The sequence below is a fragment of the Aquabacterium sp. OR-4 genome, assembly GCF_025290835.2.
Lineage (GTDB): Bacteria > Pseudomonadota > Gammaproteobacteria > Burkholderiales > Burkholderiaceae_C > Pseudaquabacterium.
In genome coordinates this window covers 2612943-2669024 of sequence record NZ_JAOCQD020000001.1, presented here as the reverse complement: position 1 = coordinate 2669024, position 56082 = coordinate 2612943, and the positions used below count along the sequence as shown (strand labels likewise).

The following is a 56082-nucleotide window of genomic DNA, read 5'->3' as shown; positions in this document are numbered from 1 at the left end:
GGCCTCACGCTGTGGGACGTGGCGCCCGGGCGGGTCGAGCGCGACCTGGCGCAATGGCAACCCCTTCTCGACTGGCTGGCCGCATGAACACCACCGTTTCCCCCATCCCACCCGGCCCGGTGCACATCGCCACGCTGGCCTCGCTGCAGGGCCGCGTGGGCCAGCACCTGGCCACCAGCGACTGGGTGACGATCGACCAGGCGCGCATCGACCAGTTTGCCCAGGCCACCGGCGACCACCAGTGGATCCATGTCGACCCGGTGCGCGCGGCGGCCGGGCCTTTTGGCACCACCATCGCGCACGGCTTTCTCACGCTCTCGCTGCTGCCCCTGCTGGCCGGCGAGACGCTGCTGATCGACGATGTGCGCATGGGCGTCAACTACGGCCTGAACAAGGTGCGCTTTCCGGCGCCGGTGCCGGTGGGCAGCCGGCTGCGCGCCCAGGTGCAGCTGCTGGCCTACGAGCCGATCGCCGGAGGCGCTCAGCTGACCATGGCCGTGACGATCGAGCGCGAGGGCAGCGACAAGCCGGTGTGCGTGGCCGAGGCGGTGTCGCGGCGCTACACCTGAGCCATGGCGCCGGCGCCGCGGGGTGGTCGTGCTGAAGGAGGCAGGGACATGAAGGTGCTGATGCTCGATGACCATCCGCTGATCCTCAGCGCGCTGCGCCAGATGCTCGAGGCGCAGCAGCCCGGCATCGAGGTGGCGGCCGCCGAGACGCCCGAGCAGGCCAAGGCCCTGCTGGCCGCGGCCGGTGCACAACCCTTCGACCTGCTGCTGCTCGACCTGAAGCTGGGCGACGAGGTCGACGGCTTCGACGTGCTGGCCGAGCTGCGCCAGGCGCACCCCGAGCTGCCGGTGGCCATCGTCTCGGCCACCGAGCGCCTGGCCGACGTGGTGCGGGCCGTGGACATGGGCGCGATGGGCTTCGTGCCCAAGCGCTCGTCGATGGACGAACTGTCCGAGGCCTTGTCCATGGTGCTGGCCGGCGGCGTGTTCATTCCGCCGGCGCTGCTGGAGCTGATCGCCCGCATGCAGGGCCGTGGCGACCTGGGCGACACCACCATCACCGCCGCGCGTGCCCAGCTGGCGGCGGCCGATGCGGCCGAGGCTGCGCGGCGCGCCGCCGGCCACACCGCCGTGGCAGCCGTTGCCGCCACCGCCACCACCACGGCAGGGCCTGCCGCCGCCGCCGTGGCGCCGGCCACGCCCACCACCGCGCTGGCCGCGCTGGCGGCCTCGGGGCTGGTGCCGCGGCGGCCCGATGGCCTGGACGCCCTGGGCCTCACGCCGCGCCAGACCGAGGTGCTGGCGCTGCTGCTCAAGGGCCTGCCCAACAAGCTGATCGCGCGCGAGCTGAACCTCTCGGTCGAAACGGTCAAGGACCATGTGGCCGCGGTGCTGCGCGCGCTGGAAGTCAACTCGCGCACCCAGGCGGTGCTGGCGGTCAGCCGCATCATCCAGCGCGCCACCCCAGCCGGCTGAAACTCGCCGGGCCGGGTGCCCCAGCGGGCCGAGCGCCGGGCCGCTCCCAAGCCGGCCCGCCAACCCGCCCGGCGGGTGGCCTCACGTACGCGTGAGGCCGGGTGCCCCAGCTCACATCGGCAGCGGCGGCAGCCCGTGGCGGGCGCGGGCGCGAGCGCAGGCCTCGTCGCCAATGCCGAACGGCGCGCGCAGGCCGAATTCGCGGCAGGGCGAGGGCCGCCACTCGTGGATGCCGCAGCTCACCTGCTGGCCGATGGTGCCGCTGAGCGCGGCGCAGCGCGGGCGTGCATGGTCGGTGCCGCGCAGCCGCGAGAGCTGGTGGATCACCGGCACCGCCAGGCCATCGGGCACGGTGCCGCCCTGGCTTTGCAGCTCGCTGCTTGAAAAATCGACGCGCATGCCGGCGCAGCAGGCACCGCAGCGCATGCAGGGATTCAGCGCGGTCATGGCCGCTTGCGCCAGGTGGCGGGGGTGATCGGGTGTGGTGGGCTCATTGGGCCATCTTCGCGCTGGGGAATGACCCGGCGCGTGCACTGAGCAACCCTCGCGCCTTGCGCTGCGGGATTCGCGCTGGGGAACGGCCCGGCGCGCTCATGCCGTGGGCGAGGCGCCGGGCGGCGGGTGGTCGGCCAGGGCCGGCGAGGCCGCAGCCACCGGCACCCGCACCACGGTGACGCTGCACGCGCTTTGCGCCGCCACCTGCGACGACACGCTGCCCAGCAGCCGCCGCAGCGTGGACGAGGCCCGCGCGCCCATCACGATGTGATCGACCTGGTTGCGCTGCGCGAACTCGAGGATCGCGGTGGCCGCGTCGGGCGCTTCCAGCACATGGAAGGTCAGCCGGCCTTCCTCGAGGTTGAGCGTCTTGCTGATCGGCCGTGCCCAGTGCTTCAGGCCCACCAGCTGCTTGACATGCTTGCTGCGGCCCTCGGTGTCGACCAGCTCGTCCATGCCGATGCGGGCGATCTTCATCACGCTCACGCAGGCCAGGCGCGCGCCCGGCTCGGTGACGACGATGCGGCGCACCGTCTCGCGCAGCTGCTCCAGCAGCGGGCCGGCGGCGTTCTCGACGTCCACCGCGGCCATGATGATCGGGCTCTTCTCGATCTGGTCGGTCACCTTGGCGGGCGGTTGTGCCGGCTCGGCCCCGAGCGCGAAGAACCAGCGCTTGAGCGTCTTCAGCGTGCCGCTGCGCGCCATCTTCTCGGCGCGGCGGGTCAGGGCCACCTCGCTGGGGCTTTGCAGGTCGAGCGCCAGCTGCGCGGCGGTCTGGTAGCGGCGTTCGGCGCGCACTTCCAGGCAGTGCAGGATCACCTCCTGCAGCCAGGGCGGGCAGTCGGGGCGGATGGCGCGCGGCGGCACCGGCTCCAGGTACAGGCGGCGGCGCAGGCCGCGCACCGAATCGGGCGCGCCGAAGGGCCGCTCGCCGGTGGTGAAGTGGTACAGCATCACGCCCAGCGCAAACAGGTCGCTGCGCGGGTCGTTGCGCACGAACTGCACCTGCTCGGGCGACATGTAGGGCCCGGTGCCCATCGGCAGCGTGAACTCCTCGTCCAGCAGGTCGGGCAGGTGGTCGTGGCGCGACAGGCCGAAATCCACCAGCACCGCGGTGCCGTCGGGGCGGAACATGATGTTGCTGGGCTTGATGTCCAGGTGCACCAGGTGCTGGCGGTGCAGGTCGTGCAGCGCGGTGGCCACACGCGAGCCGATCTCGATCACCTCGTCCAGCGCCAGCGGCGCCTCGTCGAGCCGCGCGCGCAGGCTGGCGCCCTCGATGCGCTCCATCACGATGTAGGGCAGGCGTGTGAAGTCGCCCTTGGCGATGAACTTCGGGCAGTGCGGGCCCGAGAGCATCGGCATGATCATCTGCTCGACCTCGAAGCCGACGATGGTGGCCGGGTCTTCGCCGCCCTTGATGCGCGGCACCTTCATGATCAGCTGCAGGCGCGAATCGCCCTGGTGGTTGACCTCGTGCACCTTCCACAGGTGGGCCATGCCGCCCACGTGCAGCTTTTCCTCGAGCCGGAACTGGTCGATCACCATGCCCGGCTCCAGCGGCAGTGGCGCGGGCATGCCGCGCGCGCCGGTGTAGCCCAGCGAGGGGCTGTCGAACTTGCTGTCCATGGCGTGCCTCGGGTTCCCCATGTCGCGTTGGCCGCGGCGCCGCCCGGGCGGCCGCGGGCCGCCGGCTGCAGCCTGGGCTACTGGCCTTCCTCGAGCCGCACGGCCAGGCGCTGCGGCAGTTCGGCCGCCAGGATCTTGGCGCCGGCGGTTTCGTGGTCGTACGGTACGCGGTGGTAGGTGATGGTGGCTTGCGCGTCGTCGAAGATCGCGTAGCAGGCCGCGGGGTTGCCGTCACGCGGCTGGCCCGCCGAGCCGGGAATGATCAGCCACTGGCGGTGCGGCGGCACCGGGATCGGCACGCCCGGCGTGGGCGTGAAATCACCCGCCTTGCCGGTGCCCGACACATGGAACAGCTTGGGCTCGTGCATGTGGCCGCAAAAGGTGTAGCGGCTTTCGGTGGCATGCATGCTGCGCACCGCGTCGCTGCGCCCCGCGATGTAGTCCCAGCCGGCCGGCGCCCAGGCGTTGGCATGCACGTACAGGTGGTCGCCCCGGGTCTGCACCAGCGGCAGCTCGGCCAGGAACGCGATCTGCTCGGCGTCCAGGCGCTGGTGCGTCCAGCCGATCACGTGCGCGGCATCGGCGCGCATGCCCGGCGACACGCCGCGCACCACCGCCAGGTCGTGGTTGCCCTGCACGGCCACCGCGCCTTCGTTGCGCACCAGCGCGCGCACCGTGTCGACCACCCAGCCGGGGTCGGCGCCATAGCCGACAAAGTCGCCCAGCAGTACCCATTGCTGGATGCCCTGGAAACGCGCGTGCTCCAGCACGGCCTCCACCGCCTCGCGGTTGGCGTGCAGATCGGTGATCAGGGCGGTCTTCATCGTCTCGTTGTCTCCCGGTGGCCAGACTGCACGGCCAGCTGGGCCCATGTCAGCGATCCCTTGGTGCCGTGCGATCCGGCCCTAGCCGATGCGGCCCAGCAGCAAAAACTCCATCAGCGCCTTCTGCACATGCATGCGGTTCTCGGCCTCGTCCCAGACCACGCTTTGCGCACCGTCGATGACATCGGCCGTGACCTCCTCGCCGCGGTGTGCCGGCAGGCAGTGCATGAACAGCGCGTCGGCCTGGGCCACGGCCATCATCTCGGCGTCGACGCACCAGTCGGCAAAGGCCTTGAGGCGGGCCTCGTTCTCGGCCTCGTAACCCATGCTGGTCCACACATCGGTGGTCACCAGGTGGGCGCCGCGGCAGGCCTCGAGCGGGTTGTCGAACAGCTTGTAGCAGCTGCTGCTGGAGATGCCGGCCACGGCCGGGTCGACCTCGTAGCCCGAGGGCGTGCTGACATGCAGCGTGAAGCCCAGGATCTCGGCCGCCTGCAGCCAGGTGTTGGCCATGTTGTTGCCGTCGCCCACCCAGGCCACCACCTTGCCGGCGATGCTGCCGCGGTGCTCGATGAAGGTGAAGATGTCGGCCAGGATCTGGCAGGGGTGGTACTCGTTGGTCAGGCCGTTGATCACCGGCACGCGCGAGGCCGCGGCAAATTCGCGGATGCGGGTCTGCTCGAAGGTGCGGATCATCACCAGGTCGACCATGCGGCTGATCACGCGTGCGGTGTCCTGGATCGGCTCGCTGCGGCCGAGCTGGCTGTCGCCGGTGGTCAGGTGCACCACCGAGCCGCCCAGCTGGTACATGCCGGCCTCGAAGCTCACCCGCGTGCGCGTGCTGGCCTTCTCGAAGATCATCGCCAGCGTGCGGTCGTTCAGCGGCGTGTAGCGCTCGTAGTTCTTGAAGCGCTTCTTGATGATGGCGGCGCGGTCGAAGAGGTAGGCGTACTCCTCGGCCCGCAGGTCCTTAAATTGCAGGTAGTGCTTCATCAGGCTGGTACCGGGTTTCATGCCGCGTTCAGGCCGCCGGCTGGCTGAGAAAGGCCCGCACCAGCGGCACGAGCTTGGCGATGATCTCGTCGACCTCGGCCGCGCTGATGATCAGCGGCGGCAGCAGGCGCACCACGCTGTCGGCGGTGACGCTGATCAGCAGGCCGGCCTCGGCGGCCTGGGTCAGCAGCACGCCGCAGGGGCGGTCGAGCTCCAGGCCCAGCATCAGGCCCTGGCCGCGCATCTGCCTGACCTTGCCCTGGGCGAACTCGGCGTCCAGCGCGGCGGCCAGGCCGCTGCGCAGGCGCTCGCCCATCGCCGCGGCGTGTTCCAGCAGGCCGTCCTCCTGCATGATCTTCAGCGTCTCGATGCCGGCGCGCATGGCCAGCGGGTTGCCGCCGAAGGTGGTGCCGTGGTTGCCCGGCTGCAGCACCTTGGCCGCGCGCGGGCCGGCCACGATGGCCCCGATGGGCACGCCCGAGCCCAGGCCCTTGGCCAGCGGCATCACGTCGGGGCGGATGCCGGCCCACTGGTGGGCGAACCACTGGCCGGTGCGGCCGATGCCGCACTGCACTTCATCGAGCATCAGCAACAGGTCGTGCTGGTCGCACAGCTGGCGCAGGCCCTGCAGCACTTCCACGCGGGTGGGGTTGATGCCGCCTTCACCCTGGATGGTCTCGAGGAAGATGGCAACGATGTTGGGATTGCCCTGAACGGCGGCGCGCACCGCGTCCAGGTCGTTCAGCGGCAGGCGCACGAAGCCTTCAACCAGCGGCTCGAAGCCGGCCTGCACCTTGGGGTTGCCGGTGGCGCTGAGCGTGGCGATCGAGCGGCCGTGGAAGGCCTTGTCGTAGACGATGACCTCGGGGCGCGAAATGCCCTTGTCGTGGCCGAACTTGCGCGCGATCTTCAGCGCGCCCTCGTTGGCCTCGAGCCCGGTGGAGCAGAAGAACACCGCGTCCAGGCCCGACAGCCGGCACAGCTCGGCGGCCAGTTCCTCCTGCAGCGGCGCGGCGTAGTAGTTGCTGCAGTGGATCAGCTTGCCCACCTGCTCCTGCAGCGCGGGCACCAGCCGGGGGTGGGCGTGGCCGAGGGTGTTGACGGCGATGCCGCCCAGCGCATCGAGGTACTCGCGGCCGTCGGTGTCCCACACGCGGCAGCCTCGGCCGTGCGACAGCGCAAAAGGCAGTCGGCCGTAGGTGTTCATCACATGGGACGTCATGGCAGCGCTCCGGGAAATCGGCAATGTCGGGGGAATGAAACGAAAAGCCGGCGGATGCGTCGCTCACATCGTGCCGGCATGACGCACTGATTCTAAAGGTCGGGCCTGAACGGCCGATGACCGAAGATGGTCCGCCGCCGCGGTCGGCCATGCCTGCTGCGCTGCAGCACAGGTGTCACATCCGCGGCACAATCCAGGCTTTCCCTGTGGCTGCTGGCTCCGCCCATCCCGGCGAGAGGCTGCCGAACGCTCCACCCGAGCCCGCCATCGACATCACCGCCCGCATGACCGCAGCCAAACCCCGCGAGTTCTTCATCCAGGGCATCACCAGCAACGGCCGCCAGTTTCGGCCGAGCGACTGGGCCGAGCGCCTGGCCGGTGCACTGTCGTCGTTCCGGCCCAAGGGCTCGGGCATCGGTGCCCACATCGGCTACTCGCCGCTGTGCGTGCCGCGTGTCATCGAGGGCGTGAAGTGCGTGATCGTCAACGAGGCACTGCGCGACGTCGAGCCGATGGCCTGGGAGTTCGTGATGAGCTTTGCCCGCGACAACGACCTGCAGGTGGCCGAGGCCTGCCTGCTGCCCGACCCGCCGCTGGCCAGCGTGGCCATGCCGGTCAAGAAGACCGCGAACGGCTGAGCCGGGCGGTCGCCCTGCCAACACCGAGGCCCGCGCAAGCGGGCCCCAGAAACACAAAGGTCTGCTTGCGCGGGCCCTAGTGTAGTGCGCGTGAATTTATAGAACTTATTTGCGCCGGCATACTCAGACGTTCCAGGAGGCTGGAACAGTGCGGGTTGCCAAGACGATTGAACTGGACGCAGACACCGAGCGCGAGCTCCGTGTGCTGGCCAAGCGCCGAACGGTGGAGGCCCGGTTGCAGCAGCGTGCGCTGGTCGTGCTGCTGGCCGCCGAGGGCCGGCAGAACAAGGACATCGCTGTCGATGCAGGACTGGATCGGCGCCAGGTCGCCATGTGGCGCGAGCGCTTCCTCAGCGGTGGCATCGACGCGCTGCGCAAGGACGCCCCACGCAGCGGCCGTCCGGCCACGATCACCGCTGAGATGGAGTCGCGCATCGTGCAGGCCACGCTGCACGACAAGCCGGTCGACGCCACGCACTGGAGCACCCGCACCTTGGCCGCGCACCTGGGTGTGGGAGCCACCACCGTGCGTCGGGTTTGGCAGAGCAACGGCCTGAAGCCGCACCTGAGCCGCACGTTCAAGCTCTCGCGTGATCCACGGTTCGAGGACAAGTTGCTCGACGTCGTCGGCCTGTACATGAACCCGCCCGAGCACGCCCTGGTGCTCAGCTGCGACGAGAAGAGCCAGATCCAGGCGCTCAACCGTACACAGCCGGGTCTGCCGATGAAGCGCGGGCGTGCCGGCACCGTGACCCACGACTACAAGCGCCACGGCACGACCACGCTGTTTGCCGCGCTCAACACGGTGGACGGCAAGGTGATCTCGATGTGCCAGCCGCGCCACCGGCATACCGAGTGGCTGAAGTTCTTGCGGCTGATCGACCGCCGCACGCCCAAGCACCTGGGCCTTCACCTGATCGTGGACAACTACGCCACCCACAGCCACCCCGAGGTGCAGAAATGGCTGGCGCGTCATCCGCGGTTCGTCATGCACTTCACGCCGACCAGCGCTTCGTGGCTGAACATGGTCGAACGCTTCTTCCGCGACATCACCGACAAGCGCATCCGGCGTGACAGCTTCGCCAGCGTTGCCGAACTGGAGCTGGCCATCGACCTGTACGTGGCCCATCACAACATCGATCCCAAGCCGTTCATCTGGACGGCCCGCGCGACCGACATCCTGGCCAAGGTGACCCGGGCCAAGGCCGCCCTGGTCACCGCACCGGAATAAGTACAGAACAGAGCGGCGCACTGCACTAGAAACACAAAGGTCTGCTTGCGCGGGCCCCAGAAACACAAAGGCCCGCTTGCGCGGGCCTTGTGCTTGCACCATCCGGAATTTGATCAGGCGGCGGTTGCCAGTGCCTTGATCTTGGCGGCCAGGCGGCTCTTGTGGCGAGCTGCCTTGTTCTTGTGGAAGAGGCCCTTGTCGGCGATCGAGTCGATCACCGGCTGTGCCTTCTTGAACAACTCGGCCGGAACGGCCTTGTCGCCACCTGCAGCGGCCTTGTCGAGGGCCTTCTGCACGTTCTTGATGACGGTGCGGAAATGCGAGCGCAGCGAGGTATTCGCGGCGTTCAGCTTGACGTCTTGGCGGGCGCGCTTGCGGCCGGATGCCAGACGGACGGTTTTCTTCTTGGCTTTGGAGGAGGTGGCCATAGCGGTGCTGGCTCCGGATGGGGCAAAGACCATGAGTATAGCATGATGGTGAGCGCCTGGCCATGGCCGGCGGTCTGTCATCGCCCGATTCCTATAATCGCGCCCCTTCGCCCCGAGCTGTGGGCCTCTTGTTGCGTCCGACGCCGTGCGGCGCTGCCGCATGAATCTTTACAAGGCTGTCTTCTCCGTCTCGGCGCTCACGCTGCTGTCGCGCATCACCGGGCTGGTGCGCGAGCAGATCGGCGCCGCGCTGTTCGGCACCTCGGCGATGATGGATGCGTTCCAGATCGCCTTTCGCATCCCCAACCTGCTGCGCCGGCTGTTTGCCGAGGGCGCCTTCTCGCAGGCCTTCGTGCCGCTGCTGGCCGCCACCCGCGCCACCGATGGCGACGAGGCCACGCGCGACCTCGTTGATGCCGTGGCCACCGTGCTGGCCTGGGCGCTGGTGCTCACCTGCCTGGCCGGCATTGCCGCCGCGCCGCTGCTGGTGTGGCTGCTGGCCTCGGGGTTCACGCCCGATACCGAGGCCACCGCCACCGCGATGACGCGCTGGATGTTTCCGTACATCGGCTGCATGTCGATGGTGGCGCTGGCCTCGGGCGTGCTCAACACCTGGAAGCGCTTCGCGGTGCCGGCCTTCACGCCGGTGCTGCTGAACGTCTCGGTGATTGCCGCAGCGCTGCTGGGTGTGCCGCTGCTGCGTGCGCGCGGCATCGAGCCGGTGTATGCGCTGGCCGTCGGCGTGATGCTCGGCGGCGTGCTGCAGCTGGCGCTGCAGGTGCCGGCGCTGGCGCGCATCGGCATGCTGCCGCGGCTGGGTCTCACGCTCGGCCGCCTGCGCCGCGCCTGGCATCACCCGGGCGTGCGCCGCATCCTGGCCAAGATGGCGCCGGCGCTGCTGGGCGTGTCGGTGGCGCAGCTGAGCCTGATGATCAATTCGCAGATCGCCTCGTACCTGGGGGTGGGGGCGGTCTCGTCGCTGGTGTATGCCGACCGGCTGATGGAGCTGCCCACCGCCTTGCTGGGGGTGGCGCTTGGCGTGGTGCTGACGCCGCAGCTGTCGACGGCCAAGGCCCAGGGCGACAGCGCCGCGTATTCGTCGCTGCTCGACTGGGGGCTGCGCCTGGTGCTGCTGCTGGCGCTGCCTTGCGCGGTGGCGCTGCTGCTGTTTGCGCAGCCGATGGTGGCGGTGCTGTTCCACCGCGGCGCCTTCGACGCGCAGGCCGTGCACACCACCACGCTGGCGGTGATGGGCTACGGCGCCGGCGTGATCGGCCTGGTGGGCGTGAAGGTGGCGGCGGGGGCCTACTTTGCGCAGCAGGACATGGCCACGCCGATGCGTGTGGCGATCGTGGCGCTGGTGCTCACGCAGGTGTTCAACGCGGTGTTCATCTGGGGGGCCGGCATGGGCGTGGCGGCGCTGGCGTTGTCAATCGGCCTGGCCGCCAATGCCAATGCCGGGCTGCTGCTGCTGGGCCTGAGGCGGCGCGGCAGCTATGTGCCGGCCGCCGGCTGGGCCATGCTGGCGCTGCGGGTGGTGCTGGGCAGTGCGGTGATGGCGGTCTGGATGTGGCTGCTGGCCCGGCACATCGACTGGCTGGCGCTGGGCAGCAACGAGGCCCTGCGCGCGGCCGCGATGGCCGCGGCGCTGGCCTCGGCGGCCGTGATCTACTTCGGCGTACTGCATCTGACGGGCATCCGCCTGCGCAGCTTCCTGCGCAAGTCCTAGACTGGCCTTCCATGCGACACCTGCCGCTGCATCCGCCCGGCGCACTCGAGTACTTCGCCAACCTGGTGGCCGAAGACGAGGGCTTTGCGCTGCTCGAGGCGGCGATCTGCGTGGCCCAGGACGACGTGCCGGGCCTGGACGTGCAGGCCGTGCTGGGCGACCTCGACCGCCTGGCCGGACGCCTGAAGGCGCGGCTGCCGGTGGATGCCTCGGCGCTCACCCGGGTGCGCGCGCTCAACCGCTACTTCTTCGACGAGCTGGGCTTTGCCGGCAACATCAACGACTACTACGACCGCCACAACAGCTACGTGCATGCGGTGCTGGCCAGCCGGCGCGGCATCCCGATCACGCTGGCGCTGGTCTACATCGAGCTGGCCGGCCAGCTCGGCCTGTCGGCGCATGGCGTGTCGTTTCCAGGGCATTTCCTGGTCAAGCTGCGGCTGCCGCAGGGCGAGGTGCTGCTCGATCCGTTCAACGGCCGCTCGCTGTCGCGCGAAGAGCTCGACGAGCGGCTGCAGCCCTACCGCCGCCGCCAGGGGCTGGAGGGCGACTTCGAGGCGCCGCTGGGCCTGTTTCTGCAGGCGGCGCCGGGCCGCGACGTGCTGGCCCGGCTGTTGCGCAACCTCAAAGAGATCCACCGCAGCGCCGAAGACTGGCTGCGCCTGCTGGCCGTGCAGCAGCGCCTGGTGCTGCTGCTGCCGGCCGCCGCCGAAGAGCGCCGTGACCGCGGCCTGGTGTGGGCCGAGCTGGGCCGCCATGGCGAGGCGGTGGCCGATCTCGAGGCCTACCTGGCCGGGGCGCCGGGTGCCGACGACGCCGCCGCGCTGCGTGAGCGTCTGGCCGAGCTGCGCCGCAACGGCGCGCCGCGCCTGCACTGAAGGCGCGCCGCCGCGCCGCCTACAATCGCCGATTCCGCGCGGCCCCCACGGGCTTGCGCGGGCTGCGCGTGCATGTTTGCGCCAGGCCCACCGGGCCCGGCAATCCCGGCCGATCGATCGCGTCGGCCCGCCGCGCAGTGCGCTCGCGCCCGCCGATGACCCTCAGCCCCACACAACGACAAACGCTCACCTGGACTGCCCTTGCGCTGGCGGCGGCCTTGCTGTTGTGGTTGCTGGCACCGGTGCTGACGCCCTTTCTGGTGGCCGCGGTGCTGGCCTATGTGCTGCACCCGATGGTCGAGCGCCTGGCGCGCCGCGGGCTGCCGCGGGTGCTGGCGGTGCTGCTGGTCGAGGTGCTGGCGCTGCTGGCGGCGCTGTCGCTGCTGCTGCTGCTGGTGCCGGTGCTGATCAAGGAAGTGCCGGCGCTGAAGGCGCAGATCCCGCCGCTGCTCGACCGGCTCGACCACACGCTGGCGCCCTGGCTGGCGCAGTTCGGCATCCAGGTCAACCTGGATCTGGCCAGCCTGAAGGCCTGGCTGGTGCAACTGCTCGACGACAAGGGCGACGACTGGCTGGCCGCCGCGCTCAGCTCGGCGCGCCTGGGTGGCAGCGTGATGCTGTCGCTGGTGGGCAATGCGGTGCTGGTGCCGGTGGTGCTGTTCTACCTGTTGTCCGATTGGTCGGCCCTGGTGGCGCGGCTGCAGGCGCTGGTGCCGCCGCGCCTGCGTGCGCCGGTGATCGCCTTTCTGGACGAGTGCGACGCGGTGCTGGGCCAGTACCTGCGCGGCCAGGTGCTGGTGATGGTGGCGCTGGCGCTGTTCTATGCCGCGGCCCTGGCGTTGGCGCGCTTCGACCTGGCGCTGCCGGTGGGCGTGTTCACCGGGCTGGCAGTGTTTGTGCCCTACATCGGCTTCGGCCTGGGCCTGGCGCTGGCGGTGCTGGCCGCGCTGCTGCAGTTCGGCACGCTGGCCGCACTCGGCTGGGTGGCGCTGATCTACGGCACCGGCCAGGTGCTCGAAAGCTTCGTGCTCACGCCGCGCCTGGTGGGCGAGCGCATCGGCCTGTCGCCGCTGGCGGTGATCTTCGCGCTGATGGCCTTCGGCCAGCTGTTCGGTTTTGTCGGCGTGCTGGTGGCCTTGCCGGCCAGTGCGGTGGCGGTGGTGGCGGCGCGGCGGCTTCGGGCGGCCTATGTGGCCAGCGAGATCTACCGCGGATGAGCCGCCCGTCATGAAGCAGATGCCGCTGCCCATTGCGCCGCCACCGGCCGAGCGCTTCGACACCGTGCTGGTGGGCGCCAACGCCGCCGCGGTGCAGCACCTGCGCGGCCTGGGCCTGGATGGCGTGGCCGCCGCGCCGGTGTACCTGTGGGGCGAAACCGGCAGTGGCAAGACGCGCCTGCTGCGCGCGCTGGCCGCCGAGCGCCAGGCCAGCGGCGAGCGTGTGGGCTGGTTCGACGCCGCCGACGCGCTGCCCTGGGGCTTTGACGAGGCCTGGTCGCTGGTGGTGGTGGATCGTTGCGAGCAGTTGGATGCCGCACGCCAGCAGGCGGCCTTTGCGCTGTTCATCGACGCCGGCACGCATGGCGTGCAGTGGCTGGCCGCCGGCCGCCAGCCGCCGGTCGACCTGCCGCTGCGCGACGACCTGCGCACCCGTCTGGGCTGGGGCCACATCTTCGCGCTGCAGCCGCTGGGCGAGGCCGAGACCCGCAGCGCGCTGCGCCGCGAGGCCGACCGCCGCGGCATCTTTCTCTCTGACGACGTGATGGACTACCTGCTCACCCGTTTCACCCGCAACCTGGGGCACCTGATGGCCATGCTCGATCGGCTGGATGAATTTGCGCTGGCCGAGCACCGCGCCATCACCGTGCCGCTGCTCAAGAAGATGCTGGCCGAAGACAGCACGCTGGCCGGCCCGGCGGAGGCGGCCCGATGAACCTGGCCCTGTTCGACCTGGACGGCACGCTGATCCCCGGCGACTCCGACCACGCCTTCGGCGCCTTCATGATCGCGCTCGGCTGGGTCGATGCCGCCGAGCACGCCCGTCGCAACGACGCCTTCTACCAGCAGTACCTGGCCGGTTGTCTGGACATCGACGCGTATGTCGAGTTCGCCACCCATGCCTGGCGTGCGCGGCCGCTGGCCGAGCAGCAGGCCGCGCGCGAGCGTTTCATGGCCGAGGTGATGGCGCCGATGATCCAGCCGCAGGCGCTCGAACTGGTGCGTGCGCACCAGCAGGCCGGCGACCTGGTGGCCATCGTCACCGCCACCAACGAGTTCGTTACGCGGCCGGTGGCCACGGCCTTCGGCGTGCCAGAGCTGATCGCGGTGGCGCTCGAGCGCGACGCCGCGGGCCATGCCACCGGGCGCATTGCCGGCGTGCCCTCGTTCCGCGAAGGCAAGATCGCGCGCGTCGACGACTGGCTGGCTGCGCGCGGCCATGCCTTCGGCGACTTTGCGCGCACCGTTTTCTACAGTGATTCCACCAACGACCTGCCGCTGCTCGAACGGGTGAGCGAGCCGGTGGCCACCAACCCCGGCCCGGCGCTCGAGACCATCGCGCGTGAACGTGGCTGGCGCATCCTGAGGTTGTTCGACCAATGATCAAGAAGCTGATCCAGCGCCTGCTCGGCCAGGGCGATGCCACGGCCCAAGCGGCCGCGGCCGTCACACCCGGCGCCGCGGCACCGGCAGGCGCTCCGGCGCGACCCAAGATCCCGCTGGGAAAGCGCGTGGAGGTGCCGGTCTCCGAGCACGGCATCGACCGCCAGCTGGTGGACGAGCGCGCCATCAAGGTGGTGCGCACGCTGCAGCAGGCCGGCTACCAGGCCTACATCGTGGGCGGCGCGGTACGCGACCTGCTGGTGGGCCGCGCGCCCAAGGACTTCGACGTGGCCACCGATGCCACGCCCGAGCAGGTCAAGGCGCAGTTCCGCCGCGCCTTCATCATCGGCCGGCGTTTCCGCATCGTGCACGTGGTGCATGGCCGTGGCCGCGACCACGAGGTGATCGAGGTCTCGACCTTCCGCGCCTACCTCGACGCCAGCGATGCCACCCAGGTGGGCGGCAACGAGAAGACCAGCAAGGCCGAGCTGGCCGGCCAGGCGCATGCGGTGGACGCCAGCGGCCGCGTGCTGCGCGACAACGTCTGGGGCCCGCAGATCGAGGACGCCGCGCGCCGCGACTTCACGGTCAACGCCATGTACTACGACCCCGAGACCCAGATCGTGGTTGACTACCACGGCGGCCTGGCCGACGTGAAGGCCAAGCGCCTGCGCCTGATCGGCGACCCGGCCACGCGCTACCGCGAAGACCCGGTGCGCATCCTGCGGGCCATCCGCTTCGAGGCCAAGCTGGGCTTCGAGCTCGATGCCGAGACGGCCGCGCCCATCCCGGCCATCGTGCCGCAGCTGGCCGATGTGCCGATCTCGCGCATGTTCGACGAGATGATCAAGCTGCTGCAGACCGGCCACGCGCTGGCCAGCCTGGAGGTGCTGCAAAAGCACGGCCTGCACCGCGGCGTGTTCCCGGTGCTGGAGGCGGTGTTCGACGCCCGCCGCGGCAGCGACGCGGCCGAGCGGCGCATGGCCTTCGTGCGCATGGCCTTGTCGGATACCGACCGCCGCGTGGGCGAAGGCAAGGCGGTGGCGCCCAGCTTCCTGCTGGCCTGCCTGCTGTGGCACGACGTGCTGGACGGCTGGACCGAGCGCCGCGAGGCCGGCGAGCACACCGTGCCGGCGCTGCAGGGCGCGGTGGACGGGGTGTTCGATGCCCGCATCGGCGATGTCTCGGGCCGCGGCAAGCTGGGTGCCGACATGCGCGAGATCTGGATGATGCAGCCGCGCCTGGAGCGCCGGCAGCCCAACACCGCCTACACCATGATCGAGCAGCCGCGCTTTCGCGCCGGCTTCGACTTTCTGCGCCTGCGCGCCGATGTGGGCGAGGCGCCGGCCGAGCTGGCCGACTGGTGGGAAGACTTCTCGCTGGGCAGCGACGATGACCGCGAAGCCCTGCTGAGCGCGCTGCGCGAGGCCCAGCGCCCCGCGCAGCGCCGTGTGCCCAAGGCTGCCGCCAAGCCGGCGCCCGTGGCCGCGCCGGGCGCCGCGCCCGCTGATGCCGATACCGCCACCGCCATCGACACAGCCGCCGACGCCGCGGGCGACGACGACGCCAGCGAGCCCGATGACGGCCCGGCCGGCGAGGCCGCCGAGGGTGGCAGCGCGCCGGCCCGCAAGCGCCGCCGCCGCCGCCGCAAGCCGGCCGGTGGCGGGCAGGGTGCAGCCCCAGCCGGTGGTGGCGACGCCGCCTGATCACGCGGCCGCCAGCTCGCTGGCGCCGCCAACCAGCGAACGGGCCGCCAGCTCGCTGGCGACCGGTGAAGCCCTGGTGGGCCTGGGGGCCAACCTGGGCGACGCGCCGGCCACGCTGCAGGCGGCGCTGGACGCCCTGGCCGCGCTGCCTGGCTGCCGCGTGCGTGCCTGCTCGGCGCTGTACCGCAGCGCGCCGGTCGATGCCGACGGCCCCGACTTCTACAACGCCGTGGCCTGGCTGGATGGCGTGCCGCCACCCGAGGCGCTGCTGGCCGCGCTGCATGCCATCGAGCACCAGCACGGCCGTGCGCGGCCCTACCTGAACGCGCCGCGCACGCTCGACCTCGACTTGCTGCTGCACGGCCCGCTGCAGCGCAGCAGCCCGGCGCTGTGGCTGCCGCATCCGCGCCTGCACCTGCGCGCCTTTGTGCTGCGGCCCTTGCTGGAGCTGCGGCCGGCGCTGTGCGTGCCCGGCCTGGGCGCGCTGGCCGATCATCTGCCGGCCGTGGCCGCGCAGCGCATCGAGCGCCTGCCGGCCGATGGCGCCATCGGCTTGCGGGTGTAAGCCCCAGGGTGGCAAGGCAGGGCACTGGACGGCACGCGGCAGGCCTACAATAAAAAAACAACAGGATGATGACAATTCGGTGACGCACCGACGGGTCGTTGACCGCGTCCGCCGCCACCCCCACCCTCGGAGCCCACCCATGCTGTTCGGCAAGCTGCTGCCGCGCGAAGGCAACTTTTTCGCCATGTTCAACGAGCATGGGCAACACATTGCCGAAGGCGCGCGTTCGTTCGGGCAGCTGGTGACGCACTATGCCGACCCGGTGCTGCGCGAGAAATACGCCAACGAGGTCGACCACGCCGAGAAGCAGGCCGACCGCATCACCGCCGATGTCAACCGGCTGCTGCACAAGACCTTCATCACGCCGCTCGACCGCGAGCAGATCCACGGCCTGATCAATGCCATGGACGACATCCTCGACCTGCTGCAGGACTCGGCCGAGGTGATGGCGCTGTACGACCTGCAGCGCATGAACGAAGACGTGGTGCGCCTGGCCGAGATCAGCGCCCGCTGCTGCGAGCGCGTGCAGCACGCGGTGACCCTGCTGCCCAAGCTCAACCAGGCGGCGGTGGCCGAAGCCGCGCTGAAGACCTGCGAGGAGATCGATCGCCTCGAAAGCGATGCCGACCGCGTGATGCGCTCGGCGATGAGCAAGCTGTTTCGCGACAACATCGACGTGCGCGAGCTGATCAAGCTGAAGGCGGTGTACGAGCACCTCGAGTCGATCTCCGACCGCTGCGAGGACGTGGCCAACATCATCGAGGGCATCGTCCTCGAGAACTCCTGATCGCCGCCGCGATGGACGCGCTGCAGATCGGTTTCTGGACCGTGGCCATGCTGGTGGCCCTGGCCCTGGTCTTCGACTTCATGAACGGCTTCCACGACGCGGCGAACTCGATCGCCACCGTGGTTTCCACCGGCGTGCTCAAGCCGCAGCAGGCGGTGTTGTTTGCGGCCTTCTTCAACGTCATCGCGATCACGGTGTTCCAGCTCAAGGTGGCGGCCACCGTGGGCAAGGGCATTGCCGAGCCGGGCATCATCGACCACCAGGTGGTCTTCGGCGCGCTGGTGGGCGCGATCACCTGGAACGTCATCACCTGGTTCTACGGCATCCCCTCGTCGAGCTCGCATGCGCTGATCGGCGGCATCTGCGGCGCGGTGATCGCCAAGGCCGGCGCCGGCCAGCTGATCGGTGCCGGCATCCTCAAGACCGTGGCCTTCATCTTCGTGTCGCCGGCGCTGGGCTTCATCCTGGGCTCGCTGATGATGGTGCTGGTGGCCTGGATCTGCCGCCGCACCACGCCGCTCAAGGTCGACCGCTGGTTCCGCCGGCTGCAGCTGGTGTCGGCCGGCCTGTACTCGCTGGGCCATGGCGGCAACGATGCGCAAAAGACCATCGGCATCATCTGGATGCTGCTGGTGGCCTCCGGCTACATCGGCGCGGGTGACCAGGCGCCGCCCGGCTGGGTGATCTGGAGCTGCTATCTGGCCATCGGCATGGGCACGCTGTTTGGCGGCTGGCGCATCGTCAAGACCATGGGCCAGCGCATCACCAAGCTGCGGCCGGTGGGCGGCTTCTGTGCCGAGACCGGTGGCGCGATCACGCTGTTTCTGGCCACCGCGCTGGGCATTCCGGTGAGCACCACCCACACCATCACCGGCGCCATCGTCGGCGTGGGCTCGGTGCGCAACGCCTCGGCGGTGCGCTGGGGCGTGGCCGGCAACATCGTCTGGGCCTGGGTGCTCACCATCCCGGCCTCGGCCTTCGTGGCCGCGGTGGCCTACTGGGCCAGCTTCACGCTGTATTGACGTGACGGCAGCCGCCCGGCGCGCGCGCCGGGCCGGCCGCCGGCTGGGTTAGGCTGGCGGCCCCGTCAGCAGACCCAGACCCACCATGTCACGCTACACCGCCACCATCGCCTGGCAGCGCCACGACGACGCCTTTGCCGACCGGCGCTACAGCCGCGCCCACCGCTGGCTGTTCGACGGTGGTGTGGAGGTGCCGGCCTCGTCGTCGCCGCAGGTGGTGCCGCTGCCGATGTCGCAGGCCGCCGCGGTGGACCCCGAGGAAGCTTTCGTGGCCTCGCTGTCGAGCTGCCACATGCTGTGGTTTCTGGATCTGGCCTGCCGCGCCGGCTGGGTGGTGGACGACTACCGCGACCAGGCCGAAGGCGTGCTGGCGCGCGATGCCCAGGGCCGCCAGGCCATGACCGAGGTCACCTTGCGCCCGGCCGTGCGCTGGGCCGGCGAGCGCCAGCCCGATGTGGCCGAGGTGCAGCGCCTGCACCATGCCGCGCACGAGGCCTGCTTCATCGCCCACTCGGTGCGCACCGAGCTGCGCTGCGAGCCGGTGTTCGAGGGGCAGCCGCCCGGTCAGCCCGGCTGAACCGGCTGCACCCGATGCTGGGGCGCGCGCCGGCCGTCGGGCCGGCGGCGGCGCTCAGGGCGTGGTGGACGGCCGGCGCCAGGCCGCGTCGTCTGCGCTGTCGGTGCGGGGCCAGGGCAGATCGGGCGCATCGGCGGCCGGTGCTGCCGCCGCAACAGGCGCTGCATGGGCCGTTGGCTGGGCTGGTTGCGGGGCTGGTTGCGGGGCTGGTTGCTGGGCCGCGGGCCGGGCCATGCCCGCGGTGCCGGTCGTTTCGTCCGCCGCTTCGTCCACCGCGTCGTCGCTGCCGGTGGCCAGGCTGCCGCGCGGGATGTCGATGGCCGGCAGGCGGATCTCGAACAAGGCGCCACCGCCCGGCGCATTGCTGGCGCGGATGCGACCGCGGTGGGCCTGCACGATCTTGCGGCAGATGGCCAGGCCCAGGCCGGTGCCACCGGCGCCGTCCTTGGTGCGCGACGACTGCACGAAGGCCCCGAAGATCGAGTCGAGCTCGTCGTCGGGGATGCCCGGGCCGCAGTCGCGCACGCTGATCAGGTGGCGGCCCTCGGCCGTGGTGCGCCAGTCGATGCGCACGTCGCTGGCATCGGGTGCAAAGCGCAGGGCGTTGGCCAGCAGGTTGCGCAGCACCTGCTGCAGCCGCACCGGATCGGCCAGCGTCCACAGCGGCTGCGGATCGGCCGGCGGCACCAGGTGGATGCCGCGGCGCGCGGCCAGCGGCTGCAGCTCGTCGCGCACGGCCAGCAGGCCGGGCGCCAGATCCACCGGCTGCAGCCGGATGTGGCCCACGGTGGACTCCAGCCGCGACAGGTCGAGCAGGTTGTTCACCAGCGCCAGCATGCGCGTGCCGGCGGCGTGGATGTCGGTGAACATGGTCTGCAGCCGGCGGTCGCCGGCGGTGCGCGCCAGCCCCAGCTCGGAGTAGCCCATGATGCTTTGCAGCGGCGTGCGCAGCTCGTGGCTGATGTTGGCCAGGAACTCGCTCTTGGCGCTGTTGGCGCGCTCGGCCGCCAGTCGCGCCTGCTGGGTGCGCACCTCGGCCTCGCGGAACTCGCTCACATCGGTGAAGCAGCCGATCAGGCCGGCCACGCGGCCGTCCTCGCCGGTGTAGGGCGTCACCCGCATCAGCACGTCGCGCGGCAGGCCGTCGGCGTCGAGCAGCGGCTGCTCGAAGCTCGCCGGCTGGCGCTGCGCCAGTGCCAGCCGCTCCTGCGCATCCACCGGGGCGGCCAGGTGGGCCGGATACAGGCGGCGCATGGTGCGGCCGATGACCCGCTCGGGCGGCAGGCCGGTGAGCTCGGTGAAGGCCTTGTTGACCTGCACGAAGCGGCCCTCGCCGTCCTTGACCACCATCGGCACCGGGCACAGCTCGAACAGACGCTCGGTGAAGGCATGCTGGGCGGCCATGCGGTCGTGCGCGCGGGCCAGGCGCGCGCGCACCTGGGCATGGCCGCGCAGGCTGCGCCAGGCCAGCAGGCCCAGCACCGCGATCAGCAGCAGCACGCCCAGCGTGGCCAGGCCGGTGGTGCGCAGGGCGCGCGCCATCTGCGCGTCCACCGCGGCCTGCGGCACCTCGGCCAGCAGCACCAGCGCATGGCGGCGCGCCGAGCGGAAGGTGGCCAGCACCGGTGCACCGTCGACCCCCGCGCCCTCGAAGCGGCCCTTCTCGTGCTCGGGCAGGAAGCGCTCGAAGATGACGTTGGCGCGCACCGGCTCGCCGGGCGCCAGGTGCACATCCTCGCTGGCGGCGATCAGCCGGCGGTCGTAGCCCAGCAAGGCGGCGCGCAGCGGCATGTCGCCCACCATCAGCTGGTACTGGTTGGCAAAGTAGTCGGCGTGCACCACCGCCACCAGCCAGGCGCCGGCCAGCGCGGGCGGCACCGGTGTGCCCGCCGCGGCGCCGTGCAGCGGGCGCACCAGCGGCAGCATGGCGGCCCGTGACAGCGCGGCCGGTGCCGCGGCGCTGCCGCCCGCCGGGTCGGCCAGATCGGACAGGTCGCGGGCCGGCAGCAGCGCGCCCAGCCCGGCGCGCTGGTTGCCCGGCAGCAGGCGCGACCGCGCGATCACGCGGTCGACGTTTTCGGCGTTCGAGCTGGCCAGCACGCGGCCGGCGGCATCCACCAGGCTCAGGCTGCGCAGGTAGGGCTGGCCTTGCAGCGTGCGCTGCAGCACCGTGCCCAGCGCCGCACTGTCCAGGGCTTCGGGGTGGGCGACCAGGTTGTCGGCGGTGCTGGCCAGCGACAGGTCGATGGTGGTGAAGGTCCGGTTGGCCTGGTCTTCGAGCACCCGGGCGAACAGCTCGCTCTGGTCGGCCGCGGCCTCGTGCAGCGCATGGCGCTCCACGGCCAGGAAGCCGGCACCCACCGCCAGGGCCAGCAGCATCAGCAGCAGCGTGCCCACCAGCGCCGCGCTGCTGTGCAGCCAGATCGGCAAGGCATCGGCGCCCTGGGCCGCCTGCGGCGCCAGCGTGGCACCCGGAAACTGCCGCGCATCGGCGCTGCGCGCCGAGCTTGGGGACCGTGTCTCTTGCGGATTCACGGCGCCGAGCTTAGCGGCCGCATCGGCTGGCCCAACCCCCGCAATCGGGGCGCCAGGCGGGCGATCAGGGCTTCTTCTCCAGACGCATGATGTCGCCGTCGCGGCGCATCGCAAAGCGGTCGAGGAAGCTGTTGCCCAGCAGCACCACCGGCATCTCGGCCGGCACCACGGTGGCGCGCACATTGGCCACCTCGACGCCGCCGATCTTCACCGAGCTGATCATGATCTGGTGCACCGGCACCGTGCCGTTGGCCGTTTGCGTGAGGCTGCGGGTGCCGTTTTTCCAGTCGAGCCCGATGCGGTTGGCCTCGGACTGGCTCAGCGCCACATAGGTGGCACCGGTGTCGACCACAAACTGCACCGAGCGGCCGTTGATCAGGCCCTGGGTGACGAAGTGCCCGCCCTGGCCGGCCGGCAGCACGATGACGGTGCCGCTGAGCGCCGAGTCGCCGCTGCCGCCGCCCACCTGCGCCGGTGCCGCACCCAGGCGCAGCAGGCGGCGCTGGCCGGCCACCTCGACCTCGGCCTCGCCGTCGCCCAGGCGCTTGAGCGTGACGCCGCGCGCCGAGGCGCCCACGGCCAGTGTCTGCGGCTGGCCGTCGATCATCAGCAGCGCGCGGCCGGTGCCCATGCTGCCGGCCAGCGAGACGCTCTGCGCGGCGGCCGGCCGTGCCGGCCCCATGCACAGCGCCAGGCCCAGCCCGGCCAGCGCCAAGAACCGGGCTGTGCCGGGCCAGGGGCGCTGCCCCCCTGGAGGGCAGGCGCCGCCGGCGCTTCGCAGGGGGGTCATTCCCTGAAGTTGTTGAAGGCCAGCGGGAAGTCGGTGACGTCCTTGCGCAGCAGGGCCATGGCGGCCTGCAGGTCGTCGCGCTTGGCGCCGGTGACCCGCACCGTGTCGCCCTGGATCGCTGCCTGCAGCTTGAGCTTGCTCTGCTTGATCAGGCCCTGGATCTTCTTGGCGGTGTCGCTGTCGATGCCCTGGCGCACCTTGAGCACCTGGCGCACCTTGTCGCCGCCCATCTTCTCGATCTTGGCGCTCAGGTCGAGAAAGCGCACATCCACCGCGCGCTTGGTGAGCTTGGCCAGCAGCACGTCGCGCACCTGGGCGATCTGGAAATCGCTGTCGGCATGCAGCTCGAGCGTGCGCTCCTGGCCCTGCTCGGTGCTCTCGATGCGCGCCGACGAGCCCTTGAAGTCGAAGCGCGTGCCGATCTCCTTGTTGCTCTGGTCGACGGCATTGCGCAGCTCGACGAGGTTGGGTTCCAAAACGGTGTCGAAGCTGGGCATGGTGGCGTGGGGCAGGCAGACGGTGGCAGAGCCTGAAAATTCTGCCACGGGCCCAGGCTGCCGGGCGCCGCTGGCCCCCACGATGAGCGGAGGCGGCGCTCAGCCCTCGATGAAGCCCATGCGCGCCAGCAGGCCGCGGGCCACCAGCAGCTGCTCGCGCAGCGCGGCCGCGGTGGTGGTGCAGCGCTCGGCGCTCCAGCCGGCGCCCTGCTGCTCGGCCTCGCGCACGGTGTCGTGCAGCGCGCGCAGGCCCAGGCTGGCGGCGCTGCCCTTGATGGCATGGGCCGGCGCACGCAGGCGATCGGCCTGGCCGGCGTCGAGCGCGGCCAGCAGTGCCGCCTGGCTGCCCGATTCGTCGGCGAAAAAGCCGCCGAGCACGCTGCGGTAGCCGGCCAGCGAGACGCCCACGCAGACCTCGCCGATGATGGCCATGTCGAGGTGCGCCGCCACGTCGGCAGCGCGAAAGCGGCGCCGTGCCGGGCTGGGCGGCGCGGCGCTGGCAGGTGACGGTGCGTCAGGGGATGGGGCGGCAGGGCACACGGCGGCGGCAATCGGTTCTGCGGCGGGGGGCGGCGCCAGGGCCGGGGCCTCGGCGCCAGGCCCAGTATCCACCCTGGCTGGCGGCGCCGAAGCCCCGCAAGACGGGGTGTCGTCCGGGCGGGCAGGGGGCAGGCCGAAACGCTGGGCCAGCAGCGCCTCGATGTCCTCGGGCCGCACCGGCTTGGACAGGAAGTGGTCCATGCCGGCGGCCAGCGCCAGCTCGCGGGTCTCGGCAAAGGCATCGGCGGTGAGCGCCACCACCGGCACCTGGCCGGCCGGCGGCGGCAGCAGGCGCAGCGCGCGGGTGGTTTCCAGGCCGTCACGCACCGGCATGTGCAGGTCCATGAACACCAGGTCTGGCTGCTCGCTCTGCACGCTGGCCAGCGCCTGCACGCCGTCGGCGGCCAGCAGCACCTCGTGGCCCATGCGTTCGAGCAGCAGCGCCATCACGCGGCGGTTGACCGGGTGATCGTCGGCCACCAGTAGGCGCAGCCGGCCGGTGTGGGGGGCCGCCTGCAGCGCGGCGGCGCCGGCGCTGGCGGGCGCCTCGGCCACCGGGGGCGGGCAAGGTGGCAGGGCCAGCTGCAGCGTGAAGGTCGAGCCTTCGCCGGGCTGGCTGCGCACGGCGATGTCGCCCCCCATGCGCCGCGCCAGGTTGCGCGAGATCTCCAGCCCCAGGCCGGTGCCGCCGTAGCGCCGCGCGGTGCCGGTATCGCCCTGGCCAAAGCGCTGGAACAGCCGCGCCTTCAGCGCGTCGTCGATGCCCACGCCGGTGTCGCTGACCGCAAAGCTCAGCGCCTGCAGGCCTGGCGCAGGGGGCGCGCCGGCATCGCAGCGCACCTGCAGCGAGACCTGGCCCTGGTCGGTGAACTTCACCGCATTGGCCAGCAGGTTGAACAGGATCTGCTTGAGCCGCTTGCCGTCGGCCAGCACAGCGGCGGGCACGTCGTCGGCCACGGCCACGCTCAGCCGCAGGCCGCGGGCATCGGCGGCGGCGGCCATCGGCACGCGCACTTCTTCCAGCAGGCGGGCCAGCGCCAGGGGCTCGGGGTGCACGTCGAGCCGGCCGGATTCGAGCTTGGAGATGTCGAGGATGTCGTTCAGCAGCTCCAGCAGGTGGGTGGCCGATTCGCGCGCGGTGCGCAGCTGCTCGGCCTGCTCGGGGCTGAGCGGGCTGCGCTCCAGCACCGCCAGCATGCCCAGCATGCCGTTGAACGGGGTGCGCAGCTCGTGGCTCATGTTGGCCAGGAAGGCGCTCTTGGCCTGGCTGGCGCTCTCGGCCTCCAGCCGCGCCTGCTGCAGGCGCTCGGCCAGCTGCTCGAGCTCGCTGCGGCGGCGGCGCAGCGCGGCCGACTGGCGCGCCGTGAGCATCGCAAAGGCCAGGGTCAGCAGGCTCTGGAACAGCGTCAGCCCGATGGCCACGCGGCTTTGCGCGCGCACCGCGTCGTTGCGGCGGGCGATCTGCGCGGCCACGATCTGGTTGGCCAGCAGCGTGAGATCGTGGATCGGGTCGTACAGCGGGTCGAACTCGGCCAGGATGGCGCGCACCTGCGCCGGCTCGAGCCGGCTGCGGGCCTGCTCCGACAGCAGCGGATCGTGCCGCGTGACAAAGGCCCGCAAGGCGGCGATGGTGCGCTCGTGCTCGGCGCCGATCTCGACGATGGCGCGGGTGCGCTCGGGGTCGACCAGCGGCAGGCGGCTGGCGAACAGCTCGTAGCGAAAGCGCAGCGCCTCGCTGTTGTCGCGCTCGGGGTAGCGCCGGCTGTCGCGCAGGTGGTCGCGCAGCAGCAGGTACTCGCTTTCAAGCTGGAAGAAGCTCCAGACCAGGTTGTCGCCCTCGTAGCGCACCTGGCTGGACAGCAGCATCACCTGGCGGTACTGCACGAAGGCGATGCCGGCAAAGGCCAGCACCAGGCCCAGGCCGATGACCAGCAGCCAGGGGGGCGATCGGCGTGTGCGGCCGCCAGCCGGGCCGCTCACTTCACCTCGAGCGCACGCAGCTGCCAGGCCGAGCGGCTGTAGTAGCGCTCCTGGCGCAGATCGGCGTTGTCGTCGAAGGGGTAGATGATGAACAGCGGCCCCTTCTCGCGCAGCGACATCGGCTTGTCGTCGAGCCGGGTGGCCATCAGCATCTTGAAGGCCTGCGCGTCGGCGGCCGGAATCTCGGCCTTGTAGTTGTTCAGCGCCACGGCCTTGAGGGTCTTGCCCTGCGCGCCGGCGGCGGCCAGCACATCGCGCAGCAGCGGCCCCGAAAAACGCCGCGGCTGCTTGAACCACGGCGTGGCGGTGGTGAAGCCATGCTGCGGCAGCGCGTCGAGCATGGCCAGGTCGAAATCGGCCCGGCCCGGTGCATTGGTGATGCCGATGGCACCGCTGACCGACAGCAGCACCTTGCCCTGCGGCGGCTTGAGCAGCGCGGCCTTGCCCGGCCCGGGCGCCCGCCCCGGCGTTGGTGGCTGAGCCTGTGCCTGTGCCTGTGCCTGTGCGTTTGCCTGCGCTTGCGTCGGCAAGGGCCCGGCCGCTGCACCCAGCAGCGCGGCCAGGGCCAGCAAGGCCTGGCGGCGCCGTGGCGTGGCGGCCGGTGGGCGGCATGCGGCGCGGGTGGGGCAATCGGCAGGCAGACGGCTCATGGCGTGGCGGGCGGATCGGCGATCGGGTGGGTGGCGGCTGGGCCGCAGGCCGGCCGGGCCACAGGCGGACAGCGCCGGTGTGCGCAAGCCGGCGGCGGCGGCGCAGCCACACGGGGCGTGCAACAAGGCGGGCGGCACGGGCTGCCGCGAGTGTGCCACCCGGCGGGGCGGGCGCTTGGGCGAAAATGCCGCAATGTCTTCGGTTCCGTCCACGCTGTCGGTCGATCAGGCGGCCAGCCTGCGCGACTACAACACCTTCGGCCTGCCGGCCGTGGCCCGCACGCTGGTGCACATCCGCAGCGACGCCGACGTGCGCCGCATGCTCGAGCACCCCGAGTGGGGCCGTGCGCCCAAGCTGGTGCTGGGCGGCGGCAGCAACATCGTCCTGACCCGCGACCCGCAGGCCGTGGTGCTGCATGTGGCGGTGACCGGTCGGCGCCTGGTGGCCGAGACCGACGAGGCCTGGATCGTCGAGTTCGGCGCCGGCGAGCGCTGGCACGACGCGGTGGCCTGGACGCTTGACCAGGGCTGGCCCGGCCTGGAGAACATGGCGCTGATTCCGGGCACCGTGGGTGCCGCGCCGGTGCAGAACATCGGCGCCTACGGGCTCGAGCTGGCCGAGCGTTTCCACAGCCTGGACGCGGTGGACCTGATCACCGGCCGCACCGTCACGCTCGACCATGCGGCCTGCCGCTTTGCCTACCGCGACAGCCTGTTCAAGCGCGACGCCGCGCAAGGCGGTCTGGCCGGCAAGAGCGTGATCACGCGGGTGCGCCTGCGCCTGCCGCGGCCCTGGCAGCCGGTGCTGGGCTACCTCGACCTTGAGCGCCGCATGCACGAGACCGGCAACCATGCGCCCGATGCCCGCACCGTGTTCGACTGGGTCTGCGCCATCCGCCGCGCCAAGCTGCCCGATCCGGCGCTGATCGGCAATGCCGGCAGCTTCTTCAAGAACCCGGTGGTCAGCGCCGAGCAGTGCCACGACATCATCGCGCGCGATCCGCACGTGGTGCATTACGTGCTGCCCGACGGCCGCTTCAAGCTGGCCGCGGGCTGGCTGATCGATGCCTGCGGCTGGAAGGGCAAGTCGATCGGCCGTGCCGGCGTCTACGAACGCCAGGCCCTGGTGCTGGTGAACCGCGGCGGCGCCACCGGCGCCGAGGTGGTGACGCTGGCGCGCGCCATCCAGGAGAGCGTGTACGGCCGCTTCGGCATCCGGCTGGAGCCGGAGCCGGTGATCCTCTGAGCCTCGGCAGGCCTGCGCCGGCGCGCCGGCGCCTGCCCGCGGCGGGCCTCAGCCCAGGCGCGCCCGGTGCCGCGCCACCTGGGCCAGGGCCTGGGCCGGCGCGGTGCCGCCGCGCACATTGCGTGCGTTCAGGCTGCCCACCAGGGTGAGCACCTCGGGCGCGTCGTCGCCCACCAGCGGATGCAGGGCCTTCAGCTCGGCCAGCGACAGCTCGGACAGATCCAGGCCGCGCTGCAGGCCCAGCTTGACCGCATGGGCCACCACCTCGTGCGCATCGCGAAAGGGCAGTCCCTTCTTCACCAGGTAGTCGGCCAGATCGGTGGCGGTGGCGTAGCCGCGCCGGGCGGCGGCCTGCATCGCGGCGGGCTTGACCGTGATGCCGGCCACCATCTCGGCCATGATGCGCAGGGTGCCGGCCAGCGTGTCCACGGTGTCGAACAGCGGTTCCTTGTCTTCCTGGTTGTCCTTGTTGTAGGCCAGCGGCTGGCCCTTCATCAGGGTGATCAGGCCCATCAGGTGGCCGACCACGCGGCCGCTCTTGCCGCGCGCCAGTTCGGCCACGTCGGGGTTGCGCTTCTGCGGCATGATGCTGGAGCCGGTGCAGTAGCGGTCGGCCAGGTCGATGAAGCCGAAGTTCTGGCTCATCCACAGCACCAGCTCCTCGGCCATGCGGCTGACATGCACCATGGTGATCGCGGCCCAGGCCAGGAACTCCATCGCGAAGTCGCGGTCGCTCACGGCGTCGAGGCTGTTCTCGCACACGGCGTCGAAGCCCAGCGCGGCGGCCACGGCCTCGCGGTCCAGCGGGTAGCTGGTGCCGGCCAGCGCGGCGGCGCCCAGCGGCAGGCGGTTGAGGCGCTTGCGCACATCGGCCAGGCGCTCGGCGTCGCGCGCAAACATCTCCACATAGGCCAGCAGGTGGTGCGCAAAGCTCACCGGCTGAGCCACCTGCAGGTGGGTGAAGCCGGGCATCACGGTCTCGGTGTTCTTCTCGGCCACCGCCACCAGTGCGCGCTGCATGTCGAGCAGCAGCGTGGCCAGCGCGTCGATCTCGCCGCGCAGCCACAGGCGCACGTCGGTGGCCACCTGGTCGTTGCGGCTGCGGCCGGTGTGCAGGCGCTTGCCGGCATCGCCCACCAGCTGGGTGAGGCGGGCTTCGATGTTGAGGTGCACGTCTTCCAGGTCGAGCTTCCACTCGAACTGGCCGGCCTCGATCTCGGCCGTGATCTGGGCCATGCCGCGCTGGATGTCGGCCAGGTCTTGCGCGCCGATGATGCCTTGCGCGGCCAGCATGCCGGCGTGGGCCAGGCTGCCCTGGATGTCGGCGCGCCAAAGGCGCTGGTCGAAATCGACGCTGGCGGTGTAGCGCTTGACGAGCTCGCTCATCGGCTCGGAGAACAGGGCCGACCAGGCCTGGGATTTCTTGTCGAGTTGGTTGCCGGACATGGGATGGGAGGCGCCGGGCGGGCGCAGGCAGTGGGCAGCAAAAGGGCAGCAGGCGGGCGCGCCGCAGGTGGCCGCGTGCCGCTGCGCGCCCGGGCCGGCAGCGCCGGATGTGACGCAGGGGCCTGGGGCGCGCTGGACCGTATTATCCGGCGGCTCTGACGTCTGCCCGATGCCGCGCCCGCCCGCCACCGAACCCACCCGCCCCGCCGCCGCCCCAGAGGCCGGCGACCTGAACACGCGCCCCGACAGCCTGTGGCCCGACTCGGCCCATCCGCTGGAGGCTGCGCAGCAGCAGGGCGTGATCAGCAGCTTCGATCCCGAGCGCGATGGCGCTGCGCCCGCGCCGCGCGGCCCGGCCTTTGCGCTGTGCCAGCCGGCCACCAGCCTGCGTGTGCTGCTGTTCGTGCAGGGCGTGGTGGCGCTGGCCAGCCTGCCGCTGGCCACGGGTTGGCGCGACGCGCTGCTGCGGGCCAGCGGCCCGGCCTGTGCGGCCCTGCTGGCCAGCCTGCTGTGGCTGGCCGCGGTGTGCCGGCTGCAGCCGCGCCTGATGCGCTTGCGCGCGGCCGTGGCCAGCGCCGCGGTGTGGCTGCTGGGCGCCCTGGCGGCCCTGGCCGGCTGGGCCCTGGCGCTGGCGCTGGGCGTGGCCGAGCCCGGCGCCTGGGCCGCCACCGTGACGGCGCTGGCCGGTGCGGCGCTGGCTGGCGTGCTGTGGGCCTGGCTGCGGCTGCGCCTGGCGCTGGCGCGCCCGGCCGATGCGCGGGCGCGGCTGTCGGAGCTGCAGTCGCGCATCCGGCCGCACTTTCTGTTCAACGCGCTGAACACCGCGCTGGCCCTGGTGCAGGTGGACCCGGCGCGCGCCGAGGTGGTGCTGGAAGACCTGTCGGCGCTGTTTCGCGCCGCACTGGCCGAAACCGGCACCGCGGTGACGCTGGACGATGAGATCGACCTGGCGCAGCGCTACCTGGCCATCGAGAAGCTGCGCTTTGCCGAGCGACTGGATCTGCGCTGGGACCTCGACCCCGACGCCGCCTTTGCCCGCCTGCCGCCGCTGGTGCTGCAGCCGCTGGTGGAAAACGCGGTGCGCCATGGCGTGGAGCCGGCGGCGCGGGGCGGCAAGGTGCTGGTGCGCACGCGCGTGCACCGCGGCATGGCCGAGGTGGTGGTGATCAACACCCTGCCCGACGAGGCCGAGGGCACCGGCGAGGCCGGCGCCGGCATGGCGCTGGCCAATGTGCGCGAGCGCCTGCACCTGATGCACGACCTGGCCGCCACGCTGGACACCAAGATCGAAGACGGGCGCTGGCATGCCCGCATCGCGGTGCCGCTGTGAGCCCGGCGCCGCTGGCCATGGCCGCGCTGCGGGTGCTGATCGTGGACGACGAGCCGCTGGCCCGCATGCGCCTGATGACCCTGCTCAGGCAGCTGAGTGCCGAGGCCGCTGCGGCCGATCCAGGCCCGCCCGGCACCCAGCCCTTGCCGCGTTGCGAGGTGGTGGGCGAGGCCGGTGATGCCGATGCGGCGCTGGCGCGCCTGGCCGACACGCCCTGCGATCTGGTGCTGCTGGACATTGCGCTGCCCGGCCGCGACGGCCTGCGCACGGCCGCCGCGCTGCGCGCGCTGGGCCAGCCGCCGCAGGTGGTGTTTGTGACCGCGCATGCCGAACATGCGCTGGCCGCCTTCGATCTGGACGCCACCGACTACCTGACCAAGCCGGTGCGGCGCGACCGGCTGCAGGCTGCATTGCTGCGGGCGGCGCGGCGGCTGCCGCCGGCGACGGCCCTGGCGGCCTTGCCCGAGGCGCCTGTGCCAAGCCTGGCCACCGCCACCGCCACCGCCACCGGCGAGCCCGGGCTGGCGGCCCAGCCGGCCGATGCCGAGGTGCTGAGCTTCAGCCACCGCGGCCGTGTGCAGCGCATCCCGCTGGCCGAGGTCTTGTCGCTGAAGGCCGAGCTGAAGTACGTCAAGCTGACCAGCTCGACCCAGGGCCGCTGGATGCTGGACGAGTCACTGGCCGAGCTGGAGCCGCGGCTGGGGCCGGGCTTCTTGCGCGTGCACCGCAATGCCATCGTGGCGCGGGCAGCGGTGCGGGCGCTGGAGCGGGCGGCCGATTCGGCACCGTCTGCCGATGTCGAGGGCGGCGAGAACTGGGTGGTGCGCCTGTCCGACGGCCAGACGCTGGCGGTGTCGCGGCGGCAGGTGGCGGCGGTGCGGGAGGCGTTGCGGTAGGGGCAGCTTGGCTTGTTTGCTTGCTTGCTTGCTGAGGTTGCTGAGGTTGCTGAGGTTGCGGTGTGGCCGGGGTTGGGGCTTGCCGGGGTTGGCGCAAGCCAGGCCGTGCCCGGGTGCCTGGCGCTGCTCAACTGCGCCGGTCGGCCGCGCGGCGGCCGACTGCGCTGCGGTGCTCGCAGGCGTGGCCACGCATCGCAACTCGCTGCGTTCGCTGCCGCTCACTGCGCTCAGACAAGCGATGCGAGTCAGAGCTTGGATGCGGGCTCACGCCCGCGGCCACACCCGCTGCGCGCCTCGCCGGCGCAGATTCGCAACGCCAAGCATCCGGGCACGGCCTGGCCGGCACGGTGGTGGCAGGGCACGAATCGGTGACACACGCGAATCGGTGGCCGCAGCGCGATCCAGTGGCCCGGCACGGCATGGCGGCATGCCACGGTGGTGGGGCGATCGGGCCCGCTGCACCCGCCACCCGGACCGATCGCTGGCTCGGTCCAGGCACACAAGCGGCCGGCCCACGCCCACAAGCGGCCGGGCCGCGAACACGATCAACCCAGCTTCAACAGCCGCTTCGCGTTTTCTTTCAGGATCAGCGGCTTCACCTTGTCCTTGAAGCCGGCCTCGTCGAAGTCTTTCATCCAGCGCTCGGGCGTGATCAGCGGGTAGTCGCTGCCGAAGAGCATGCGGTCCTTCAGCAGCGTGTTCGCGTACTGCACGAGTTGGGGCGGAAAGTACTTGGGGCTCCAGCCGCTCAGGTCGATCCACACATTGGGCTTGTGCAGGGCGAGCGACAGCGCCTCATCTTGCCAAGGCCAGCTGGGGTGGGCGATGACGATCTCGATGTCGGGAAAGTCGATGGCCACGTCTTCCAGCAGCATGGGGTTGCTGTTTTGCAGGCGCAGGCCGCCACCACAGCGCATGCCCGAGCCGATGCCGCTGTGACCCGAGTGAAAGATGGCCGGCAGCTTGTGCTCGGCAATCACCTCGTAGATCGGCCAGGCCATCCGGTCGTAGGGCAGAAAACCCTGCACCGTGGGATGGAACTTGAAGCCCTTGACACCGTGCTCTTCCACCAGGCGCCGCGCCTCGCGGGCGCCCATCTTGCCCTTGTGGGGGTCGATGCTGGCGAAGGCGATCATCATGTCGCTGTTCTTCTGCGCGGCCTCGCAGATCTCTTCATTGGGGATGCGGCGACGGCCGAGCTGGGCTTCGGAATCGACCGTGAACATCACCAGGCCGATCTTGCGCTCGCGGTAGTAGGCCACCGTCTCGTCGATGGTGGGCCGGCGGTTGCTGCCGAAGTACTTGTCGGCGGCGCGGTCGTACTCCTCGCCGTAGTTGTCGAACGGGTTCCAGCACGACACCTCGGCATGCGTGTGGATGTCGATGGCGATCAGCTCGTCGGCCTTCATGGCAGGTCCTCGATGGTTCAGGAATGAAACCAGGCAGCGCTGGCATCGTCGGCAATTCTGTGGCGGTGCAACACGAAATTCTCCAGGGTTTCCCCTGATCATTAATTTCAGAGACTGAACTATCTTTGCGGTCGTTCCAGAGTCCCGATCCGCTTCACCGAGAGGCCTGCCCGCATGTCTGACAACGCCACCCAGGCCGCTTTCGCGCCCGCCACCGGCCTGCTGGCCACGCTGGACCTGCTGGAAGTCTCGCAATCGGGTGCGGTGCTGCACCTGCGGCTGAACCGCCCGGCCAAGCGCAACGCCATCAGCGACGGCCTGATCGCCCAGCTGCACACGGCCTTCGTCAACCTGCCCGAAGGCACGCGTGCCGTGGTGCTGAGCGGCGCGGGCGAGCACTTTTGCGCCGGGCTGGATTTGTCGGAGCTGGTCGAGCGCGACATCCAGGCCGCCATCCTGCACTCGCGCGGCTGGCATGCCTGCTTCGACGCGGTGCAGTTCGGCAAGGTGCCGGTGATCGCCGTGCTGCACGGCGCGGTGGTGGGCGGCGGGCTCGAGCTGGCGGCGGCCTGCCACCTGCGGGTGGCCGAAGACTCGGCCTACTTCGGCCTGCCCGAGGGCCAGCGCGGCATCTTCGTGGGCGGTGGCGGCTCGGTGCGCGTGCCGCGCCTGATGGGCACGGCCCGCATGACCGACATGATGCTCACCGGCCGCGTGTTCGATGCGGATGAAGGCGAGCGCTACGGCGTGGTGAACTACCGCGTGGCCGATGGCGAGGGCCTGGCCAAGGGCATCGCGCTGGCACGCAAGATCGCCGGCAATGCGCCGATGAGTGCCTTTGCCGTGATGCACGCCCTGCCGCGCATTGCCGAGATGAACCCCGGCGAGGGCCTGTTTGCCGAATCGCTGATGGCCGCCTGCGCCAGCAACACGCCCGAGGCCCAGACCCGGCTGCGCGCCTTTCTCGAAGGCAAGGCCGGCAAGGTGCTCAAGGAGGGCGGCTTGTGAGCGGGCCGCACCGCTACCGCAGCGCCGATGTCGCAGGCTGCGTCGACGCCACGATCGAGACCCGTGCCGATGGCACGCAGATCCTGCGTTCCACCGAGGCGCTGCGCTGGTTCCCGGATCGCCTGACCGATCCGCTGGAGCAGTGGGCCGCCGAGGTGCCCGAGCGCACGCTGGTGGCCAGGCGCGACGCCCGCGCGCCGCACCACGGCGACTGGCGCCGCGTGAGCTACGGCCAGTTTCTGCAGCGCATCCAGGCCGTGGGCCAGGCGCTGATCGAGCATGGCCTGTCGGCCGAGCGGCCGCTGGCCATCTTGAGCGACAACGACATCGAGCACCTCACGCTGGCCTTTGGCGCCATGTGGGTGGGCGTGCCCTATGTGCCGATCTCGTCGGCCTATTCGCTGATCAGCACCGACCACGGCAAGCTGCGCCACATCGCCAGCACGGTGACGCCGGGCATGGTGTTTGCCTCGTCGGCGGCCTATGCCAAGGCCATCGAGGCGGTGTTCGACCCGAGCGTGCCGGTGGTGCTGACCGAGGGCACGATCGCCGGCCGCCAGGTGCTCAGCGTGGATCAGCTGCTGGCCACCGTGCCGGGCGAGGCCGCTGCCAACGCCCATGCCCAGGTGGGCCCCGACACCATCGCCAAGTTCCTGTTCACCTCAGGCTCCACCAAGGCACCCAAGGGCGTGATCAACACCCACCGGATGATCTGCGCCAACCAGCAGATGATCCACCAGTGCCTGAACTTCCTGGCCAAGGAACCGCCGGTGCTGGTGGACTGGCTGCCCTGGAACCACACCTTCGGCGGCAACCACAACGTGGGCATCGTGGTCTACAACGGTGGCACGCTGTACATCGACGACGGCAAGCCCACGCCCAAGGGCATGGCCGAGACCCTGCGCAACCTGCGCGAGATCTCGCCCACCGTGTACTTCAACGTGCCCAAGGGCTTCGAGGACATCGCCAGCGCGATGGACACCGACCCGGTGCTGCGCCGCAGCCTGTTTGCGCGGGTCAAGGCCTTCATGTTTGCTGGTGCGGGCCTCAGCCAGGCGGTGTGGGACAAGCTCGACACCCAGGCCGAGGCCGAGGTGGGCGAGCGCATCCGCATCATCACCGGCTTGGGCATGACCGAGACCGCGCCCAGCTGCACCTTTGCCGTGGGCACCGATGTCAAGTCGGGCTGGATCGGCCTGCCGGTGCCGGGCGTGGAGGTGAAGCTGGTGCCCGACACCTCGGGTGATCCGTTCGCCAAGACCGAGATCCGCTTTCGCGGCCCCAACGTGATGCCGGGCTACTGGCGCGCGCCCGAGCAAACCCGCGAGGCCTTCGACGACGAAGGCTTCTACAAGACCGGAGACGCGGTGAGGTTCGTCGATCCGGCGCATCCCACGCGCGGCCTGGTGTTTGACGGCCGCACGGCCGAAGACTTCAAGCTCAGCACCGGCACCTTCGTCAGCGTGGGCCCGCTGCGCGCCAAGGTGATTGCCGCCGGCCACCCCTGCGTGCAGGACGTGGTGGTGACCGGGCTCAACCGCGACGAGATCGGCCTGCTGCTGTTTCCGCGGCCCGACGAGGTGCGCCGGCTGGCCGGCGTGGGCGACGCAGTGCCCCTGCCCGAGCTGCTGCACCTGCCGGTGGTGCGGGCCTTCTTCCAGCAGCTGGCCGATCAGCTGTGGGCCGGCGGCACCGGCAGCGCCAACCGCCCGGCGCGCCTGCATGTGCTGGCCGAGCCGCCGCAGATCGACAAGGGCGAGGTCACAGACAAGAACTCGATCAACCAGCGCGCGGTGCTGGCCGCGCGCGCGGCGCTGGTCGAGGCGCTGTACGAAGGGCGCGAGAGCGATCCCTTCCTGATCCTGCCGACCAAGTAAACCGGAAAGCCTGACGCGATGAACATCCACGGACAAGCGGCCCTCGTCACCGGTGGTGGCTCGGGCCTGGGCGAGGCGGTGGCCCGCGAGCTGGCGCGCCTGGGCGCCAAGGTGGCGGTACTCGACATCAACGAGGCCGGCGCGCAGCGCGTGGCGGCCGAGATCGGCGCCGATGCCGCCCTGGGCCTGCGCTGCGACATCACCAGCGCCGAGTCGGTGACGGCCGCGCTCGATGCCGCGCAGGCCGCGCACGGCGTGGCGCGCATCGTCATGAACATCGCCGGCATCGGCAGCGCCAAGCGCATCGTGCAGCGCGACGGCTCGCCGGCGCCGCTGGAAGACTTCGAGCGCGTGGTGCGCGTCAACCTGATCGGCACCTACAACGTCACGCGCCTGGCCGCGGCGCGCATCGCCCAGGCCGAGCCGCTGGCCGACGGCGAGCGTGGCGTGGTGGTCAACACCGCCTCGGTGGCGGCGTTTGACGGCCAGGTGGGCCAGCAGGCCTACTCGGCCAGCAAGGGCGGCGTGGTGGGCATGACGCTGCCGATGGCGCGCGACCTGGCGCAGTTCGGCATCCGCTGCTGCACCATCGCGCCGGGCCTGTTTGCCACGCCGCTGATGCAGGAACTGCCCGAGGCGGTGCAGCAGTCGCTGGCGGCCAGCATCCCGTTCCCCAAGCGCCTGGGCCGACCCGATGAGTTTGCGGCGCTGGCCGCACACATCGTGAGCAATGTGCACCTGAACGGCGAGGTCATCCGCCTCGATGGCTCTCTGCGCATGGCGGCGCGATGAGCAAGCTGCATGTTCATCGCGTCGAGGTCTGCTTCGGCGACTGCGACCCGGCCGGCATCGTGTTCTTCCCCAACTTCTCGAAGTGGATGGACACCGCCTCGCTGGCCTTCTTCATGGCCTGCGGCGTGCCGCCCTGGCGTGAGCTGGTCAAGACCCGCGGCATCATCGGCACACCGCTGCTCGAGATCCACACCCGCTTCATGAAGCCCGCCACCTATGGCGAAACCATCGAGATCCACACCAGCGTGGAGGAGTGGGGGCGCAAGACCTTCCGCCATCGCCACCTGGTGCGCCGTGGCGACGAGCTGCTGTGCGAGGGCACCGAGACGCGCGCGTTCTGCGTGCGCGATGCCGACGGCCGTATCCGGTCGATCCCGATCCCCGAAGACATCCAGGCCCTGTGCCTGTGATCCGCGCGAGCGGGCCGCACGAATTTTTCCCCCACCCCTGACCGAGCTCCGAGGAGACAAGCGATGAAGCCGATCAAGACCCTGCTGGCCACTGCCGCCATGCTGCTGGCCGCCGCGCCGGCCCTGGCCGACATCAACATCGGCGTGAGCCTGGCGCTCACCGGGCCGGGCTCCGGCCTGGGCATCCCGATGCAGAACCAGTTCAAGCTGTTTCCCAAGACGATTGCCGGCGAGAAGGTCAACCTGATCATCCTGGACGACGCCACCGATCCCGGCAAGGGCGCCACCAATGCGCGCCGCTTCGTCAGCGAGGACAAGGTCGACCTGATCATCGGCTCGTGCATCACCGCGGTGGCCGCGGCGATGGCGCCGGTGGCCGGCGAGGCCAAGACGGTGCAGATGGCCGCCTCGCCGGTGGGCCTGCCGCCGGGCCAGGACGGCTGGGTGTTCCGCCTGCCGCAGAGCAACGACGTGATGGCCCACGCCATGTTCGGCCACATGAAGAAGCTGGGCATCAAGACGGTGGGCTTTCTGGGCTACACCGACGCCTATGGCGAGCTGTGGCTGAAGGCCGCCACCGCCGAGGCCGACAAGGCCGGCATCAAGATCGTGGCCACCGAGCGGTTTGCGCGCACCGACACCTCGGTCACCGCCCAGGCGCTCAAGCTGGGCGCCGCCAACCCCGACGCGATGCTGATCGTGGCCTCGGGCTCGGGCGCGGCCATGCCGCACAAGGCGGTGGTGGAGCGCGGCTTCAAGGGCCGGATCTACCAGACCCATGCCGCCGCCTCGATGGACCTGATGCGCGTGGGCGGCAAGGACGTGGAGGGCGCCTTCGTCGTCTCGGGCCCGGCCACGGTGGGCGACATCCTGCCCGACAACCATCCCAGCAAGGCCGTGTCCAAGGCCTTCCTGACCCAGTACGAGAAGGCCTACGGCGCCAACACCGCCAACCAGTTTGCCGGCCACGCCTACGACGCCCAGATCATCCTCGAGAAGGCCGTGCCGATGGCCCTCAAGAAGGCCAAGCCGGGCACGCCGGAGTTCCGCGCCGCGCTGAAGGAGGCCTTCGAGACCATGGGCCGCACCGTGCTGGCCCACGGCATCCTGAACTGGACGGCCGACAACCACTGGGGCTACACGATGGAAACCGGCGTGATGCTCCAAGTGAAGAACGCCGACTGGGTCTTGGCGAACTGATCTTTGACCCCCAGGGGGGCGAGCCCGGACGAAGACGGTCCAGTGGACCGGCTTCGCCTGGCGAGCGGCCGGGTCGCAAGACCCGGCGCGGCCTGCAAGGGCCGCCAGCGGCCCGGCGGAGCCGGTTCCGCGGCGGCCGCTGGGTTGGGGCAGTGACCTGCCTGAACCGAGCAGGGTTCTCCCTAGGCTTTTTGACATCCCTCCGCCGCCGCTGGCTTCTTATCATCGACCGACTGGTCGGTTGGTGAACTGCGGCAAACCGCTTGCAGCGCTCCGGCACTGGATTTCGCATGGACTTCTCGATCGCAAGCATCCTGGCGCTGGATGGCGTCACCAACGGCGCGGTGTATGCGCTGCTGGCGCTGGCCACGGTGCTGGTGTTCGCCGTCACGCGGGTGATCTTCATCCCGCAGGGCGAGTACGTGGCCTTTGGCGCGCTCACGCTGGCGCTGCTGCAGCAGGGGCAGGTGCCCGGCACGGTGTGGTTCCTGCTGGTGCTGGCGGGCTGCGCCGCGGTGGCCGAGGTGATCGAGGGCCTGCAGCATCACCAGCGGCCGGCACGCATTGCCCGCCGGGTGCTGGGGCTCACCGCCTACCCGGTGGCCATTGCGCTGTTCGTGGCCTGGGCGGCGCCGCAGAAGTGGCCGCTGCTGGCCCAGGCGGCACTCACGCTGGCCCTGGTCACGCCCTTTGGCACGCTGCTGTACCGGGTGGCCTACCAGTCGCTGGCCGATGCCTCGGTGCTGGTGCTGCTGATCGTCTCGGTGGGCGTGCACTTCGCGCTCACCGGCCTGGGCCTGCTGTTCTTCGGCGCCGAGGGCTTTCGCAACCCGAGCTTCTGGGACGAGCGCTTCAACCTCGGCCCGCTCACCTTCAGCGGCCAAACCCTGATCATCATGCTGGCCTCGGTGGCGCTGATCGTCGCGCTGTGGCTGTTCTTCGAGCGCAGCCTCTACGGCAAGGCCCTGCGTGCCACCGCGGTGAACCGCCTGGGCGCACGGCTGATGGGCATCAGCAGTGAATCGGCGGGCCAGCTCACCTTCACGCTGGCGGCCTTCATCGGCGCGCTGTCGGGCCTGCTGATCGGGCCCACCACCACGGTGTTCTACGACTCGGGCTTCCTGATCGGCCTGAAGGGCTTCGTGGCCGCGGTGTTCGGCGGCCTGGCCAGCTACCCGATGGCCCTGCTGGGGGCGATCGGCGTGGGCCTGCTCGAAAGTTTCGGCTCGTTCTGGGCCAGCGCCTTCAAGGAGGTGATCGTGTTCGGCGCCATCGTGCCGGTGCTGCTGTGGCGCAGCCTGCGCGACCCGCATGCCGAGGAGCATTGAGATGGCCGCCATGCAACGTTTTGCCTTTCCCGCCTTTGCGCTGCTGATGCTGGCGCTGCCGGCCCTGCCGGTGCCCGAGTTCTGGATCACCCAGCTCAACTACATCGGCCTGTACGCCATCGTCTCGCTGGGCCTGGTGCTGCTCACCGGCGTGGCCGGGCTCACCTCCTTCGGCCAGGCGGCCTTTGTCGGCGTGGGCGCCTACACCGCGGCCTTTCTCAGCGTGAAGATGGGCGTCTCGCCCTGGCTCACGCTGTTCGTGGGCGTGGGCCTGAGCGTGCTGGTGGCGCTGGTGCTGGGCGCCATCACGCTGCGCATGTCGGGCCACTACCTGCCGCTGGCCACCATCGCCTGGGGCCTGGCGCTGAACTACACCATGGCCAACATGGAGTTCCTGGGCAAGTACGACGGCCTGCTGGGCGTGCCGGCGCTCGAGGTGGCGGGCTTCAGCCTGGGCTCGGGCCGCGGCATCTGCGTGCTGATCTGGGCCGTGGCCCTGGCCGCGGCGCTGGCCGTCACCCACCTGCTGGACAGCCGGCCCGGGCGCGCCATCCGCGCGCTCAAGAGCGGCACCACCATGGCCGAGGCCATGGGCATCTCGACCTTCCACTACAAGGTGGTGATCTTCGTCATCGCCGCGGTGCTGGCGGCCGTCTCGGGCTGGCTGTTTGCGCACTTCCAGCGCACGGTCAATCCGTCGCCCTTCGGCATCCACAAGGGCATCGAGTACCTGTTCATGGCGGTGCTGGGCGGCGTGGGCCATGTCTGGGGCGCCTTCCTGGGCGCCGGCGTGGTGAAGATCGTCGAAGACCAGCTGCAGGTGCTGCTGCCCAAGCTGATCGGCGCCTCGGGCAACTTCGAGATCATCGTCTTCGGCCTGGTGCTGGTGGCGGTGCTGAAGTACGCGCCCGACGGCCTGTGGCCCTTTGTCTCGCGCTGGCTGCCGGCGCCGCGCCGCGTGCGCGACTGGGAGGGCGCTCCGGCCCTGCCGGCGCGCAGCAAGCCGCAGCGCGGCGAGGCCCTGCTGCAGGTGGAGGCGGTGCGCAAGGAGTTCGGTGGCCTGGTGGCCGTCAACGACGTCAGCTTCGAGATCCGCGCCGGCGACATCATGGGCCTGATCGGCCCCAACGGCGCCGGCAAGAGCACCACCTTCAACCTGGTCACCGGCGTGCTGCCGCTCACCCGCGGCGCGGTGCGCTTTCGCGGCGAGGCGGTGGGCGGCCTGGCCTCGCGCGAGATCGCGCGGCGCGGCATGTCGCGCACCTTCCAGCACGTCAAGATGATTCCCGAGATGACCGTGCTCGAGAACGTGGCGCTGGGCGGCTACCTGCGCAGCTCGGCCGGGCCGCTGCGCGCCATGCTGCGGCTGGATCGCGCCGAAGAGCGGCGCCTGTTTGCCGAGGCCGAGGCGCAGCTCAGGCGCATCGGCATGGACGGCCAGATGCACGAACTGGCGGGCAACCTGGCGCTGGGCCCGCAGCGCCTGATGGAGATTGCCCGCGCGCTGTGCACCGACCCGGCCCTGCTGCTGCTGGACGAGCCTGCCGCCGGCCTGCGCCACAAGGAGAAGCAGGCCCTGGCCGACGTGCTGCGCCAGCTCAAGCGCGAGGGCATGAGCATCCTGCTGGTCGAGCACGACATGGACTTCGTGATGGGCCTGGTCGACCGCATCGTGGTCATGGAGTTCGGCACCAAGCTGATCGAAGGCACGCCCGACGAGGTGCAGGCCAGCCCGGTGGTGCGCGCCGCCTACCTTGGAACGGAACACTAGACATGGCAGCCTTGTTGGAAGTGCGAGACCTCCACGCCGGCTACGGCCGCGCCGAGGTGCTGTCGGGCCTGAACTTCGGGCTGGCCAAGGGCCAGGTCATCACCATCATCGGCCCCAACGGCGCCGGCAAGAGCACCACGCTGAACGCGCTGATGGCAGTGTTGCCGGCGCGCGGCCAGATCGTGTTCGACGGCACCGACCTGGCCGACGTCACGCTCGAAGAGCGCGTGATGCTGGGCATGGCCCTGGTGCCCGAGAAACGCGAGCTGTTCGGCACCATGCCGGTCGAGGACAACCTGGTGCTCGGCGCCTGGCGCGCGATGAAGCAGCGCCGCGACTGGAAGGACGCGCTGGAGCGCGTGTACACCACCTTTCCGCGCCTGAAGGAGCGCCGTGCCCAGCTGGCCGGCACGCTGTCGGGCGGCGAGCGGCAGATGCTGGCCGTGGGCCGCGCGCTGATGTCGGGCCCCAAGCTGCTGATGCTGGACGAACCCAGCCTGGGCCTGGCGCCGTTGATCGTGCGCGAGATCTTCCGCATCATCGCGTCGCTGCGCGAGCAGGGCGTCTCCATCCTGCTGGTCGAGCAGAACGCCCGCGCCGCGCTGGAGGTGGCCGACCACGGCTATGTGCTCGAGACCGGTGCCTTTGCGCTGGAAGGCCCCGCCAGCGCGCTGGCCCATGATCCGCGCGTGGTCGAGACCTACCTGGGCGCCGCCAAGAAGCAGGCCTGACCAGGCAGCGATGAACCTGCTGCGCGCACACATCCCGGGCCGCGGCTGCCGGCCGCACAGGCGCACGGCGGCGCGGCGCGAGCCAGGCTGAGCCTGCTTGCCACGCCAGCCGCGCAGCGCTTGCCGGTCAATCCATAGGGAGCGAGAACGATGTGGACCTACCAGGCCCCGGTGGCCGACATGCTGCATGTGCTGGTGCAGGTGCTCGATGCGCCGGCCCAGTGGGCCACGCTGCCCGCCCATGCCGAGCTGGATGCCGACACCGCCGCCCAGGTGCTGAGCGAAGCCGGCCGCTTTGCCTCGCAGGTGCTGGCGCCTTTGAATGCCGGCGGCGACCGCGTGGGTTGCCGCTGGTCGCCCCAGGGCGTGGTCACGCCGCCGGGCTTTCGCGAGGCCTGGGCCGCCTATGTGCAGGGCGGCTGGCCGGCGCTGGCCGCCGCGCCCGAGGACGGCGGTCAGGGCCTGCCCGCGGCCCTGAACATGCCGCTCAACGAGATGATCGCGGCCGCCAACCATGGCTGGACCATGTACCCCGGCCTGCTGCACGGCGCCTGCGAGGTGGTGCGCCACGACGCCGTGCCCGAGCTGCGCGCGCGCTACCTGGCGCCGCTGGTGAGCGGCCAATGGCTGGCCACCATGTGCCTGACCGAGCCGCAGGCCGGCAGCGACCTGGGCCAGGTGCGCACCCGCGCCGAGCTGGTGGCTGGCCAGCCTGCCGCCAACGGCGCGCCGCTGCGCATCAGCGGCAGCAAGGTCTTCATCAGCGGCGGCGAGCACGACCTCAGCGACAACATCGTGCACCTGGTGCTGTGCCGCCTGCCCGGTGCCGGCGCGGGCAGCAAGGGCCTGTCGCTGGCGCTGGTGCCGAAGATCCTGCCGGACGGACAGCGCAACGCGGTGCATTGCGACGGCATCGAGCACAAGATGGGCATCCATGGCAGCGCCACCTGCCAGATGCGCTTTGAGCAGGCCGAGGGCTGGCTGATCGGCGAGCCGCACCGCGGCCTGGCCGCCATGTTCAGGATGATGAACTCGGCCCGCCTGCATGTGGCCATGCAGGGCCTGGGCCACCTGGAGGCCGCCACGCAGAACGCCTGGCGCTATGCGGCCGGGCGGGTGCAGATGCGCGCGCCGTCGCAGCCGCCAGGCGCCAGCCCGGAGCAGGGCGGCGACCCCATCGCCTGGCACCCGGCCATGCGCCGCCTGCTGCTGGGCCTGCGCGCGCGCACGGATGCCGCCCGCGTGGTGGCCCTGCGCTGCGCCATGCTGCTCGACGAGGCCGCGCAGCACCCCGATGCCACGCGCCGCGCCGCAGCGGCTGGCCAGGTGGCCATCCTCACCCCGGTGGCCAAGGCCTTCTTCACCGAGCTGGGCCACCGCGGCGCCGACGACGCCCTGCAGGCCTGGGGCGGCTATGGCTTCGTGGCCGAGTACGGCATCGAGCAGACGGTGCGCGACAGCCGCATCGCCATGATCTACGAGGGCACCAACGAGATCCAGGCCATCGACCTGGTGCTGCGCAAGCTGCTCGACGACGGGGGCCAGCGCGCCGGCGTCCTGATCGACGAGCTGGCCGCCGAGGCCGTGTTGTGCCGCACCGATGCCGCGCTGCAGCCCTTTGCCGAGGCGCTGGACGCGCAGCTCGACGCCTGGCGCCAGGCCCTGGCCGCGCTGCTGACCGGCCGCGATGGCGATGCCGAATACCCGCTGCGCGTGGCCGATGACATGCTGGCCGGCGTGGGCCATGCCTTGCTGGCCTGGGCCTGGGCGCGCATTGCCCGCTGCAGCGCCAACCCGGCGCGTGCGCCGGCCCCCGGCGGCCGCAGCGCGCAGGATTGGCTGGACGCCGCCCGCCACGGCATCGACTGGCTGCTGCCGCAGGCCCAGGTGCACTGGGCGCGTGTGGGCCGGCGCGGCGCGGTGCTGCCGCACCTGGCGCGGGTGGCCGTCTGATGGCCACGCGAACCGCCGGCCAGGCGCTGTCGCTGGGCGCACTCGAGGAGGTGCTGGGCTTTCACCTGGCCACCGCCACGGTGACCACCATGGACACCTTCTACCGCCATGTCGGCGAGCCGCTGAACCTGCGCAAGGTGGAGTACTCGCTGCTGCTGCTGCTGCTGGCCAACGGGCCGCTGCCGCCCAAGCGCCTGGGCCAGGCACTGGCGCTGTCGGCGCCCAACCTGACGCTGCTGCTCGACCGCCTGCAGCAGCGCGAGCTGATCCGCCGCGAGCGCAGCGAGGCCGACCGCCGCAGCCACAACGTGGTGCTCACGCCGGAAGGTCAGCGCGTGGCCGAGGCCGGCGCCACCGCTGCCGTGCCGATGGAGCGCGAACTCGACAGCCGGCTCACCCGTGCCGAGCGGCTGATGCTGATCGAGCTCCTGCGAAAGGTAGCAGCTCGCTGAACGTAGCGATCCCCATCGAAGGGAACGACCTCGTCGAAGGGAAGCGCGGGCAGCGCCCGGCCGCTCCGAAGCGGCCGCGCTACCCCAGGGCTGCGAAGCGGCCCCTCACGGGGCCACGGGGGTGGCTTGCCGTACCCGGCAAGCCGGGGGCTCCGGTCACCAGGGGGCGCGGCCGATGCCCATCACGCGCCGGTACCACTCGTGGAAGTGGCGCATGCCGTCTTCCATCGGGCTCTGGTACGGGCCGGCTTCATCGTCGCCGCGTTCCATCAGCGCACGGCGGCCAGCGTCCATGCGCAGCGCTATCTCGTCGTCCTCGACGCAGGTTTCCATGTAGGCGTTCTGCTCGGCCTCGATGAACTCGCGCTCGAAGGCGGCGATCTCCTCGGGGTAGTAGAACTCCACCATGTTCAGCGTCTTCTGCGGCCCCTTGGGGTACAGCGTCGAGACCACCAGCACATGCGGATACCACTCGACCATGATGTTCGGGTAGTAGGTCAGCCAGATCGCGCCCTGCTTGGGCGGCGCGCCGTTGCCCAGCGCCAGCACCGCCTCGTGCCAGCGCTTGTAGGCCGGCGAGCCGGCCTGGCGCAGCGAGTCGTTGATGCCCACGGTCTGCACCGAGTGGTGCGGGCTGAACTCCCAGCGCAGGTCGTCGCAGGTGACGAAGCGGCCCAGCCCCGGGTGAAAGGGCCCGACGTGGTAGTCCTCGAGGTAGACCTCGATGAAGGTCTTCCAGTTGTAGTCGCACTCGTGGATGTGCACCTTGTCGAGCACATAGCCCGAGAAGTCGAGGTCGGCGCGCGGGCCCACCTGGCCCAGCTCGGCGCCGATGTCGCGGCCGTTGTCCTCGAACACCATGCCGTTCCAGCTGCGCGTGCGGTAGCGGTTGAGGTTCAGGCAGGGGTCGTGGTCGAACAGCGGTGCGCCCAGCAGCTGGCCCTGCAGATCGTAGGTCCAGCGGTGCAGCGGGCACACGATGTTGCCGCCGCCGCCATTGGTCCGGGTGTTGCCCCGCCCGCGCAGCATCACCGCCTGGCGGTGCCGGCAGACGTTCGAGATCAGCTCCACGCCCTGCGGCGTGCGCACCAGCGCACGGCCTTCGCCTTCTTGCGGCAGGGCGTAGAAATCACCCACCTCGGGCACCGCCAGCTCATGCCCCAGGTAGCGCGGGCCGTGCTGGTAGATCAGCTCCATCTCGCGACGAAACAGATCGTCCGAGAAATAGGTGGTGACGGAGAGTTGCGAGCGCGCGGACCGGTCGTCGACACGGTGCTGGTTGCGCGCAAGAGCTTCGAGACTGGCGCTCAGGTCCGACATGATCCCCAGGATCTCCCAAAAAGGATGTCAAAAACCCCCCACCCGGTGGCCCCGCGGGATGGGACTGTCGATGATGAAAACGGCCACCTCGCGAAACGCGGGTGACCGTCGAGGCCGCATTGTAGCCCGCCGGGTGGATTGGCCTGTCCGGCCGCTGGACGGGGCCCCTCGGCGGCGCGACTAAAATCGCGGATTGCCCAGACCTGCCGCCCCCATGACCGCCACCGCATCCGCGCCTGACCTGCCCGACCGTTACGAAGACGCGCTGGCCGAACTCGAGCGCCTGGTGCAGGCCATGGAAGGCGGGCAGCTGCCGCTGGACGGCCTGCTGGGCCACTACCAGCGCGGCAGCGCGCTGCTGGCCCTGTGCCGCGAGCGCCTGCAGGCGGTGGAGTCGCAGGTCAAGGTGCTGGAAGACGGCCAGCTGACCGAGTGGACCGGTGCATGAGCCCGCCGGGCCGTTCCCCAGCGCGAATCCCGCAGCGCACGGCGCAGAGGGTGGTGCAGTGAGCGCCGTGCTGTCTGGCGAGCGCTTCGAGGCCTGGGTGCGCGAGCAGCTGGTGCAGGTGGAGCAGGCGCTCGGCGCCTGGGTGCCTGCCGACGCGCCGGCGGGCCTGGGCGCGGCCATGCGCTACGGCGTGCTCGACGGCGGCAAGCGCCTGCGCCCGCTGCTGGTCTGCGCCGCCGCCGAGGCGGTGCAAGGCCATTGCGCTGCCGCCATGCGTGCCGCCGTGGCGGTGGAGCTGATCCACGCCTACTCGCTGGTGCACGACGACATGCCCTGCATGGACAACGACGTGCTGCGCCGCGGCAAGCCCACCGTGCATGTGCAGTTCGGCGAGGCCACGGCCATGCTGGCCGGAGATGCCATGCAGGCCCTGGCCTTCGAGGTGCTGACGCCCGATGCCGAGCCCGGCCTGCCGCCGGCGCTGCAGGCCCGCCTGGTGGCGCTGCTGGCGCGTTCCGCGGGCCACGCCGGCATGGCCGGTGGCCAGGCCATCGACCTGGCGGCCACCGGCAAGCCACTCGACGAGGCGGCGCTGCGCAACATGCACCGCCGCAAGACCGGCGCGCTGCTGCAGGCCAGCGTGCTGATGGGGGCCGCCACCGGCCCCTGCGACGCCACGGCCTGGGCGGCGTTGTCCGATTTCGGGGCGGCGCTGGGCCTGGCCTTCCAGGTGGTCGACGACATCCTCGACGTGACCCAGGCTTCCGAGACCCTGGGCAAGACCGCCGGCAAGGACCTCGACGCCAACAAGCCGACCTATGTCACCGTGCTGGGCCTCGACGAGGCCCGCCGCCAGGCGCATGCACTGCATGCGGCTGCCGTGGATGCGCTGTCGCGCAGCGGCCTCACCGAGATCGGCGATCTGCGCCAGCTGGCCGACATGGTCGTCGACCGCGACTGCTGAGCCGCGGCTTCTGGAGTTCACGCCCATGCCTTATTCGCTGCTGCACACCATTTCCACCCCGGCCGAGCTGCGCCGCCTGTCGCGGCCGCAGCTGCGCACGCTGGCGCAGGAGCTGCGGGCCTATCTGCTCGAAAGCGTGGCCAAGACCGGCGGCCATCTGTCGTCCAACCTCGGCACGGTGGAGCTCACCATCGCGCTGCACTATGTGTTCGACACGCCGCACGACCGCCTGGTGTGGGACGTGGGCCACCAGACCTATCCGCACAAGATCCTCACCGGCCGGCGCGAGGCCATGGCCACGCTCAAGCAGATGGGCGGCATCAGCGGCTTTCCGCGCCGCGCCGAGAGCGACTACGACACCTTCGGCACCGGCCATTCCAGCACCAGCATCTCGGCCGCGCTGGGCATGGCCCACGCCGCCAAGCTGAAGGGCGAGCGCCGCCATGTGGTGGCGGTGATCGGCGATGGCGCGCTGACCGGCGGCATGGCCTTCGAGGCCATGAACCACGGCGGATCGCCGCATGGCGTGGGCCCGGCCGACATGCTGGTGGTGCTCAACGACAACGACATGTCGATCAGCCCGCCGGTGGGTGCGCTGAACAAGCACCTGGCACGCCTGATGAGCGGCAATTTCTACAGCGCCGCGCGCGAGGGCGCCAAGAGCGTGCTCAAGAACACGCCGCTGTACGAGTTTGCGCGCCGCTTCGAGGAGCACACCAAGGGCATGGTGGTGCCCGGCACCATCTTCGAGGAGCTGGGCTTCACCTATGTGGGCCCGATCGACGGCCATGACCTCGACGCGCTGATTCCCACGTTGGAGAACCTGCGCGACAAGCGCGGCCCGCAGTTCCTGCACGTGGTCACCAAGAAGGGCTACGGCTACAAGCTGGCCGAAGCCGACCCGATCAACTACCACGGCCCGGGCAAGTTCGACCCCAGCGTGGGCCTGACCAAGCCCAGCGCGCCGCCCAAGACCACCTTCACCCAGGTGTTCGGCCAGTGGCTGTGCGACATGGCCGCGGCCGACCCCCGCCTGGTGGGCATCACGCCCGCCATGCGTGAGGGCTCGGGCATGGTCGAGTTCGAGCAGCGCTTTCCCAAGCGCTACCACGACGTGGGCATTGCCGAGCAGCATGCCGTCACCTTTGCCGGCGGCCTGGCCTGCGAGGGCTTCAAGCCGGTGCTGGCGATCTACTCCACCTTTCTGCAGCGCGGCTACGACCAGCTGATCCACGATGTGGCGCTGCAGAACCTGCCGGTGATGTTGGCGCTCGACCGCGCCGGCCTGGTGGGCGCCGACGGCGCCACGCATGCCGGCGCCTACGACATCGCCTTCCTGCGCTGTGTGCCGAACATGGCCGTGCTCACCCCGTCCGACGAGGACGAATGCCGCAAAGCGCTGACCACCGCCTACCGGCGCGATCACCCGACCGCGGTGCGCTATCCGCGCGGCGCCGGCATCGGTCGCGCCATCGAGCCCGGCCTGGCCGAACTGCCCTGGGGCCGGGGCGAAATGCGCCGCAACAGCAGCCTGCCGCAGGGGGCGGGTGGCGTGGCGGCACGGCGCATCGCCATCCTGGCCTTCGGCACGCTGCTGCACCCGGCGCTGGCCGCGGCCGAGGCGCTGGATGCCAGCGTGGCCAACATGCGCTTTGCCAAGCCGCTCGACACCGAGCTGCTGTGCAGCCTGGCACGAAGCCACGACGCGCTGGTGACGATCGAGGAAGGCTGCATCGCCGGTGGTGCCGGCAGTGCCGTGGGCGAGGCGCTGGCCGCCGCCGGCATCAGCGTGCCGCTGCTGCACCTGGGCCTGCCCGACGAGTTCATCGAGCATGGCGATCCGGCGCGGCTGCTGGCGCTGTGCGGGCTGGATGCCGCGGGCATCGAGGCGGCGGTGCGCAAGCGCTTCGGGCCGGCCTTGTCGCTGGTGGCGCGGCCGGCGGTCAACGACTGACCGGCCGGTGCACCGGGCCATCGTCAGCACCCCCGCAGCGAAGGCCCGGCGCCCACCATGTCCACCGGCACCTCGCTGATCAACCCGGCGGTGCACGACGCCCAGGCCATGCGCCAGGCCGGCGCCGACCTGCTGTCGCTGGCGCTGATGGACGCCCGCAGCCGCACGCTGGGCTGGCTGGCGGCCTTCGAGGACCTGAGCTTTCGGGTGCCCTTCGACGACTTCGACCCGCCGCTGTGGTGGGTGGGCCATGCCGCCTGGTACCAGGAATACTGGATCGCCCGCCACGTGCAGCGCGGCCGCGGTGCGGCGGCCGATCCGGCGGGCCTGCGCCTGGCTTCGACCGAGCCCTGTGCCGATGCCTGGTTCGATCCCCAGTCGCTGACCCGCGCCGAGCGCTGGCAGGACGCGCTGCCCGGCGCCGAGGCGCTGCGCCGCTACCTGGGCAGCACGCTGGAGGCCACGCTCGAGCTGCTGGACAAGCTCGGCCCCGGGCCCGTGGACGATGCCGCCCTGCACGTGTTTCGCATGGCCTTGTTGCACGAAGACGCGGTGGGCGAGACGCTGGCGGTGCTGGCCCAGGCGCTCGACCTGGGCCCTGACCGCCTGAACGGGCCGCAGCAGGCCGGCTGGCTGCCCGAGCTGCCGGCCCGCACGCGGCGCGACGCCATCGGCATGCCCGGCCAGCGCATGCAGCTGGGCTCGGCGCGCGGTGGCTACGTGCCCGACAACGAGTGCTGGGCGCACGAGCTGAGCGTGCCCGAGTTCGAGATCGATGCCCAGCCGGTGGGCTGGGCCGCCTATGCCGAGTTCATCGACGATGGCGGCTACGACCAGCGCCGCTGGTGGGGCCACGAGGGCTGGGAGTGGCTGGAGGCCACCACCCGCCGCGCCCCGCGCTATGTCGAGCAGGTCACCGGTGGCGTGCTGGCGCGCCGCCAGGGCCGCATGCAGCGCGTGCCCGGTGCACAGCCGGTGCTGCATGTCAGCGCCCACGAGGCCGAGGCCTGGTGTCGCTGGGCCGGCCGCCGCCTGCCCACCGAGCCCGAATGGGAGCTGGCCGCAGCGCGTGCCACGCAGCGCGGCTTTGTGTGGGGCGAGGTGCTCGAGTGGACGGCCGGCAGCGCCCGTGCCTGGCCCGGCGCACCGGCCGCACTGCAGGTGCTGCCAGGCCAGCGCGTGCTGCGCGGCGCCACCCTGCTGGCCAGCCCGCGCCTGCGCCACGCCCGCGCCCGCCGCTTTGTGCCGGCCGCCGCCGACGAGCTGTTCTGCGGGTTTCGCAGCTGCGCGCTCTGAGCGCAGCGTGCGGCGCCGGGTGCCCCATCCGCGGGCCAGCGCCGGGCCGCTCCCAAGCAGGCCCGCGCACCCGCCCGGCGGGTGGCGCCGCGTACCCGCGGCGCCGGGTGCCCCAGCTACTTTTCCACCAACCCCTCGCGCACCGCCAGGCGTACCAGGCCGGTCACGCCGTGCACGCCCAGCTTGGCCATGATGCGGCTGCGGTAGGTGTCCACGGTCTTGGGCGAGAGGTGCAGCTGCACGCCGATGGCGGCGCTGGACAGGCCGTTGACCACCATCGTGATGATCTGGCGCTCGCGTGGTGACAGCGTGGCAAACGCGTCGTCGGTGGTGGGGGCGGTGAGTGCCTGCAAGGCCAGGTCGGCCACCTGCGGGCCGAAGAAGCGGCGGCCGGCGGCCACCGCGTCGATGGCCTGCAGCAGCTCGGCGGCGCCGGCATCCTTGAGCACATAGCCCGAGGCGCCCAGGCGCACGGCCTCGGCCACATGGCGTGGCTGCTCCGACATGGTCAGCACCACGGCGCGCACCGTGGCGTCGCGGCGCCGCAGCTCGTGCAGCACCTCGAAACCCGAGCGCTCGCCCAGGCCCAGGTCGAGCAGCATCACCTGCGCCTGGCGCTGTTGTGCTTCTGCAACAGCCTGGGTTGGCTCGCTGGCCGTGCCCACGACCTCATGGCCGGCCGATTCGAGCAGCGCCTGCAGGCCATCGCGCAAGATGGCCTGGTCGTCGACAAGATAGATCCGGGTCATGGCACTGATCCGTTCACTGCGCGGCGCGTGGCTGGGCACCGGGTCGGCGGGCCTGTGGGCTCGCCAGCTGCACGCCCCGCACTGTGGCGTGGCCGCAGCTGGGGCATCGGCCGGAAAAGCGGCATTCGATACATCGTGATTCCAATCCCTGACATGCGGCTTGTCGTGCCACTTGGCGACACGATACCAAATGCGCATCCGGGTTGATCCGATTTGCAGCAGCGCCCGGGTAAATGCCGGGTTGGTGACGCCACCGTGGCACAGCGACAGTGCGGCCCTGGCCGTCCACGTATCCGCGTGGCGCAGTGCCGTTTGCGTGTTCACCTGCTCCCTGCTGCGTTCCATGATTTCTCTTCGATTCCGTCTTGCCCCCGTTGCGCTGGCCTGTGGCCTGGCCGGGCTGCCCACTGCCGTGCTGGCCCAGGCCGCGGGCGATGCCGTGGCCGACACGGTGGTGATCACCGGCTCGCCGCGCGTGCAGCGCCTGCTCGACACGCCCTATGCCATCACGGCCGTCGATGCCGCGGCGCTGCGCGATGCCGGGCCGATGATCAATTTGTCGGAGGCGCTGGCGCGCGTGCCGGGCCTGGTGGTCAACAACCGCAGCAACTACGCGCAGGATCTGCAGATGAGCTCGCGCGGCTTCGGCGCGCGTGCCGCCTTCGGCGTGCGTGGCCTGCGGCTCTACACCGATGGCATTCCGGCCACCATGCCCGACGGTCAGGGCCAGGTGGCGCACTTCGACCTGTCGGGCGCCGAGCGCATCGAGGTGCTGCGCGGGCCGTTCTCGGTGCTGTACGGCAACAGCTCGGGTGGTGTGGTGGCGGTGTTCTCCGCGCCGGTGCGCGCGGCGCAAAGCGAGGTCGGGGTCGACCTGGGCAGCTTCGGCCTGCACCAGCTGCGCCTGGGCCTGGCCACGCCGCTGGGCAGCGGCTTCGATCTGCGCGCCAGCATCACGCGCGCCGAGCTGGATGGCTTTCGACCGCAGAGCGCGGCCGACCGCCAGCTGGCCAATGTGCGCCTGGGCTGGCGCGGCGAGCGCGACAGCGTGGTGCTGCTGGTCTCCAACCACGACCAGCGGGCGCAAGACCCGCTGGGCCTGTCGCCCGGCCAGTTTGCGCTGGATGCGCGGTCGACCACGCCCCAGGCGCTGGAGTACAACACCCGCAAGACCATCCGCCAGACCCAGCTGGGGGTGAACTGGCGCCACGCGTTTGCCGAGGGCGGCGTGCTGCGCGCCTCGTCGCTCACGGCTTACGCCGGCTCGCGCGGCGTCACCGGCTGGCAGGCCATTCCGGCCTCGGTGCAGACCAGCGCCACCCACGGCGGCGGCGTGGTTGACTTCGACCGCACCTACCAGGGCCTGGATGCCAAGCTCGAGTGGCAGCTGGGCGGCGGCGATCTGGTCACCGGCGTCACCGCCGAGGGTCAGCGCGACGACCGCCGCGGCCACCGCAACTACACCGGCCCGGCCACCGCGCCCACCGCCAAGGGCGTGGTCGGCGAGCAGCGGCGCAAGGAGGTCAACCACGCCGATTCCCGCGAGGCCTATGCCCAGCTGCTGTGGCCGCTGGGCACGTCGCTGGCCTTTACCGGCGGCCTGCGCAGCGGCGAGGTGACGATGCGCACCGACGACGAGTTCCTGGCCAACGGCAACGATTCCGGCGAGCTGCGCTACCGCTACACCAACCCGGTGGCCGGCCTGCGCTGGACGCTGATGCCGGGCTGGGCGCTGCATGCCAGCGCCGCGCGCGGCTTCGAGTCGCCCACGCTGGGCGAGCTGGCCTATGCGCCCAGCACCCAGACCGGCGGCGGCTTCAACCGCCAGCTGGCCGGCCAGACCAGCCGGCAGTTCGAGCTGGGCAGCAAGTGGCTCGGCGCGGCCGCGTCGGCCGAGCTGGCGCTGTTCTCGGCCAGCACCGACAACGAGATCGGCGTGCTCAGCAACACCGGCGGCCGCTCGGTGTTCCAGAACGTCGGCGCCACGCGCCGCCACGGCGCCGAGCTGTCGGGCGCCTGGCGCGTGATGCCCGGCCTGCGCCTGCAGGCCTCGGCCAGCTGGCTGGAGGCCGAGTACCGCCACAGCATCGGCAGCGCGGTGGCCGGCAACCGCATCTCGGGCACGGTGGGTGCCAGCGCCTGGGCCGAGGCGGCCTGGCGGCCCGGCCTGCTGCCGGGCGAGCTGGCGCTCGAGTGGCGCGCCATGGGCCGCATGGCCGCCAACGACGCCAACACGGTGTACGCCCCGGGCCATGCGCTGGCCCACCTGCGCTGGTCGCACTCGCTGGCGCTGGGCCCCACCGATGCGCTGGAGCTGCTGGCCCGCGTCGACAACCTGTTCGACCGCCGCTACGTGGGCAGCGTGATCGTCAACGACGGCAATGGCCGCTTCTTCGAGCCCGGTGTGCCGCGCGCGCTGTTGTTGTCGGCGCGCTGGCAGCACCGCTGGTGAACCGGGCGCCCAGCGCGCGCCGCTGAACCGCCCACCCGTGAGTCGCCCACCCGTGAGTCGCCCTCCGTCCGGAACCCGCGCCATGCACCGCCGACACCTGCTGCTGGGCAGCGCCATGCTGGTGCCGGCGCTCGCCTGCGCGGCGGTGGCCGCGGCCGACCCGTTTCACGGTGATCCGTTCAAGAGCCACCAGTGGCCCGAGCTGAAAAAAGAGTTCCTTGGCGCCAAGGCCCGGGTGGTGTTCGACGAGCGGGTCAAGGTGCTCGGCCCGGCCTTTGCCGAAGACCCGATGAACGTGCCGATCACGGTCAGCGCGGCCTTGCCCGGGGTGCAGCGCATCGTGGTGCTGGTCGATCGCAACCCGATTCGCAAGGTGCTCGAGCTGCAGCCCATGGCGGCCCAGCCGGTGGTGGGTTTTCGCTTCAAGCTGGAGCAGGCCTCGCCGGTGCGTGCCGCGGCCTTGCTGGCCGACGGCGTGTGGCATGTGGGCGGGGTGCTGGTTGACTCGGCCGGCGGCGGCTGCACCGTGCCCGGTGGCACCCGCGCCGATGGCAGCTGGAGCCAGACCCTGGGCCAGGTCAGCGGGCGCCTGTTTGCCGCCAGCACGCCGGGGCCGGGCGACAGCGCGGCGCGGCTGCGCGTGCGCATCATGCATCCCATGGACACCGGCCTGGTCAACGGCATCCCGGCCTTCTACGTCAGCCGCCTGACCGTGCGCGATGGCCGCGAGCGCGAGCTGCTGCGCATCCACACCTTCGAGCCGGTAAGCGAGAACCCGGTGTTCAGCTTCGACTTCAGCGCGCGCCCGCCCGGACCGCTGCGCATTGTGGGTGTCGACAACAACGGCAACCGCATCGACAGCCGGGTGGAGTGATGGACAGGCCCGAACGCAGCAGCGCAAGCCGCCGCACAGACACCACCGCCAATCGCGGCGACAGCAGCCGCGACAACAGCCGAGCCAGCACCCACGCAGGCACCCGCAGCGCCGCAGGCCGGCTGGTGCGTGCCTGCGCCCGCCCGGCCATGCTGGCGCTGGCCACCGCGGCGGTGCTGGCCACGCCGCCGCTGGTGGCGCAGGCCCCGGGCACGCCGGTCATGAGCGCGGCGCCGCCGCCCGCCGCCACCGCACAGGCCAATGTGGCGCGGCTGGACTACGGCCTGAAGGCGCGTGCGCTGGCCGAGGGCGTGTGGGTGGTGGAGGGCGCCAACGACGACTTCAGCCCGGCCAATGGCTGCAACATCATCAACACCGGCTTCATTGCCACCGGCTCTGGCGTGCTGGTGATCAACACCGGCCCCAGCCGGCGCTATGGCGAGCAGCTGCGCGCGCTGATCGAGCGCACGACGCGCGAGCCGGTGCTGCAGGTGCTGCACCTGAACCTGCACCCCGACTACTTTCTCGGCAACCAGGCCTTTGCCGATGTGCCGATCCTGGCCACCGCCATCACCCGCGCCGGCATGGCGCGCGAGGCCCGGGCCTACGAGGACAACCTCTACCGCCTGTGCGGCGACTGGATGAAGGGCACCGAGGCGCGCCTGCCCACGCAGACCATCGGCCCCGGGCCGCTGCGCATCGGCCAGCGCGAATTCGAGTTGCGCGAGGTCAAGGGCCACACCGACAGCGACCTGGTGCTGGTGGATCGCGCGCGGGGCGTGGCCTTTGTCGGCGGCCTGGTGTTTGCCGACCGCATGCCCACCACGCCGCATGCCGATGCCAAGGCCTGGCTGGCCTCGCTGGAGCTGCTGGCCGGCCTGAAGCTGGGCACCGTGGTGCCCAGCCACGGGCCGGTGCATGCCGATGGCCACGGCCTGCAGCAGACCCGCAGCTACCTGCAGTGGCTTGACGCTCAGTTCACACGTTGGGCCGAGGCCGGCTGGGAGATGAACGAGGTGCTGCGCGGACCGGTGCCCGAGCCCTTCCGCCGCTGGGCCGCCTGGCCGGCCGAGTACACCCGCAACGTGGCACACCTGTACCCGCGCTACGAGCGGGCCGCGCTGCAGCGCCCGCGTGTGCCATGACCTTGCGGCCCCGGCTGTGCGAGCCTGGAGCAACAAGCCTCGGGTAAGCACTGAAAAAACCACCGTCTCGGCGCCGGCCAAAGGTGGCACGCTAGTTGCCGGGAAATCTTCCCGAAGCATCGGGTCTGGTTCCCGGTGTGACACACCTTCCTCTGGAGGAGACCCTCAAATGCGAATCAAATTGTTGAGCTTTCTGGTGGCGGCCGGCTGCGCCGCGATGGGCCCGCAGGCAGCGCAAGCCGCCGGCGTGACCGATCAGATGATCGAGAACGACGCCAAGTCCACCGGTGACGTTCTGAGCTGGGGCATCGGCCCGCAAGGCCAGCGCTACTCGCCGCTGAAGTCGATCAACACCGGCAACGTCAGCAAGCTGGTGCCGGTGTGGTCGTTCTCGTTCGGTGGCGAAAAGCAGCGCGGCCAGGAAACCCAGCCCATCGTGCACGACGGCAAGATGTACGTCACGGCCTCGTACTCGCGCATCTTCGCGCTCGACGCCAAGACCGGCGCCAAGCTCTGGAAGTACGAGCACCGCCTGCCCGACGGCATCATGCCCTGCTGCGACGTGATCAACCGCGGCGCCGCGATCTATGACAACCTGGTGATCTTCGCCACGCTGGATGCCCAGCTGGTGGCGCTGAACAAGGACACCGGCGATGTCGTGTGGAAGGAAAAGATCGACGACTACGCCGCCGGCTACTCGGCCAGCGCGGCGCCGCTGATCGCCGGCGGCCTGCTGCTCACCGGCGTGTCGGGTGGCGAGTTCGGCGTGATCGGCCGCGTCGAGGCGCGCAACCCCAAGACCGGCGCGCTGGTCTGGGTGCGCCCGGTGGTCGAAGGCCACATGGGCAAGAAGTTCGACAAGGACGGCAACGCCACCGACAACGGTGTCTCGGGCACCACCGGCAAGAGCTGGCCGGGCGACCTGTGGAAGACCGGCGGCGCGGCCACCTGGCTGGGCGGCACCTACAACCCCAAGACCGGCCTGGCCTACTTCGGCACCGGCAACCCGGCGCCCTGGAACAGCCACCTGCGCAAGGGTGACAACCTCTACAGCTGCTCCACCGTCGCCATCGACGTGAAGACCGGCCAGATCGTGTGGCACTACCAGAACACGCCCAACGACGGCTGGGACTTCGACGGCGTGAACGAGTTCGTCACCTATGACGACGGCGGCCAGGTGCTGGGCGGCAAGGCCGACCGCAACGGCTTCTTCTACGTCAACGATGCCAAG

51 protein-coding genes (2 of these 51 running past the window's edge) are annotated in these 56082 nt (G+C 71.0%); 36 read left to right on the top strand and 15 right to left on the bottom strand.

What is annotated here, in order from left to right; all coding sequences use genetic code 11:
* The 3 genes in view from N4G63_RS11460 to N4G63_RS11450 are tightly spaced (at most 48 nt apart) and all read left to right on the top strand, a layout consistent with a single transcriptional unit that may run on beyond the window.
* A protein-coding gene (locus N4G63_RS11460; protein ID WP_260788540.1) for a ParA family protein crosses the window boundary here: on the top strand, positions 1-87 show its 3' end. 534 nt of this gene lie to the left of the window's left edge; the window shows 87 of its 621 coding nt (coding positions 535-621); its start codon lies off the left edge, out of view; the stop codon is at positions 85-87.
* Positions 84-569, top strand: a complete 486-nt coding sequence (locus tag N4G63_RS11455; protein ID WP_260788539.1) for a MaoC family dehydratase — start codon at positions 84-86, stop codon at positions 567-569. Before N4G63_RS11460 ends, N4G63_RS11455 begins: the two co-directional genes overlap by 4 nt.
* 48 nt (positions 570-617) lie before the next feature.
* On the top strand, positions 618-1484 hold the full coding sequence (locus tag N4G63_RS11450) for a response regulator transcription factor (protein ID WP_260788538.1): 867 nt from the start codon (positions 618-620) through the stop codon (positions 1482-1484).
* A 111-nt stretch (positions 1485-1595) separates the two neighbouring features.
* Here N4G63_RS11450 and N4G63_RS11445 read toward each other — a convergent pair whose 3' ends face one another.
* The 5 genes from N4G63_RS11445 to N4G63_RS11425 all read right to left on the bottom strand — a co-directional run bounded on the left by N4G63_RS11445 (position 1596) and on the right by N4G63_RS11425 (position 6647).
* Positions 1596-1931, bottom strand: a complete 336-nt coding sequence (locus N4G63_RS11445) for a YkgJ family cysteine cluster protein (protein WP_260788537.1) — start codon at positions 1929-1931, stop codon at positions 1596-1598.
* Positions 1932-2075: 144 nt separating this feature from the next.
* Positions 2076-3608 carry a serine/threonine protein kinase gene (locus N4G63_RS11440; RefSeq protein WP_314599692.1) on the bottom strand — a complete coding sequence of 511 codons (1533 nt, stop codon included), beginning with the start codon at positions 3606-3608 and terminating at the stop codon, positions 2076-2078.
* A gap of 77 nt (positions 3609-3685) precedes the next feature.
* Positions 3686-4432 (bottom strand): metallophosphoesterase family protein, encoded by a 747-nt coding sequence (locus N4G63_RS11435; protein WP_260788536.1) that lies wholly within the window; start codon positions 4430-4432, stop codon positions 3686-3688.
* A gap of 81 nt (positions 4433-4513) precedes the next feature.
* Positions 4514-5446, bottom strand: coding sequence for an ornithine carbamoyltransferase (argF, locus tag N4G63_RS11430; protein WP_314599691.1), 933 nt, complete (start codon positions 5444-5446; stop codon positions 4514-4516).
* Positions 5447-5453: 7 nt separating this feature from the next.
* Positions 5454-6647: an aspartate aminotransferase family protein gene (locus N4G63_RS11425; protein WP_260788535.1), complete on the bottom strand. Its 1194-nt coding sequence runs from the start codon at positions 6645-6647 to the stop codon at positions 5454-5456.
* Between the two features lie 284 nt (positions 6648-6931).
* On the opposite strand from N4G63_RS11425, the gene N4G63_RS11420 reads away from it, so the two are divergent.
* Together N4G63_RS11420 and N4G63_RS11415 are read left to right on the top strand one after the other, a co-directional pair.
* Complete coding sequence (locus N4G63_RS11420) at positions 6932-7285, top strand: DUF3579 domain-containing protein (RefSeq protein ID WP_260788534.1); 354 nt, start codon at positions 6932-6934, stop codon at positions 7283-7285.
* 148 nt (positions 7286-7433) lie between these two features.
* Positions 7434-8516: an IS630 family transposase gene (locus tag N4G63_RS11415; protein ID WP_260785852.1), complete on the top strand. Its 1083-nt coding sequence runs from the start codon at positions 7434-7436 to the stop codon at positions 8514-8516.
* 113 nt (positions 8517-8629) lie between these two features.
* Here N4G63_RS11415 and rpsT read toward each other — a convergent pair whose 3' ends face one another.
* Positions 8630-8944 (bottom strand): 30S ribosomal protein S20, encoded by a 315-nt coding sequence (rpsT, locus tag N4G63_RS11410; protein ID WP_260788533.1) that lies wholly within the window; start codon positions 8942-8944, stop codon positions 8630-8632.
* 160 nt (positions 8945-9104) lie between these two features.
* On the opposite strand from rpsT, the gene murJ reads away from it, so the two are divergent.
* The 10 genes from murJ to N4G63_RS11360 all read left to right on the top strand — a co-directional run bounded on the left by murJ (position 9105) and on the right by N4G63_RS11360 (position 18808).
* Entirely contained in the window at positions 9105-10673 is a 1569-nt protein-coding gene (murJ, locus tag N4G63_RS11405; protein ID WP_260788532.1) for a murein biosynthesis integral membrane protein MurJ, read from the top strand.
* Positions 10674-10684: 11 nt separating this feature from the next.
* On the top strand, positions 10685-11551 hold the full coding sequence (locus N4G63_RS11400; protein WP_260788531.1) for a SirB1 family protein: 867 nt from the start codon (positions 10685-10687) through the stop codon (positions 11549-11551).
* Between the two features lie 155 nt (positions 11552-11706).
* Complete coding sequence (locus N4G63_RS11395; protein ID WP_260788530.1) at positions 11707-12768, top strand: AI-2E family transporter; 1062 nt, start codon at positions 11707-11709, stop codon at positions 12766-12768.
* Positions 12769-12778: 10 nt separating this feature from the next.
* Entirely contained in the window at positions 12779-13483 is a 705-nt protein-coding gene (hda, locus tag N4G63_RS11390) for a DnaA regulatory inactivator Hda (RefSeq protein WP_260788529.1), read from the top strand.
* Positions 13480-14151: a histidinol-phosphatase gene (locus tag N4G63_RS11385; protein WP_260788528.1), complete on the top strand. Its 672-nt coding sequence runs from the start codon at positions 13480-13482 to the stop codon at positions 14149-14151. Before hda ends, N4G63_RS11385 begins: the two co-directional genes overlap by 4 nt.
* Positions 14148-15857 carry a polynucleotide adenylyltransferase PcnB gene (gene pcnB / locus N4G63_RS11380; RefSeq protein ID WP_260788527.1) on the top strand — a complete coding sequence of 570 codons (1710 nt, stop codon included), beginning with the start codon at positions 14148-14150 and terminating at the stop codon, positions 15855-15857. The genes N4G63_RS11385 and pcnB overlap by 4 nt, the downstream gene beginning before the upstream one ends.
* A gap of 55 nt (positions 15858-15912) precedes the next feature.
* The gene (folK, locus tag N4G63_RS11375; RefSeq protein ID WP_260788717.1) at positions 15913-16422 is read left to right on the top strand and encodes a 2-amino-4-hydroxy-6-hydroxymethyldihydropteridine diphosphokinase; all 510 of its coding nucleotides are present in this window, start codon (positions 15913-15915) and stop codon (positions 16420-16422) included.
* 139 nt (positions 16423-16561) lie between these two features.
* Complete coding sequence (locus tag N4G63_RS11370; RefSeq protein ID WP_314599690.1) at positions 16562-17209, top strand: DUF47 domain-containing protein; 648 nt, start codon at positions 16562-16564, stop codon at positions 17207-17209.
* A gap of 11 nt (positions 17210-17220) precedes the next feature.
* A complete protein-coding gene (locus tag N4G63_RS11365) occupies positions 17221-18231 on the top strand; it encodes an inorganic phosphate transporter (RefSeq protein ID WP_260788716.1) in 1011 nt (336 codons plus the stop codon).
* Positions 18232-18316: 85 nt separating this feature from the next.
* Positions 18317-18808 (top strand): OsmC family protein, encoded by a 492-nt coding sequence (locus N4G63_RS11360; protein ID WP_314599689.1) that lies wholly within the window; start codon positions 18317-18319, stop codon positions 18806-18808.
* 54 nt (positions 18809-18862) lie between these two features.
* Here N4G63_RS11360 and N4G63_RS11355 read toward each other — a convergent pair whose 3' ends face one another.
* The 5 genes from N4G63_RS11355 to N4G63_RS11335 form a co-directional block, all read right to left on the bottom strand.
* A complete protein-coding gene (locus tag N4G63_RS11355; RefSeq protein WP_260788525.1) occupies positions 18863-21343 on the bottom strand; it encodes a cache domain-containing sensor histidine kinase in 2481 nt (826 codons plus the stop codon).
* Between the two features lie 64 nt (positions 21344-21407).
* The gene (locus N4G63_RS11350) at positions 21408-22133 is read right to left on the bottom strand and encodes a retropepsin-like aspartic protease family protein (RefSeq protein ID WP_260788524.1); all 726 of its coding nucleotides are present in this window, start codon (positions 22131-22133) and stop codon (positions 21408-21410) included.
* Positions 22130-22630, bottom strand: coding sequence for a YajQ family cyclic di-GMP-binding protein (locus tag N4G63_RS11345; RefSeq protein WP_260788523.1), 501 nt, complete (start codon positions 22628-22630; stop codon positions 22130-22132). The genes N4G63_RS11350 and N4G63_RS11345 overlap by 4 nt, the downstream gene beginning before the upstream one ends.
* 99 nt (positions 22631-22729) lie before the next feature.
* On the bottom strand, positions 22730-25150 hold the full coding sequence (locus N4G63_RS11340) for an ATP-binding protein (RefSeq protein WP_314599688.1): 2421 nt from the start codon (positions 25148-25150) through the stop codon (positions 22730-22732).
* The gene (locus tag N4G63_RS11335; protein ID WP_260788520.1) at positions 25147-25800 is read right to left on the bottom strand and encodes a putative pterin-binding protein; all 654 of its coding nucleotides are present in this window, start codon (positions 25798-25800) and stop codon (positions 25147-25149) included. Before N4G63_RS11335 ends, N4G63_RS11340 begins: the two co-directional genes overlap by 4 nt.
* Positions 25801-25993: 193 nt before the next feature.
* Here N4G63_RS11335 and murB point away from each other — a divergent pair, with 193 nt between their 5' ends.
* Positions 25994-27046: a UDP-N-acetylmuramate dehydrogenase gene (gene murB / locus N4G63_RS11330; RefSeq protein WP_260788519.1), complete on the top strand. Its 1053-nt coding sequence runs from the start codon at positions 25994-25996 to the stop codon at positions 27044-27046.
* A 48-nt stretch (positions 27047-27094) separates the two neighbouring features.
* On the opposite strand, the gene argH is transcribed toward murB, so the two are convergent.
* Positions 27095-28492 carry an argininosuccinate lyase gene (gene argH / locus N4G63_RS11325; protein ID WP_260788518.1) on the bottom strand — a complete coding sequence of 466 codons (1398 nt, stop codon included), beginning with the start codon at positions 28490-28492 and terminating at the stop codon, positions 27095-27097.
* 169 nt (positions 28493-28661) lie between these two features.
* Here argH and N4G63_RS11320 point away from each other — a divergent pair, with 169 nt between their 5' ends.
* Complete coding sequence (locus N4G63_RS11320) at positions 28662-29822, top strand: sensor histidine kinase (protein WP_314599687.1); 1161 nt, start codon at positions 28662-28664, stop codon at positions 29820-29822.
* Positions 29819-30718 carry a LytR/AlgR family response regulator transcription factor gene (locus N4G63_RS11315; protein WP_443112029.1) on the top strand — a complete coding sequence of 300 codons (900 nt, stop codon included), beginning with the start codon at positions 29819-29821 and terminating at the stop codon, positions 30716-30718. Before N4G63_RS11320 ends, N4G63_RS11315 begins: the two co-directional genes overlap by 4 nt.
* Before the next feature lie 545 nt (positions 30719-31263).
* On the opposite strand, the gene N4G63_RS11310 is transcribed toward N4G63_RS11315, so the two are convergent.
* Positions 31264-32127 carry an amidohydrolase family protein gene (locus tag N4G63_RS11310; protein WP_260788516.1) on the bottom strand — a complete coding sequence of 288 codons (864 nt, stop codon included), beginning with the start codon at positions 32125-32127 and terminating at the stop codon, positions 31264-31266.
* Between the two features lie 174 nt (positions 32128-32301).
* Here N4G63_RS11310 and N4G63_RS11305 point away from each other — a divergent pair, with 174 nt between their 5' ends.
* From N4G63_RS11305 to N4G63_RS11260, 10 genes are all read left to right on the top strand, one after another.
* Entirely contained in the window at positions 32302-33135 is an 834-nt protein-coding gene (locus N4G63_RS11305; RefSeq protein WP_260788515.1) for a crotonase/enoyl-CoA hydratase family protein, read from the top strand.
* On the top strand, positions 33132-35012 hold the full coding sequence (locus N4G63_RS11300; RefSeq protein ID WP_314599686.1) for a feruloyl-CoA synthase: 1881 nt from the start codon (positions 33132-33134) through the stop codon (positions 35010-35012). The genes N4G63_RS11305 and N4G63_RS11300 overlap by 4 nt, the downstream gene beginning before the upstream one ends.
* 18 nt (positions 35013-35030) lie before the next feature.
* On the top strand, positions 35031-35804 hold the full coding sequence (locus N4G63_RS11295) for an SDR family NAD(P)-dependent oxidoreductase (protein WP_260788513.1): 774 nt from the start codon (positions 35031-35033) through the stop codon (positions 35802-35804).
* Positions 35801-36214, top strand: a complete 414-nt coding sequence (locus N4G63_RS11290; protein WP_260788512.1) for an acyl-CoA thioesterase — start codon at positions 35801-35803, stop codon at positions 36212-36214. Before N4G63_RS11295 ends, N4G63_RS11290 begins: the two co-directional genes overlap by 4 nt.
* A 63-nt stretch (positions 36215-36277) precedes the next feature.
* Complete coding sequence (locus N4G63_RS11285) at positions 36278-37414, top strand: ABC transporter substrate-binding protein (protein WP_260788511.1); 1137 nt, start codon at positions 36278-36280, stop codon at positions 37412-37414.
* Positions 37415-37704: 290 nt separating this feature from the next.
* Positions 37705-38742: a branched-chain amino acid ABC transporter permease gene (locus N4G63_RS11280; RefSeq protein WP_260788510.1), complete on the top strand. Its 1038-nt coding sequence runs from the start codon at positions 37705-37707 to the stop codon at positions 38740-38742.
* Positions 38743-38752: 10 nt separating this feature from the next.
* Positions 38753-40513, top strand: coding sequence for a branched-chain amino acid ABC transporter ATP-binding protein/permease (locus N4G63_RS11275; protein ID WP_260788714.1), 1761 nt, complete (start codon positions 38753-38755; stop codon positions 40511-40513).
* A 2-nt stretch (positions 40514-40515) separates the two neighbouring features.
* Positions 40516-41244 (top strand): ABC transporter ATP-binding protein, encoded by a 729-nt coding sequence (locus N4G63_RS11270; protein WP_260788509.1) that lies wholly within the window; start codon positions 40516-40518, stop codon positions 41242-41244.
* Between the two features lie 150 nt (positions 41245-41394).
* Complete coding sequence (locus tag N4G63_RS11265; protein ID WP_260788508.1) at positions 41395-43197, top strand: acyl-CoA dehydrogenase family protein; 1803 nt, start codon at positions 41395-41397, stop codon at positions 43195-43197.
* Positions 43197-43649: a MarR family winged helix-turn-helix transcriptional regulator gene (locus tag N4G63_RS11260; RefSeq protein ID WP_260788507.1), complete on the top strand. Its 453-nt coding sequence runs from the start codon at positions 43197-43199 to the stop codon at positions 43647-43649. Before N4G63_RS11265 ends, N4G63_RS11260 begins: the two co-directional genes overlap by 1 nt.
* 156 nt (positions 43650-43805) lie before the next feature.
* Here N4G63_RS11260 and N4G63_RS11255 read toward each other — a convergent pair whose 3' ends face one another.
* Positions 43806-44969 carry an aromatic ring-hydroxylating oxygenase subunit alpha gene (locus N4G63_RS11255; protein WP_314599685.1) on the bottom strand — a complete coding sequence of 388 codons (1164 nt, stop codon included), beginning with the start codon at positions 44967-44969 and terminating at the stop codon, positions 43806-43808.
* A 214-nt stretch (positions 44970-45183) separates the two neighbouring features.
* On the opposite strand from N4G63_RS11255, the gene xseB reads away from it, so the two are divergent.
* Genes xseB through N4G63_RS11235 form a run of 4 tightly spaced genes read left to right on the top strand, consistent with a single transcriptional unit; the run spans position 45184 to position 49631 of the window.
* The gene (gene xseB, locus N4G63_RS11250; RefSeq protein ID WP_260788505.1) at positions 45184-45417 is read left to right on the top strand and encodes an exodeoxyribonuclease VII small subunit; all 234 of its coding nucleotides are present in this window, start codon (positions 45184-45186) and stop codon (positions 45415-45417) included.
* Positions 45418-45475: 58 nt separating this feature from the next.
* Positions 45476-46381, top strand: coding sequence for a polyprenyl synthetase family protein (locus N4G63_RS11245; protein ID WP_443112028.1), 906 nt, complete (start codon positions 45476-45478; stop codon positions 46379-46381).
* A gap of 25 nt (positions 46382-46406) precedes the next feature.
* A complete protein-coding gene (gene dxs / locus N4G63_RS11240) occupies positions 46407-48335 on the top strand; it encodes a 1-deoxy-D-xylulose-5-phosphate synthase (protein ID WP_260788504.1) in 1929 nt (642 codons plus the stop codon).
* 57 nt (positions 48336-48392) lie between these two features.
* The gene (locus N4G63_RS11235) at positions 48393-49631 is read left to right on the top strand and encodes an SUMF1/EgtB/PvdO family nonheme iron enzyme (protein WP_260788503.1); all 1239 of its coding nucleotides are present in this window, start codon (positions 48393-48395) and stop codon (positions 49629-49631) included.
* Between the two features lie 116 nt (positions 49632-49747).
* On the opposite strand, the gene N4G63_RS11230 is transcribed toward N4G63_RS11235, so the two are convergent.
* Positions 49748-50380, bottom strand: a complete 633-nt coding sequence (locus N4G63_RS11230) for a response regulator (RefSeq protein WP_260788502.1) — start codon at positions 50378-50380, stop codon at positions 49748-49750.
* A 343-nt stretch (positions 50381-50723) separates the two neighbouring features.
* Between N4G63_RS11230 and N4G63_RS11225 the strand changes: the two genes are divergently transcribed.
* From N4G63_RS11225 to N4G63_RS11210, 4 genes are all read left to right on the top strand, one after another.
* Positions 50724-52832 (top strand): TonB-dependent receptor family protein, encoded by a 2109-nt coding sequence (locus N4G63_RS11225; RefSeq protein ID WP_260788501.1) that lies wholly within the window; start codon positions 50724-50726, stop codon positions 52830-52832.
* 82 nt (positions 52833-52914) lie between these two features.
* Positions 52915-53706 carry a quinoprotein dehydrogenase-associated SoxYZ-like carrier gene (locus N4G63_RS11220; protein WP_443112027.1) on the top strand — a complete coding sequence of 264 codons (792 nt, stop codon included), beginning with the start codon at positions 52915-52917 and terminating at the stop codon, positions 53704-53706.
* A 221-nt stretch (positions 53707-53927) separates the two neighbouring features.
* On the top strand, positions 53928-54851 hold the full coding sequence (locus N4G63_RS11215) for a quinoprotein relay system zinc metallohydrolase 1 (RefSeq protein ID WP_443112046.1): 924 nt from the start codon (positions 53928-53930) through the stop codon (positions 54849-54851).
* Positions 54852-55020: 169 nt separating this feature from the next.
* Positions 55021-56082 carry the 5' portion of a PQQ-dependent methanol/ethanol family dehydrogenase gene (locus N4G63_RS11210; RefSeq protein ID WP_314599683.1) on the top strand. It continues 690 nt past the right edge of the window, so only the first 1062 of its 1752 coding nucleotides appear in the window; it begins with the start codon at positions 55021-55023; the stop codon falls past the right edge of the window.

Excerpts from the sequence above, each read along its gene's own strand:
- N4G63_RS11455 (WP_260788539.1), top strand. The coding sequence starts at position 84 with ATGAACACCACCGTTTCCCCCATCCCACCCGGCCCGGTGCACATCGCC.
- N4G63_RS11450 (WP_260788538.1), top strand. The coding sequence starts at position 618 with ATGAAGGTGCTGATGCTCGATGACCATCCGCTGATCCTCAGCGCGCTG.
- N4G63_RS11445 (WP_260788537.1), bottom strand. The coding sequence starts at position 1,931 with ATGACCGCGCTGAATCCCTGCATGCGCTGCGGTGCCTGCTGCGCCGGC.
- N4G63_RS11440 (WP_314599692.1), bottom strand. The coding sequence starts at position 3,608 with ATGGACAGCAAGTTCGACAGCCCCTCGCTGGGCTACACCGGCGCGCGC.
- N4G63_RS11435 (WP_260788536.1), bottom strand. The coding sequence starts at position 4,432 with ATGAAGACCGCCCTGATCACCGATCTGCACGCCAACCGCGAGGCGGTG.
- argF (WP_314599691.1), bottom strand. The coding sequence starts at position 5,446 with ATGAAACCCGGTACCAGCCTGATGAAGCACTACCTGCAATTTAAGGAC.
- N4G63_RS11425 (WP_260788535.1), bottom strand. The coding sequence starts at position 6,647 with ATGACGTCCCATGTGATGAACACCTACGGCCGACTGCCTTTTGCGCTG.
- N4G63_RS11420 (WP_260788534.1), top strand. The coding sequence starts at position 6,932 with ATGACCGCAGCCAAACCCCGCGAGTTCTTCATCCAGGGCATCACCAGC.
- rpsT (WP_260788533.1), bottom strand. The coding sequence starts at position 8,944 with ATGGCCACCTCCTCCAAAGCCAAGAAGAAAACCGTCCGTCTGGCATCC.
- murJ (WP_260788532.1), top strand. The coding sequence starts at position 9,105 with ATGAATCTTTACAAGGCTGTCTTCTCCGTCTCGGCGCTCACGCTGCTG.
- N4G63_RS11400 (WP_260788531.1), top strand. The coding sequence starts at position 10,685 with ATGCGACACCTGCCGCTGCATCCGCCCGGCGCACTCGAGTACTTCGCC.
- N4G63_RS11395 (WP_260788530.1), top strand. The coding sequence starts at position 11,707 with ATGACCCTCAGCCCCACACAACGACAAACGCTCACCTGGACTGCCCTT.
- hda (WP_260788529.1), top strand. The coding sequence starts at position 12,779 with ATGAAGCAGATGCCGCTGCCCATTGCGCCGCCACCGGCCGAGCGCTTC.
- N4G63_RS11385 (WP_260788528.1), top strand. The coding sequence starts at position 13,480 with ATGAACCTGGCCCTGTTCGACCTGGACGGCACGCTGATCCCCGGCGAC.
- pcnB (WP_260788527.1), top strand. The coding sequence starts at position 14,148 with ATGATCAAGAAGCTGATCCAGCGCCTGCTCGGCCAGGGCGATGCCACG.
- N4G63_RS11370 (WP_314599690.1), top strand. The coding sequence starts at position 16,562 with ATGCTGTTCGGCAAGCTGCTGCCGCGCGAAGGCAACTTTTTCGCCATG.
- N4G63_RS11365 (WP_260788716.1), top strand. The coding sequence starts at position 17,221 with ATGGACGCGCTGCAGATCGGTTTCTGGACCGTGGCCATGCTGGTGGCC.
- N4G63_RS11360 (WP_314599689.1), top strand. The coding sequence starts at position 18,317 with ATGTCACGCTACACCGCCACCATCGCCTGGCAGCGCCACGACGACGCC.
- N4G63_RS11350 (WP_260788524.1), bottom strand. The coding sequence starts at position 22,133 with ATGACCCCCCTGCGAAGCGCCGGCGGCGCCTGCCCTCCAGGGGGGCAG.
- N4G63_RS11345 (WP_260788523.1), bottom strand. The coding sequence starts at position 22,630 with ATGCCCAGCTTCGACACCGTTTTGGAACCCAACCTCGTCGAGCTGCGC.
- N4G63_RS11335 (WP_260788520.1), bottom strand. The coding sequence starts at position 25,800 with ATGAGCCGTCTGCCTGCCGATTGCCCCACCCGCGCCGCATGCCGCCCA.
- murB (WP_260788519.1), top strand. The coding sequence starts at position 25,994 with ATGTCTTCGGTTCCGTCCACGCTGTCGGTCGATCAGGCGGCCAGCCTG.
- argH (WP_260788518.1), bottom strand. The coding sequence starts at position 28,492 with ATGTCCGGCAACCAACTCGACAAGAAATCCCAGGCCTGGTCGGCCCTG.
- N4G63_RS11320 (WP_314599687.1), top strand. The coding sequence starts at position 28,662 with ATGCCGCGCCCGCCCGCCACCGAACCCACCCGCCCCGCCGCCGCCCCA.
- N4G63_RS11310 (WP_260788516.1), bottom strand. The coding sequence starts at position 32,127 with ATGAAGGCCGACGAGCTGATCGCCATCGACATCCACACGCATGCCGAG.
- N4G63_RS11305 (WP_260788515.1), top strand. The coding sequence starts at position 32,302 with ATGTCTGACAACGCCACCCAGGCCGCTTTCGCGCCCGCCACCGGCCTG.
- N4G63_RS11295 (WP_260788513.1), top strand. The coding sequence starts at position 35,031 with ATGAACATCCACGGACAAGCGGCCCTCGTCACCGGTGGTGGCTCGGGC.
- N4G63_RS11290 (WP_260788512.1), top strand. The coding sequence starts at position 35,801 with ATGAGCAAGCTGCATGTTCATCGCGTCGAGGTCTGCTTCGGCGACTGC.
- N4G63_RS11285 (WP_260788511.1), top strand. The coding sequence starts at position 36,278 with ATGAAGCCGATCAAGACCCTGCTGGCCACTGCCGCCATGCTGCTGGCC.
- N4G63_RS11280 (WP_260788510.1), top strand. The coding sequence starts at position 37,705 with ATGGACTTCTCGATCGCAAGCATCCTGGCGCTGGATGGCGTCACCAAC.
- N4G63_RS11275 (WP_260788714.1), top strand. The coding sequence starts at position 38,753 with ATGCAACGTTTTGCCTTTCCCGCCTTTGCGCTGCTGATGCTGGCGCTG.
- N4G63_RS11270 (WP_260788509.1), top strand. The coding sequence starts at position 40,516 with ATGGCAGCCTTGTTGGAAGTGCGAGACCTCCACGCCGGCTACGGCCGC.
- N4G63_RS11265 (WP_260788508.1), top strand. The coding sequence starts at position 41,395 with ATGTGGACCTACCAGGCCCCGGTGGCCGACATGCTGCATGTGCTGGTG.
- N4G63_RS11260 (WP_260788507.1), top strand. The coding sequence starts at position 43,197 with ATGGCCACGCGAACCGCCGGCCAGGCGCTGTCGCTGGGCGCACTCGAG.
- N4G63_RS11255 (WP_314599685.1), bottom strand. The coding sequence starts at position 44,969 with ATGTCGGACCTGAGCGCCAGTCTCGAAGCTCTTGCGCGCAACCAGCAC.
- xseB (WP_260788505.1), top strand. The coding sequence starts at position 45,184 with ATGACCGCCACCGCATCCGCGCCTGACCTGCCCGACCGTTACGAAGAC.
- dxs (WP_260788504.1), top strand. The coding sequence starts at position 46,407 with ATGCCTTATTCGCTGCTGCACACCATTTCCACCCCGGCCGAGCTGCGC.
- N4G63_RS11235 (WP_260788503.1), top strand. The coding sequence starts at position 48,393 with ATGTCCACCGGCACCTCGCTGATCAACCCGGCGGTGCACGACGCCCAG.
- N4G63_RS11230 (WP_260788502.1), bottom strand. The coding sequence starts at position 50,380 with ATGACCCGGATCTATCTTGTCGACGACCAGGCCATCTTGCGCGATGGC.
- N4G63_RS11225 (WP_260788501.1), top strand. The coding sequence starts at position 50,724 with ATGATTTCTCTTCGATTCCGTCTTGCCCCCGTTGCGCTGGCCTGTGGC.
- N4G63_RS11220 (WP_443112027.1), top strand. The coding sequence starts at position 52,915 with ATGCACCGCCGACACCTGCTGCTGGGCAGCGCCATGCTGGTGCCGGCG.
- N4G63_RS11215 (WP_443112046.1), top strand. The coding sequence starts at position 53,928 with ATGAGCGCGGCGCCGCCGCCCGCCGCCACCGCACAGGCCAATGTGGCG.